Genomic DNA, 55723 nt, shown 5'->3' on the forward strand with positions numbered 1-55723 from the left:
CCCGGTTGCGACGTCGGATCCGCCCGCGCCGATCTCTTCGACGACGCCGGCCGCCTCGTGGCCGAGGAGCATGGGCACGGGCCGCACGCGGTTGCCGTCGACGACCGACAGGTCGGAGTGGCACAGACCCGCGGCCTCCACCCGCACCAGCAGTTCGCCCGGTCCGGGCGCGGCGAGGTCGAGTTCGCCGACCGTCAGGGGTTTGGACGCGGCGTACGGCCGCGGACGGCCGATCTCTTCCAGAACGGCGCCGCGGATCCTCATGGATGCAGTCTGCCGCGAGCCGACGATCCCCGAGTCGATTCGGATTACGCTGCTCGAGTGCTGGCACGGTCCGAGATCCGGTTTCTGCCTGTGGGCGAACGCCGCATCGCCTACGAAGTGCGCGGCAGTGGCCCACCGCTGATCGCTCCGGCGTGGTGGGTCAGCCATCTCGAACTCGACTGGCAGAACAGCGACTTTCGTCGCTTCTGGGAGGGAATCGCCGACGGATACACGTTGATCCGCTACGACCGGCTCGGAGTCGGCATGTCCGACCGCACGTTGCACGATGCCGATCTGAATCTCGACAACGAGGTCGCGACGCTGCGCTCACTCATCGACGAGCTGGGGCTCGAGCACGTTTCGCTCATCGGGGGCTCATCGGGGAGTTGCACGGCAATCGCGTTTGCCGCGACGTTCCCCGAGTGTGTCGAGCGGTTGGTGTTGTACGGGTCGTATTCGGATGGAACGCAACTCACGGCGCCGGGCGTCGGTGAGGCGATATCGGCTGCGATACAGGCACATTGGGGCCTGGGATCACGTCTTCTGGGTGACATCTTCCTCGGCAGGGCCGACGCTGACGAGCACGAGCGTTTCGTCCGGCTACAGCGCGAGGCGGCGACGGCCGAGACCGCCGCTGCCGTGTTGGCCCTCGTCTATCGCCTCGATGTTCGAGCCCATCTCGCGCGTGTCCACGCGCCAACGGTGGTGGTGCATCGCCGAGACGACCGTGCGGTGCCGTACCGGCTCGGGCGCGAGGTGGCCGCCGCAATTCCGGGTGCCACGTTCATTCCGCTCAAAGGAAGCGCGCACTTCCCGTGGCACGGGGATGCCGAATCCGTCGTTCGCGCGTGCCGCGAAACACTGGCCACGACACCGCATCCGCCAGCGCGTCACGCGAGTAGCCAGGAGCAGGTGTTGTCGTCTCGCGAGCGCGAGATTCTGGCTTGCATCGCGCGCGGTCTCAGCGACCGCGAGATCGCCGAAGATCTCGTCCTGAGCCCGCACACCGTGCACCGCCACGTCGCGAACATCCGCCGCAAGCTGGGCCGCACCTCACGCACTGCCGCCGTCGCGGAAGCCGCGCGACTGGGACTGCTGTGAGGTAGCCGAAAGGGGCCATCTGCAGAAGATGGCCGCATCGGGCGATGCGTGCGTGACGTTCCCACTCCTACGTTTGCGCCATGACCGAAGTCGCCGATATCCAGTCGAGCAGCGAACTCCGCGGAAAGCCGCAATCCGCCGCGTGGCTGCGGATCTTCGCTCTGGCGTACGACCCCTTGCTGTGGCTGGGTGAGACCGCAGGCATGCGTCGCAGGCGCGCCGCGCTGCTGGCCGATGCCTACGGCCGCGTCGTCGAGATCGGCGCCGGAACCGGACTGAACGTTGCGCACTATCCGGCGGCGGTCACCGAGCTGGTGCTCACCGAACCCGAGCCGGGGATGCGCAGGAAGCTCTCGCGTCGTATACGCCGGCACGGTTCTGCCACAAGGGTTGTCGACGCCAAAGCAGAGCACCTACCATTCGCCGACGCGTCGGTGCACACCGTCGTCTCCACGCTCGCCCTGTGCACGGTCGACGAGCCTGAGCGTGTGTTGCGCGAGATTGCACGCGTGCTCCGGCCCGACGGGCAGCTGCTGTTCATCGAGCACGTGCGCGCAAGCTCGCGATTTCTGGCCGCGTGCCAGGACAGACTCGCCGAACCGTGGCGTCACTTCGCCGGTGGCTGCCGTTGCAACCGCGACACCGTCGGGCACCTACGCGCCTGCGGCTTCACGGTGTCGGCCCAACACGCCGTCTGGCGCGCCATGCCGGCGATCGTCCACCCCCTGGCCATGGGACGTGCGACACGAACCGATCTCGTCCAGGAATAGGGATGCGTTTGCGAGCGCACCCTGCAAGTAGCGGCCCTGCAAGACTGGTGGCATGGCCGAACAGGCGCACACCGGTGCCGACTTTCCGGTGCACTGGCCGGTGACCACCAGGTGGGCCGACAACGACATGTTCGGGCATCTCAACAACGCGGTGTACTACGCGTTGTTCGACTCGGCGATCAACGGCTGGATCAACACCAGCGTCGGGATCGACCCGCTGACCGTGCCGTGGTTGGGTGTGGTCGCCGAATCGGGGTGCCGATATCTGGCGGAGCTGCGGTTCCCCGAACCGCTCACGGTCGGCCTTGCGGTCAGTCGTCTGGGCACCAGCAGCGTCACCTACCGGTTGGGGCTCTGGCAGCACGACGGCCCGACCGCCGCGGTGGGGCACTGGGTCCATGTCTATGTCGACCGGGAAAATCGGCGGCCGGTACCGATCCCGGGGCCGATCCGCGAGCTGCTGGAATCGGCGCGCGTGGACCATCAGGCGTAGTAGATATGCTCGTCGGATGCCGCTCGTGAGCAAAACCGTCGAGGTGGCGGCCTCCGCCGACGCGATCATGGGAATCGTCGCCGACTTCGAGGCCTACCCCCAGTGGAACGAAGAGATCAAAGGGTGCTGGGTGCTGGCCCGGTACAACGACGGCCGGCCCAGCCAGTTGCGCCTCGACGTCGTCGTGCAGGGACAGGCGGGCACCTTCATCACCGCGGTCTACTACCCGGGCGAGAACCAGATCTTCACCGTCCTGCAGCAGGGCGATCACTTCGAGAAGCAGGAGCAGAAGTTCTCGGTCGTAGCCCTCGGGGCGACATCGCTGCTGACCGTCGACCTCGACGTCGAGACCAAGCTGCCCATTCCGAAGCCGATGGTGAAGAAGGCGATCGGGGACACGCTGGACTACCTGGCCGACAACCTCAAGGCCCGCGCCGAACAGCTGGCCTCCACGTAGGGCCGGTTCGTCAATCGGGCAGCGCATCCAGCCACTTCTCGAAGTCGCGGCCGGCGAGCATGTCGGCTTCCGCCCGCAGATCCATCACTCGTTTGCGAATCCGGTCCGCGGTCGAGCGCGGCGTGTGGCCCGGTCCGTAGAGTCCGCGCCGCAGCCGCCGCACCCGGCCGTGGGCAATCTCCCAGCGCAAGGCATCGGAGATCCACTTGGGAGCCGGTCCGGGTAGCGCGAAGTTGTAGTAGTCGATCGCGTCGATCAGGTCCGTGATGGTCGTCGGGCCGTGCTGGGACAGATAGAACGTCAGCACGTACCGCAGTTCGACGCCGTAGATGTGCCGTTTCCTGGTCATGGCCACGAATGTGCCGCGGGCGACCGACAGTTTCCGTCCACCGCGTCACATCATCCCCAGGCAGTCACGGGCGTTTGCGCCACCGACCATTCGCGAAGGTGCCCACCTCACAGCGAAAAACTCGCTGGCAGCGAATTATTCGCTGATAGCCGGGCACTGGATGAAGTGGTGGGCAGCAGCTCGACGAAGTGGTGGGCAGCGGGCCGTATTAACGGACGGGTGCCCGGCGCCAGGGGGCGGAAGCCTCAGCTCCACAACCCCGTCTCGTCGAGCCGCGCGATCAGCCGCTGGGCCCCGTCGGTGAACTCGCCGGCGGTCAGCGCGACGACGGTATCGACGTCGCGTCGGCGTAGCGCCGCAGTGAGCTCGCGGTGGGTCGCCACCGCCGAAACTCCCCACTGCGGATCGCCCGCGTAGATCTTTCCGGGCAGATAGCGCGCGACGTGGAGAAGAAACCAGGCCAGCTTGATCCGGCCGGTCGCCCGGTTGAAGGCACGGTGGAAGACGAACTCCGCGGCGGCGATCTCCTCGACGTCGTGGCGCGCGACCGCCAGCTCCAACTCGTCGTTGAGCCGGTCCAACTCGTCGATCTCGTCGATGGTGATGCGCTCTGCGGCCGTGGCCGCCAGCTCCCGCGCGATGGTCGCCTGCAGCCAAAAAATGTCCTCGACGTCGGAACGTGACAGCGGCACCACCACGTGACCGCGGTGCGGTTCGAGCGCAACCATGCCTTCGCCCCGCAGCGTGCGCAGCGCCTCGCGTACCGGGGTGATGCTCACCCCGAGCGCGGCGGCGGTCTCATCGAGCCTGATGAAGGTGCCCGGCCGCAGCACGCCGGTCATGATGTCGGCACGCAGACGCGCCGCGACCTCGTCGGACAGTTGTTCACGCCGTACCCTCCGCCGCGGCCTCGTGGGCCGTGCGGTCGGTGCGTTCACTGTGTTCTCCGGTGCGATCTGGCCATGGTTGACGAGGGCTTGTACCCGAGCGGCCGAGGCCATAGTGTGACCGGGGCAACACCATGTTTGATCAAATGTCAAACGCGCGCAACCCCGAGATCTGGAGCAAGCAGCAGTTGAGTTCCCTCCCGCCGCCGGACCCCGACCCCACCACGCAGCCGTACCTCGCTCGCAGGCAGAACTGGACGAATCAGCTGGCCCGCCACGCGTTGATGCAGCCGGACGCCACCGCGCTGCGCCACCTCGGCAAGACCACGACCTGGCGTGAGCTCGACGAGCGGGTGAACGCGCTGGCCGGCGCGTTGAGTCGCCGCGGGGTGAGCTTCGGTGACCGGGTGCTGATCCTGATGCTCAACCGCACCGAGTACGTCGAGGCCTTCCTGGCGGTCAACAAGCTCGGCGCGGTCGCGGTTCCGGTCAACTTCCGCATGACCCCGCCCGAGATCGCGTTCCTGGTCGGTGACTGCCAGGCCAAGGTCGTCATCACCGAGGCGGTGTTGGCCAACGTCGCCACCGCGGTGCGAGACATCGACTCGACGCTGACCACCGTCATCGTCGCCGGCGGCGCCACCGAGAACGACGTGATCGGCTACGACGACCTGATCGCCGAGTCCGGTGCGCCGGCGCCGGTCGTCGACATCCCCAACGACTCCCCGGCGCTGATCATGTACACCTCCGGCACCACGGGTCGGCCCAAGGGCGCGGTGCTCACCCACACCAACATCGCCGGGCAGGCGCTGACGTTCCTGTTCACCAACGGCGCCGACATCAACCACGACGTCGGGTTCATCGGCGTGCCGATGTTCCACATCGCCGGCATCGGCAACATGATCCCGGGCCTGCTGCTGGGCAGACCGACGGTCATCTACCCGTTGGGCGCGTTCAACCCGGACGAGCTGCTCGACGTCCTCGAAGCCGAGCAGGTGACCGGGATCTTTTTGGTGCCCGCACAGTGGCAGGCGGTGTGCGCCGCCCAGCGGGCACGGCCCCGTCAGCTGCGGCTGCGGGTGCTGTCCTGGGGCGCCGCGCCGGCGTCGGACACCCTGCTGCGCCAGATGGCCGAGACCTTCCCCGGCACGCAGATCCTGGCCGCGTTCGGCCAGACGGAGATGTCGCCGGTGACCTGCATGCTGTTGGGTGAGGATGCGATCCGCAAACTCGGATCGGTCGGCAAGGTGATCCCGACGGTGGCGGCGCGTGTCGTCGACGAGGACATGAACGATGTTCCGGTCGGTCAGGTCGGCGAGATCGTCTATCGTGCACCGACTCTCATGGCCGGCTACTGGAACAATCCCCAGGCCACCGCGGAAGCGTTCGCCGGCGGCTGGTTCCACTCCGGCGATCTCGTCCGTCAGGACGAGGAGGGCTATGTCTGGGTGGTCGACCGCAAGAAGGACATGATCATCTCGGGCGGAGAGAACATCTACTGTGCCGAGGTGGAGAACGCGCTCGCCGCGCACCCCGCGATCGCGGAGGTCGCCGTCATCGGCCGCCCGGATGAGAAGTGGGGCGAGGTCCCCGTGGCCGTTGTCGCGCTGGATGCCGCTCTCAGCGCGGCCGAGCAGACCCATCTCGACCTGCGCGAGCTCGACACGTTCCTCGACGAGCGCCTCGCCCGGTACAAGCACCCGAAGGCCGTCGAGGTCGTTGATGCGTTGCCGCGCAACCCCGCCGGCAAAGTCCTGAAAACCGAACTCCGCGCACGGTTTGGGGCCGCGAAGCCGGTTGACGCCGCTGAAAGCAGCTCCGAAGGTACGGTTTCTGCTGCGCCACAGCCGAATTAGAGAACGGAATCGGGTTTGCTAACGGTTACAGGCACAATCCGGCCGATGCCCTGCACGGCGGGAATCGCATCGGGTACATTCCTGTGGTCTGTCTTACTACCGACCGGTAGCGAGACGGGGATAACAACAATCAGGTCGGGGCAAGGAGGGGTCGTGCGACAGGGGCTGCCGGTGCACCGCGACAGTCGCCGTTGCGCCACGGGAGCACACTGGTGACGGCGTCGACCGGCGTTGTCGGTTACGTACGCGATCAGGTCAGACCCGGCCTGGAAGCGGTCGGCGGCTTCGTGCGCATGTGCGTTCTCGTCGGTAAAGCACTGCTCAGGCCGCCGTTCCAGTGGCGCGAGTTCATCCTGCAGAGCTGGTTTCTGATGCGGGTGGCGTTCCTGCCGACGCTGGCGGTCTCCATCCCGCTGACCGTGCTCCTGATCTTCACGCTCAACATCCTGCTGGCCGAGTTCGGCGCCGCCGACGTCTCCGGTGCGGGGGCGGCCATCGGCGCCGTCACGCAGCTCGGGCCATTGGTCACGGTGCTCGTGGTCGCCGGCGCGGGCTCGACCGCCATCTGCGCAGACCTGGGAGCACGCACCATCCGCGAGGAGATCGACGCGCTCGAGGTCCTCGGCATCGACCCGATCCACCGCCTGGTGGTGCCCCGCGTCGTCGCCTCCACCTTCGTCGCGCTGCTGCTCAACGGCGCGGTGATCACGGTCGGCCTCGTCGGTGGCTTCATCTTCGGCGTATACCTGCAGAACGTATCGGCAGGCGCGTACGTCTCGACGCTGACCCTGATCACCGGACTGCCCGAGGTCGTCATCTCGATCATCAAAGCCATGACGTTCGGCCTGATCGCCGGCCTGGTCGGCTGCTACCGCGGCCTGACCGTCGCCGGCGGCGCGAAGGGCGTCGGCACCGCGGTCAACGAGACCCTGGTGCTCTGCGTCATCGCGCTGTTCGCGGTCAACGTGGTCCTGACCACGATCGGTGTCCGGTTCGGAACAGGGAGCTGACGTGTCGACGACAACGGTCCTGCGTTCTCGGTTTCCGCGGGCGTACGAGCGCACCAAAGGTGTGGCCAGCGCACCCGCACGGTTCCTAGACAGCGTCGGGCACGTCGCGTGGTTCGTCATCACCTCTGTCGGGTCGATCGGCCACGCACTGCGCTACTACCGCAAGGAGACACTGCGCCTGATCGCCGAGATCGGCATGGGCACGGGCGCGATGGCCGTGATCGGCGGCACGGTCGCCATCGTCGGCTTCGTGACACTGTCCGGTTCGTCGCTGGTCGCGATCCAGGGCTTCGCCTCGCTCGGCAACATCGGTGTCGAGGCGTTCACCGGCTTCTTCGCCGCGCTGATCAATGTGCGCATCGCCGCTCCGGTCGTCGCGGGTCAGGCGCTGGCCGCCACCGTCGGCGCGGGCGCCACCGCCGAGCTGGGCGCCATGCGCATCAGCGAGGAGATCGACGCGCTCGAGGTGATGGGCATCAAGTCGATCTCGTACCTGGTGTCGACCCGGATCATGGCGGGCTTCATCGTGATCATCCCGCTGTACGCGATGGCGATCATCATGAGCTTCCTGTCCGCACAGGTGACCACCACGTTCTTCTACGGCCAGTCGATCGGCACCTACGAGCACTACTTCCGAACGTTCCTGCGTCCCGACGACGTCTTCTGGTCGTTCATCCAGGCAGTGATCATCTCGGTCATCGTGATGCTCAACCACTGCTACTACGGCTACTTCGCCAGCGGCGGCCCGGTCGGCGTCGGCGAGGCCGTCGGTCGCTCGATGCGCGCCTCGCTGGTGGCGATCGTCTGCGTGGTCCTGTTCGCCTCGTTGGCGCTCTACGGCGTCGACCCGAACTTCAACCTGACGGTGTAGCGCCATGACCGCCCCACTGAACAATCCCCGCACCCCGCCGTACAAGCTGGCCGGTTTGGTGCTGAGCCTGCTGGCAGTCGTCGGGCTGGTGCTGGTGTACATGCAGTTCCGCGGCGACTTCCTGCCGCGCGAACAGCTGACGATCATCTCCGCGCGGTCGGGCCTGTCCATGGATCCCGGCGCCAAGGTCACCTACAACGGCGTCGAGATCGGCCGGGTGGCGGACGTGGAAGCGGTCAACGTCGGCGGTGAGCCGAGGGCCAAGATCCTCCTCGACGTGGATCCGAAGTACCTCGAGCTGATCCCGAAGAACGTCGATGCCAGCATCGATGCGACCACCGTCTTCGGCAACAAGTACATCAACTTCTCGTCACCGGAAAACCCGACACCGCAACGCATCACGTCGTCGGACGTGATCGACGTGACCACGGTGACAACGGAGTTCAACACCTTGTTCGAAACGGTCGTGTCGCTCTCCGAGCAGGTCGACCCGATCAAGCTGAACCAGACTCTGAGCGCAACGGCGGAGGCGCTCGACGGGCTGGGCGATCGCTTCGGCCAGTCGATCATCAACGGCAACGAGATCCTCACCGACGTCAACGCCAGGATGCCCGAACTCGCGCGGGACAACCGGCTGCTGGCCGACCTCGGCGAGGTGTACGCCGACGCGGCGCCCGACCTGTTCGACGGACTGGAGAACGCCGTCACCACCGCCCGCACGCTCAACGAGCAGCAGGGCAACATCGACCAGGCCCTGATGGCAGCCGTCGGATTCGGCAACACCGGTGCGGACATCTTCGAGCGCAGTGCGCCGTACCTGATTCGCGGCACCGAAGACCTTCTGACGACATCGAAGACGCTCGACGAGTACAGCCCTGCGCTGTTCTGCACCATTCGAAATTTTCACGACGTGGAGCCAAAAGTCGCTGCATCCCTTGGCGGCAACGGGTATTCGCTGCAGACCCTGTCCACCATTGAAGGCGCCGGTAACCCCTATGTGTATCCGGACAACCTGCCGCGGGTGAACGCGCGCGGTGGCCCCGAGGGCCGGCCGGGCTGCTGGCAGCCGATCACGCGCGACCTGTATCCCGCGCCGTATCTTGTGGCGGACACGGGTGTTTCGATCGCGCCGTACAACCACTTCGAGTTGGGCCAACCGATCCTGATCGAATACGTCTGGGGTCGCCAAATCGGGGAGAACACGATCAACCCATGAAAATCACCGGTACCGCAATCAAGCTCGGCGCCTTCTCACTGGTGCTGTTGCTCTTCACCGCGATCATCGTGGTGGTGTTCGGACAGGTGCGCTTCGACCGCACCACCAGCTACTCGGCGATCTTCTCGAGCGCCAGCGGGCTACGCGCCGGCCAGTTCGTCCGCGCGTCGGGCGTCGAGGTCGGCAAGGTTGACAGCGTCGAGTTGGTCAACGGCGGATCGCAGGCGAAGGTCGAATTCAATGTCGACCGATCGCTGCCGATGTTCGAGGGCACCACCGCCTCGGTGCGGTACCTGAACCTCATCGGCGACCGCTATCTGGAACTCAAGCGGGGTGACAGCGACAAGCGGCTGCCCAGCGGCGCAACGATCCCGCTCGAGCAGACCCAGCCCGCACTGGATCTCGACGCGCTGATCGGCGGCTTCCGGCCGGTGTTCCGCGCGCTGGACCCGGAGAAGGTCAACACCATCGCCGAGTCGATCATCACGGTCTTCCAGGGCCAGGGCGGCACGATCAACGACATCCTGGACCAGACCGCCTCGCTCACATCGGCGCTGGCCGACCGCGACCAGGCGATCGGCGAGGTGATCCGCAACCTGAACACCGTGCTGGACACCACGGTCAAGCATCAGGCCGAGTTCGACCAGACCGTGCAGGATTTCGAGAAGCTGATCACCGGCTTGAAGAACCGCGCGGATCCGATCGCCACCTCGGTCGGGGATATCAGCGACGCGGCGGGCACGGTCGCCGACCTGCTCGCCGACAACCGGCCGCTGCTGCAGAGCACCGTCGGACATCTCGAGGTCATCCAGCAACCGCTGATCGATCAGAAGGACGAGCTCAACGACTTGCTCACCAGGCTGCCCACCGCGTTCAAGATCATCGGCAGGGCCGGCGGTATCTACGGCGACTTCTTCAACTTCTACGCCTGCGATATCTCCTTGCGGCTCAACGGCCTTCAGCCGGGTGGGCCGGTCCGGACCGTCAAACTCTTCAGTCAGCCGTCGGGTAGGTGCACACCGCAATGAGGACGCTCGAAGGGTCGAACCGGGTCCGTGGCGGGTTGATGGGAATCATCATCCTGATCATCGTCATCGGCGTGGGACAGAGCTTCGCCAGTGTCCCGATGCTTTTCGCATCGCCCACCTACTATGCGTACTTCTCTGACACCGGTGGCATCGGCACGGGCGACAAGGTGCGCATCGCTGGCGTGGACGTCGGCGATGTGCGCAGCATGGAGATCGAGGGCGACAAGGTCAAGATCGGCTTCGGGCTTGGCGGGACGCAGATCGGCACCGACAGCCGCGCCGCCATCCGCACCGACACCATTCTCGGACGCCGCACCATGGAGATCGAGCCACGCGGTTCGGAACCGTTGCGCGCGAACGGCGTTCTGCCACTCGGCCAGACGACGACGCCGTACCAGATCTACGACGCGTTCTTCGACGTGACGAAGGCCGCCTCGGATTGGGACACCCAGACCGTGAAGCGTTCGCTGAACGTGCTCTCGGAGACCATCGACCAGACCTATCCACACCTGAGCGCCGCGCTCGACGGGGTGGCCCGGTTCTCCGACACCATCGGCAAGCGCGACGAGGACATCAAGAAGCTGCTGAGCAACGCCAACAAAATCGCGGGCATCCTGGGCAGCCGCAGTGAACAGATCAACCAATTGCTGGTCAACGCCCAGACCTTGCTCGGCGCGATCAATGAGCGCCAGTACGCGGTGAGCATGCTGCTCGAGCGCGTCGGCTCGTTCTCCGAACAGGTCAAGGGCTTGATCGACGACAACCCGAACCTCAACCGGGTGCTCGAACAACTCCGCGTGGTCAGCGGCGTGCTGGTCGACCGCAAGTACGACCTGATGGACACCCTGACCACGGTCGCAAGCTTCGTGGCGTCGCTCGGTGAAGCGGTCGCTTCGGGCCCGTACTTCAAGGTCATGCTGGTCAACCTGCTGCCGGGCCAGATCCTGCAGCCGTTCGTGGACGCCGCCTTCAAGAAGCGCGGTATCGACCCGCAGAAGTTCTGGCGCGACGCGGGCCTGCCCGCCTGGCGGTTCCCGGACCCGAACGCGCAGGGCTTCGAGAACGGCGCCCCGCCGCCGGGACCGGCCGTGCTCGAAGGCACCCCCGAGAACCCGGGACCCGGTGTGCTGAAGGGCTCACCGTGCTCGTACACGCCGCCGGCCGACGGTCTGCCGACACCAGGCGACCCGCTGCCCTGCGCGGATCTGTCCGTGGGGCCGTTCGGCGGTCCCGCGTACGGGCCACCCAATGTGGCGACCTCTGACCCGAATGTGCACGGCCCGCAGCCGTCTCCGGGCGTGCCGGCCGCGGCGATTCCGGGTCAGATCTCGCCGCCGGTGCCGGGTGCGGACATGCCGCTGCCGCCGGCCCCGCCAGGAGCGCGCACAGTGCCGGTCGGGCCGCAACCGCCGCTGCCGCCGGATTTCACGCCGGGCATCGCACCGTTGCCACCGGCGTTGCCCGCGCCGGCGGTCCCGGGCCCCGGTCAGCAGCTGCCACCCGCCAACACGCCACCGCTGCCGGGGAACCCACCGTTCCTGCCGCCACTCTCTCAGGGACAGGGGGGCTGATCGATGACAACGATCTTCAACATCCGAAACCTGAAGTTGCCCAAGGTTTCCCGGGTGACCGTCATCATCGGCGCGCTGGTCGTGGTGCTGGCGTTGGTGGCCGCCTTCGTCGGGTACAACCTGTACAAGAAGCTGACCACCAACACCGTCGTCGCCTATTTCACCGACACGCTGGCGCTGTATCCCGGCGACAAGGTGCAGATCATGGGGGTGAAGGTCGGCTCGATCGACGCGATCGAACCGGCCGGCGACAAGATGAAGGTCACCTTCCACTACGAGAACAAGTACAAGGTGCCCGCCAACGCCACCGCGTCGATCCTGAACCCGAGCCTGGTGGCGTCGCGCACCATCCAGCTGTCGCCGCCGTACACCGGCGGGCCGGTGATGGAGGACGGTGCGGTCATCCCGCTGGAGCGTACGCAGGTGCCGGTCGAGTACGACGAGCTGCGTGACTCGATCAACCGGATCCTGACCGATCTGGGGCCGACGCCGGAGCAGCCCATGGGCCCGTTCGGCGACATCATCGAATCCGCGGCCGACGGCTTCGCGGGCAAGGGCAAGCAGCTCAACGAGACGTTGAACAACCTGTCGGAGGCACTGTTCGCGCTCAACGAGGGCCGCGACGACTTCTTCAGCGTGGTGAAAAGCCTGGCGCTGTTCGTCAACGCGCTGCACCAGAGCGATCAGCAGTTCGTCGCGCTGAACGACGATCTCGCCGAGTTCACCAACGCGTTCACCAACACCGACCGCGAGGTCGCGAACGCACTGCAGGACCTCAACCAGCTGTTGACGACCACCCGCGGGTTCCTCGACGAGAACGCCGAGGTGCTCACCACCGACGTCAACAACCTGGCCGAAGCGACCACCGCGATCCTGCAACCAGAGCCGCGCAACGGTCTGGAGACCGCCCTACACGTGTTCCCGAATCTCGGCGCGAATCTCGTGAATATTGCTTCTCCGGTCACCGGTGGCATAAACAGCTACGCCGTCATAAACAACTTCGCCAATCCGCTGCAGTTTGTGTGCAGTGCAATCCAGGCGGGCAGCCGGCTGGGTTATCAGGAGTCGGCCGAGATGTGCGCGCAGTACCTAGCGCCGATCCTGGACGCGATCAAGTTCAACTTCCCGCCGTTCGGGATCAACCAGTTCAGCTCGGCGATGACGCTGCCCAAGCAGATCGCCTACTCCGAGCCGCGGCTGCAGCCGCCGCCGGGCTACAAGGACACGACCGTGCCGGGCATCTGGTCACGCGACACCTTGTTCTCGCACGGCAACCACGAACCGGGCTGGGTCGCCGCGCCGGGTATGCAGGGTGTCGACGTGCAACCGTTCACGGCGAACATGATGACCCCGGAGTGCCTGGCGGAACTGTTGGGCGGACCCAACTGTGTGGTCCCCGCGGCACCGCCGGCGTTCGGCACGACGCGCAACGGCAATCTGCCCGGTCCGCCGAATGCCTTCGACCAGAACAACCCGCTGCCGCCGCCGTGGTACCCGCAGCCGGGCCCGCCGCCGCCGCCGGCGCCGGGTGTGATCCCGGGCGATCCGGGCGGAGCGGCGATGGCCGGCCCGCTGCCGGCTCCCGGCCCGGGACCGGGGCCCGCTCCGGCCGCGCCCGCCCCGGCAGGGCCGCCGCTACCAGCAGAGGCAGGTCGGTGATGAGCGTTCGTAGGTGGAGCAGGTTCGCGCAGCGAGCCGTCGCGCTGGGCGCGGTCGCGCTCGTGCTGAGTTCCTGCGGTAACTGGAAGGGCATCGCGAACGTGCCGTTGCCGGGCGGTCCGGGCACGGGGCCGAACGCGACGACGATCTATGTGCAGATGCCGGACACCTTGGCGCTCAACGTGAACAGCCGGGTGCGGGTCGCCGACGTCTATGTCGGCCGGGTGCGCGCCATCGAGCTGAAGAACTGGGTCGCGACGCTGACGCTGGATCTGCAGCCCGACATCGAACTGCCCAGGAACGCCCTAGCCCGCATCGGCCAGACCAGCTTGTTGGGTTCACAGCATGTGGAGCTGGAGCCGCCGCCGAACCCGTCGCCGGAGCCGCTGCAAAGCGGTGACACGATCCCGCTCGCGAACTCGTCGGCCTACCCGAGCACCGAGCGGGTGCTGGCGAGCATCGCCACCATCCTGCAGGGCGGCGGGGTGCAGAACCTCGAGGTCATCCAGACCGAGATCTTCAACGTGCTCAACGGCCGGGCCGATGAGATCCGCGAGTTTTTCAACAAGCTGGACACGTTCACCGCCGAATTGAACCAGCAGCGCCAGGACATCACGCGCGCAATCGATTCCACCGACCGGCTACTCACGATCGTCGCGGAGCGCAACAACACGCTGGACCGGGTGTTGACCGAGTTCCCGCCGCTGATCAAGCATTTCGCGGAGACGCGCGATCTGTTCGCCGACGCGGTGGAGGCCGTCGGCCGGATCAGCCGGGCCGCAGACAACGCGTTGGCGCCGGCCAGCGACAATCTGCACACCAACCTGCAGAACCTGCAGCGGCCGCTCAAGCAGCTCGGGCGGGCGTCGCCGTACCTGATCGGCGCCCTCAAGCTCATGCTCACCGCGCCGTTCTCGATTGAGAACGTGCCGAAGGTGATCCGCGGCGACTACCTCAACGCGTCACTGATGGTGGACTTGACACTTTCGTCGCTCGACAATGCAGTACTGACGGGCACGGGCCTTTCCGGGATGCTGCGCGCGCTGGAGCAGGCGTGGGGTCGCGACCCGGCGACGATGATCCCGGATGTGCGGTTCGTGCCGAACGCGCACAACGCACCGAACGGCCCGCTGGTGGAAAGGGGTGAGTGAGCTGTGCTGACCAGGTTCATCAGGATCCAGCTGGTGCTGTTCACCATCCTGACGATCGTCGCGCTGGTGGTGCTGGGGTGGTACTACCTGCGCATCCCGAGCCTCGTCGGTATCGGCCAGTACGAGTTGAAGGCCGAACTCCCCCGCTCGGGCGGTCTGTACGCGACGGCCAACGTCACCTACCGCGGCACGCAGATCGGCAAGGTCACCTCGGTCGAGCCGACCCAGCGGGGCGCGCTCGCGGTGATGAGCATCGATGACCGCTACAAGATTCCCGCCGACGCGACGGCGAACGTGCACTCGGTGTCGGCGATCGGCGAGCAGTATCTGGACCTGGTGTCGACGGGCGACGCGGACCAGTACCTGTCGCCGGGTTCGACGATCACCGAGAGCACCGTGCCCAGCGAGGTCGGCCCGGCGCTGGACGCCGCGAACAGGGGTCTGGCGGTGCTGCCCAAGGAGAAGATCGACGCGCTGCTCACCGAGACGTCACAGGCGGTCGGCGGGCTGGGCCCGGCGCTGCAACGGCTGGTGGATTCGACGACCAACATCGCGCAGGGCTTCAAGGACCATCTGCCGCAGGTCAACGACATCATCGTCAACGCAGGCCCGATCCTGGACAGCCAGGTGCAGTCCGGCGACAACATCGAGCAGTGGTCGCGCAACCTGAACGTGATCGCCGCGCAGTCGGCCGAGCAGGATGCGGCGCTGCGGAGCGGCCTCCAGCAGGCCGCTCCGACAGCCGACCAGCTCAACGCAGTGTTCGGCGGGGTGCGCGAGTCGTTGCCGCAGACGCTAGCGAACCTCGCGATCGTCACCGACATGCTCAAGCGCTACAACAAGGGCCTCGAGCAGTCGCTAGTTCTCTTACCGCAGGGCGCGGCGGTGGCGCAAGCGGGCACGTTGTTTGAGGGCTACGGCCAACTGCCGCTCGCGTTAGGTGCACTCAACCAGCCGCCGCCATGTCTGACCGGCTTCCTGCCCGCGTCCGAGTGGCGCTCGCCGGCCGACACCAGCATGGCGCCGCTGCCGCGGGGCACCTACTGCAAGATCCCGAAGGACTACCAGGGCAACGTCGTTCGCGGCGCCCGCAACTATCCCTGCGTCGACGTCCCGGGCAAGCGGGCGGCGACGCCGATGGAGTGCCGCAGCGATGAGCCGTACGTTCCGCTGGGCACCAACCCGTGGTACGGCGACCCAAACCAGATCCTGTCCTGCCCGGCCCCTGGCGCGCGCTGCGATCAGGGCGTCAACCCGGGCCGCGGCGTCATCCAGGCGCCGTCGGTCAACAGCGGGATGAATCCTGCACCCGCGAGCGACCTGCCGCCGCCGAACTCGACGGCGCCGGTCAGCGATCCGCTGAGCCCGCCCGGACAGGGCAGCGTGACCTGCAGTGGACAACAACCCAACCCCTGCATCTACACTCCGGCACCAGGGCCACCCGGCTCCACGGCGGTGTACAGCCCGAGCAGCGGCCAGGTGGTCGGACCCGACGGCGTGAAATACAACGTCAGCAACTCGAGTAACCCAGGAGACGACGGATGGAAGGAGATGCTGGCACCCGCCAGCTGAACCCCACCGATGCTGATGAGACGCCCGACGAGTCGTTAGCAGTATCCCCAGGCCCAGCGCCCGCCGAGGATCCGGACACCACAGAAGAACAGGTTTCGGCCGATCCCCGCCGACCGTCGCGGATCGGTCGCGGCCTGGCTGTCAGTATCTGCGCGGCGCTGCTCGCGCTCGCCGTCGCCGGGGGTGTCGCGGGATTCCTGCTCTTCAAAAATGACCAACGGGTCGCGGCCAGCGAGCGCGCCGAAGCGGCGGCACTGCAGGCGGCGAAGGATTGTGTGGCCGCGACGCACGCGCCCGACACCGCCGCCATGACCGCGGCGCAGACCAAGATCATCGATTGCTCGACCGGCGACTTCGCCGTGCAGTCCTCGCTGTACGCCGGCGTGCTGGCCGAGGCCTATCAGGCGGCTCAGGTCCAGGTGCAGGTATCGGACATGCGTGCCGCCGTGGAGAAGCACAACGACGACGGAACGTTCGACGTCCTGGTCGCGGTGCGGGTCAAGGTGACCAACTCCGACATCGCCGATCAGGAGCAGGGATATCGCCTGCGGGTGAAGATGGCGCCCGACGACGAGGGCTCCTACAAGATCGCCAAACTCGACCAGGTCACCTCGTGACATCCCTGATCGAAGCGCCTCCGGACTCGACGGGCACCGACGTGGCCGTCGACGAGCCGGCCGCGCCCTGGTCGGCTCGGGTCGGCGCCTTCGCCGTCGACGTCCTGGTCGGGCTCGCGGTGGTCTCGACGCTGGCGCTGGTGTCGCTGACCGCGCCGCTGCGCAGTCCGCTGTGGTGGGGATATCTGGTGGCGATCGGGGTGGTCGTGCTGGCGATGGCGGTCAATCGCCTCGTGCTGCCGACCGTCGTGGGTTTCTCGCTGGGGCGTGCCGTTTTCGGTATCGCGGTCAGGAAGCGCGACGGTTCGCCGCCGGGAGTGTGGCGGTTGCTGCTGCGCGACGTCGCACACCTGCTCGATACCGCAGCATTGTTCATCGGGTGGCTGTGGCCGCTGTGGGATCGGCGCCGCCGCACCTTCGCCGACCTTCTGCTGCGCACCGAGGTGCGTCCGGTGCCGCCGCCGGAGCGCAACGTCCGCAAGCTCACCGCTGTCGTGCTGATTGCCGCCACGGTGGCCTGCGCGGCGGCCGTCGCAGTGAACTACTGGGTGGTGTACCGGCACGAGCGCGCGGTCGAGCAGACCAGACAGCAGATCGCCGAACAGGGCCCGCGGATCGTCGAGCAGATGCTGAGCTTCAAGAGCGACACCATGCAGGAGGATTTCGCGCGGGCACAGTCGCTGGCCACCGACGGTTACCGGCAGCAGTTGATCGAGCAGCAGAAGGCCGGACAGAGCGCGGGTGTCAGCTCCAACGAGTACTGGGCGGTCAGCAGCGCGGTGCTCGAAGCGACGCCGGACACCGCGGAGATGCTGCTGGCGCTGCAGGGCCAGCGGGGCGATAACCCCAATGAGTTGAAGTTCATCACCGCCACCGTGCAGGCCGAGTTCGCCAAATCCGGTGACGGCCAGTGGCGCGTCGCCAATCTCACCGTGCTCAAGCGGCCGCAGATGACTGCGCAGGGCCGATGAGTCCGCGGCGCAGAGTCGACGCCGATGAGCGGTACTTCTTCGAGGTGGAACCGGAGCCACCGCGCCGCTGGGGGCTTCCGATCATCGCCGCCGCGGCGTCACTTCTGATGGCGGCCGCGATCGCGGCGGGATCGCTGATGTTGGTCAGCCACGAGAAGAATCGCCGCACGGTCGCCAATGACCACGCCGCGCTGGTGTACGTCAGCGAGTTCATGACCGACTACACGTCGTTGGACCCCTTCAACGCCAACGCCTATGTGGATCGCATCCTGGCGCAGGGGACGGGTGATTTCGCGAAGATGTTCAAGGAGAAGCAGAACGAAATCCTGATCCAGGTCGCGCAGGCGGAGCCCACCAGTGGAGCCGTGCTGGCCGCGGGTGTGCAGCGGTGGAACGACAACGGCAGCGCCGACGTCCTGGTCGCGACCAAGGTCTCCACCAAAGGGCCGGACGGCAAATCGACAGTCGAGAGTGGAAGTCGTTGGATAGCAACGGCTATCAAGGAGGGACAGCAGTGGAAGATCAGCCAGCTGATCCAGGTGATCTGACCACCGGACCCTCTGCGGAATCCACCCCGGCGCCGAGCCGGCGTCGGTGGTCCTTCCTTCGGCGTCGGCAGAAGGAATCGACGGAAGCCGCCCCGGATTCCGCCACGGCGGAGACACCGGAGGCGGCACCCGCAGCGGATACGCCCGCGCCTCGGCCGGTCGGCAAGGCGAAACGCCAGGGCAGGACGCGCGTCGAGGAGGCCGACGACGACACCGTCGACGCCGCGGCGCAGGACGCAGCCGCCTCGGAACCCGAAGAGGCCGAAGCCGAGGCCGTCGAGGCCGACCCCACGGACGAGTCCGCCGTCGTGCCGCAGGAAGTGCGATTCGTACCCCACCGGCCAGCAGGCAAGCGGCTCGTCGCGGCGATGGCGGCGGCCGCCGTGCTGTTCGTCGGTGCTGCCGCGTTCGCCGCGTCGACCCTGCAGCCCTACCTGTCGGAGCGAGCCGAGATCGACACCAAACTCGACGTGGCTCGCACCGCGGCCAGTGCGATCTCCACACTGTGGACCTACACGCCGGACAACATGGAGACGTTGCCGGACCGGTCGGCGGCGTTCCTCGGTGGCGACTTCGCCTACGAGTACCGCAAGTACATCGACGCGATCGTCGCGACGAACAAACAAGCGCAGGTCACCAACACCACGCAGGTGCTCGGCGCGGCGGTGGAGACCCTGACCCCCGACGAGGCCACCGCGATCGTCTACACCAACTCGGTGGCGACCAGCCCGATGAGCAAGAACATCCCTTCGCTTCGCTACCTGTCCTACCGGTTGACGATGGATCGCCGCGATGGCAAGTGGCTGATCACAAACATGTCGACCATCACGTCGCTGGATCTGACACCGCAGCTGTAGTCGGGAAGCTGACGCGTGGCGGTCGAATCCCCTGTCTCACAACGGTTGACGATCGCCTGTCTGCTGTTGCTGACATTCGCGACCGGCTTGGTCGACGCGGTCAGCGTGCTGAAGCTCGGCCACGTGTTCGTGGCCAACATGACCGGCAACGTGATCTTCCTGGGATTCTGGCTGGTGCCGCATTCCGGTGTGGACGTCACCGCCGCACTGGTCGCGTTCGCCGGCTTCGTCGCGGGCGCGGTGGTCAGCGGCCGGCTCACCCGACACCTCGGCCCCGATGTCCGACGGTGGCTGGTGATCACGATGACGTTCGAGGTCGCCCTGCTCGCGGTCCTGTCGGTGCTCGCCGGGATCGGCGTGCTCGACTATGAAGAGAACACGAAACTGCTCCTCATCGCCGGCCTCGCCGTGGCGTTCGGCGTCCAGAACTCCAGCGCCCAGCAGTTCGGCATCCAGGAGTTGTCGACGACGGTGTTGACGACGACCATCGTGCGGATCGGTTTCGACAGCCGGTTGGCCGGTGGCACCGGTGAACGGGAGAAGTTGCGCTACAGCGTGGTTCTGACGATGTGCGCCGGGGCGGTCGTCGGCGCCACGATGACCCGTTTCACCGTCGCGCCGATCATCGGGCTCGCCGCGGCACTGGTGGCGCTCAGCGGAGTCCTGTTCTGGGCCGGGGACAGGCGGGGCCGAGGCTAGTCTTGCCGTATGCCTTCGGTATTGGTCACCGGTGCGTCACGGGGAATCGGCAGGGCGATCGCCGAGCACCTGGCTGCCCGCGGATGGCAGGTGTTCGCCGGTGTCCGCACGCAGTCGGATGCCGAGGCGGTCACCGCGCCGAATCCACACCGGATCTCGCCGGTACTCCTCGACGTCACCGACGCCGGCCACATCGCCGCCCTGGCCGACGCCCTGCCTCCGCAACTGGACGCGGTGGTCAACAACGCCGGTGTGGTGGTCAGCGGCCCGATGGAGACGGTGACGTCCGATGAATGGCGAAAGCAGTTGGAGATCAACGTGATCGGTCAGCTGGCTGTCACTCGCGCGGTACTGCCGCGGCTGCGGGAATCCCGTGGCCGGATCGCATTCATCTCCAGCGTCAACGGCAGGCTGTCGATGCCGTTGGTCGGAGCCTACGCCGCGAGCAAGTTCGCGCTCGAAGCAGCGGCCGATGCGTTGCGGATGGAATTGCGGCCGTGGCGGATACCGGTTGTCATTGTCGAGCCGGCACAGACCGACACCGACATGTGGCGTACCGCCGACACCATGGTGGAAGAAGCCGAGGCCGCCCTTTCCCCGGAGCACCGCGCGCTGTACGCCGAGCACATCGCGGGCATGAAGAAGATGGTGCCGGCGGCCCAGCGAATGGCCGTTCCGACCGCGAAGGTCTCCGCCGTGGTCGAGGAGGCGCTCGCCGCGCGCCGCCCGCGAGCGCGTTATGTGGTGGGTCTGGGGCCCAAATTGCAGGTCGCCGTGATTCCGAAATTGCCGACCCGCGTGCGCGACGCCGTGTTGCGCCGGGTGTCCGGTCAACCCTGACCCGTGGATTTCGTCAAGCACAATACCTCTGCGCCAGCGGGTTTCTTTGCATGCGAAGCCGCTGGGCTGCAATGGCTTTCGGCCGCCGACGGCGGAGTGCCGTGCGCCACGGTGCTCGGATACGACGACACCAGCCTCACCCTGGAACGGCTGCGCAGCATTGGCCCCAGCCGATCCGCGGCGCGGCAGTTCGGGTGCCGACTCGCACGCACCCACGACGCGGGAGCCGCCGCTTTCGGAGCCCCGCCGGACGGATGGGAAGGGCCCGGGTTCTTCGGACCGATGCACGACCCGCTGCCCATGTCGTTGACCGGACACGGGCGCTGGGGCGCGTTCTATGCACGCGAGAGGCTGGCCCCGATGGCACGCGCGGCGGCCGACCGACTGGACGCGCAGTGCAGTGCGGCCGTCGACGCGGTGACGGCCATGTGCGAAGACGGCGATTTCGACGACGACGATTCACCCGTCCGCCTGCACGGCGATCTGTGGAGCGGCAACGTGATGTGGACACCGGACGGTGTGGTGCTGATCGACCCCGCCGCCCACGGAGGTCACCGCGAGACCGATCTGGCGATGCTTGCCCTGTTCGGCTGTCCCTACTTCGACGAGGTGATCGAGGGCTACCAATCGGTGCGGGCGTTGCGCAGGGGATGGCGCGGACGGGTCGGACTGCATCAGCTTTATCCGCTGTTGGCCCACGTCGTGCTGTTCGGTGGCGGGTATGCACGGCAAACATCGGCGGCGGCGCGCAGCGTCCTCGCCGGGTGAACGCCCACTCCGCTGCTTGTAGGCTCCGGCTCGTAATAAGTGCACTTATTTACCAAGCAAAGGGATTTGCTCAAATCGTTCCAGCGTGAGAGCCTGCCTGTTACGGTCACGTAAATAGCTGTTTCGTTCGAAAGGACCGGATCAGTGGCTGGCAGACACGGCAAGCATCGCAGGCGCAGCCGGAGCTCCAAGAAGATCACCGCGATAGGTGCCGCCACCGCGACGGCCACCGCGCTCACCATCGGTGCCGCACCCCTGCCCGATCCGGATGACGACTCGAGAACGGTGGTAGATACCGACGTCAGCCTGGCCGCGGCGGTGAATCAGTGGCCCGGGCCGGAAGAGATCCCTGACCTCACGTTCGGCCTCGGCCCGGCGGTGTACGACCTCGGTCAGGTGGCCGCCGAGGTGCTGATCCGGCTGGTGGTCGAGAACTTCAACCTGGCCGTGCTCGCGCAGGCGGCCGGCGCCGATCCCGAATCGGTGCTCAACAACCTGCTCGGCGGGGTGCTGGGCCAGATCCCGCCGGGTTTGCTCGGAGACGTCATCGGCGCAATTCCGATTGATGTGGACGGTGTTGTCGGCGCGCTCATCGACCCCCTTGGGATACTCACACCCGGCGTGGAGGCGCAGCTCAGCGAACTGCTGGCCGGTTCGCTGCCCGAGACGCTCGGCGGCTTGGCCGGTCTACTCGGCCTCGACCTCAGCGATCCGTTCAACCTGTCGAACCTCCCCGGCCCGGTTAACGTGATCACCGCGGGTCCGCTCTTCACCATGCTCAAGTTGCTGGGAGTCGACCTCGGCTGGGTGCCGGGCCTGCCGAACGCCATCGCCGAAGAGGTCAACAACACCCCGTACCTGGATGCGGAAGTCAGGCTCGGCGATGTCCTCAACAAGTTGGACATCCTCGGTCCCGTGTTGGACCTGATCAACATCCCCATCCCCGACATCGACGCCGTCGAGGTCCGGGTGCCCGTCGTCCTGAGCATGGGCCTCGGCGCCTTCTCCGCCGGGGCGGCCTACGAGCGAATCGTCGCCGATCTAGTGAACCAACCGGGCGGAGAGAACGCCGACGAGCATCCGCTCCTGGGCAGTATCACGATTCTCCCGATGATCCTGCTGCGCAATCCCGGCCGAGCCAACGGCGGAATGTTCGCCCGCTTCTATCCCCTCTTCGGGCTTGCGGGCATCAAGACGGTCACGCCGGAAACCGAAGCCTCCTACAGCGGGGGCCTGCCGGTACCCGGCACCGGGCTCTCCGTGGGTGGCGCGAACCTGATCCCGATCAAGATCGACGCGACGGTCCAGTACGACATGCTGAGCGACTTCGCCGCATGGCCGAACCCGTTCTCGTTGGCCAACAACCTGTTTGCGGGGCTGCTCCCGACCTACATGCTTCGCGGCGTCACACTCGACCCCGAGCAGCTGGCGCAGCTCGACGACCTCGCAGAGCGCATCGCAAGCGGCGATCCGCTCGCGGTCAACCTCTATCTCACGCTGCGCTCGGCGACCCTGCCGCTGCTCGAGCCGCTGTATCTGGCCGCGGACGTGCTCAACGTCGTCACGCTCGGAGCGATCGCGCGTTACAACCCGTTCAGCATGGTGGCCAACGCACTGGCCCCGGCGCTGACCAGCCTGGTGAACCTCGGCTACACCGACGTCTACTACAACCCTGAGACGGGTGGGTACGAGCGCACCCTCACCGAGGCCGGCGACCCGACGGCGTTCATGTCGTTCCCGAGCGTCGACTGGGCCCAGGTGCCGGGCGTCATCTTCACCCAGTTGGTCCAGGGCATCTTCAAGGAGTTCTTCAGCGGCAACCCGACCATCGGCACACCGAACGTCCTGACCAGTCTGCTCCGGTTCCTCACCGGCGGATCCCTGTGGGGCACAACGCCTACCAGTGTGTTGACGAACCTCGTCGATGATGCCGTGGAGCAGGCCATCGAGGATGTCGTGCCGGATGCCGCGCAGGAGGAGAGCGAACTTCCGTCGCCGACGGACCTGCCCGATTCCGGTGCGCGGATGCTCAGCCTCGTCACCGACGAGTCGGAGGGCGAGCAGGTGCCCACCGACGAGATCAGCGACGGCGTCGTCGCGGAAGTCGTCGCAGGCGAGCCCGCAGACGACATCGTCGAGAACGAACTGGCGAACCAAACCGTCGCTCAGACGCCTGTGGAGCAGACGATCGTCACGGAAAAGACGACGGTCGAGGACGTGAAGGCCGACGAGGACGGCGACGCCACGGAGAACCAGGCGGAGTCCGCCGGGACGAAGACCGGCGCCACCAACACCGGCGGCACCGAGACCACCGAGAGCAAGACCACCGAGAGCAAGACGACCGAGACCAGGACCGGAGAAACCAAGACCGGAGAAACCAAGACCGGCGCCGACAAGGACGCTGACACGTCGAAGACGGGCTACAAGCCGGGCAACAAGTTCAGCCCCAACACCGGCGCCAAGTCCGGCCCCAAGCACGCCAAGCCCGACAACGGCGAGCCGGTCCGGGCGATCCCGGGATCGTCACCGCGACATGCCAAGCCGGACAACGACTCCCCGGCCGCCGGCACCACCGGCGCCGGCGACGCCGAAGGTGGCACATCCGGGGAAGGGTCCGACAGCGCCGCGGCCTAGTTGAACGCAAGCCAACTCGGTAACCCGCGTTCGCGCGAATCGCACAGCACCTGCCGGGTGTCACACGATCCGCGGGGCACGCCCGCCCCGGTCCACATGCCGCCGGTGTCGCGACGCAGCACGATCGACGACGAACCGCCGCCGTCGAGCAGGATCGCGGTGTCACTACCCAACCCGCGGAACAGGTCCTGGATCTGGTCGGGGGTGTAGCTCCCGCCCTGGAAGACGTACATCTCGTCCTTGTCCTTGGCGTAGGCCAGTGCGGTGCGCGCCGCGCTCGGCCCGCCGTCGTTGAGCTGACCCGTGTCGCCGGGCGCGAGCAGGCCGATGCCGGCGACCGCGACGAACCGCACGCCCTCGTCCACCAGGCGCTGCACCACCGGTGACGCGGCGTCGTAATCGTCGGGGCCGGCAGGCGGCACCACATAGGGCGCTCCGGCCACCGGAATAATCATGGTGGACAACGCTTTCCAGTGTTCGTTGCCGCCGGACAACCCCTGCTTACCCGCATAGGGCACGGTGCCGGTCACCGCGACGTTCGCTCTGCCCTGGCCGCGGGTGTTGTCGACGTAGGCGCCCAACGGTGAACTGCATCCGGTCGACTTCCACGAACCGCCTCGCTGGCCGCGCACATCGAAGAAGTTGGCGTTGATCGCGATCGTCGGCTGCCCGAGCGCCTGCCAGGCCTGCAGCGGAGTGAAGATCTCCGACGCCTGCACCAACCCCTCCCCGGTGCGGGCGCGCGGATCGCGTTCACAACGCGCTTGGTAGCCCCTGTGTGAGTCGACGAGCAGACGCGGCGCGAGCCGCGTGGACGCCGCCTTGATGATCATCAGACGACCGCCGCTGGTGGTCTCGTACCAGCCGCCGCCCGCGTTGAGCATCGGGGCGGGATGGCCACCGCCGAAGTTGTAGACGAGATAGGACCCTCGGGTGTTGGCGATGGCGTTGGCGAGCATCTCCCGCGCGCCGGCCGCGTTCGCGGCGGGCGCGCCCCCGGTCGTCGACAACGCCGCGCACATCAACAGCGCCGCGGCCGATGCCGCGAAACGCCGGACGTTTGCTGATCGCGCCGACACGTGAGTCTCCCAACTTCGACGTGAAACGGTGACATCATCAATCTCACCGTGAACACCGTCTACTTGCGTCACAGCGGCATCACGATCGCGTCTCATCCTTCCTGGCGCGTGAAAACGGGGTTAACGGGTAACCCGGCAGCGACAGACAACAGACAGGGAGCAGAAATGATCGGAACCATCCTCAGCGCACTGGTCGTCGGTCTGATCGTGGGCGCGCTCGCGCGGCTCATCATGCCGGGCAAGCAGAACATCGGCGTGATCATGACGATCGTTCTGGGCGCCCTCGGCTCATTCATCGGGTCCTGGCTGACCTACCAGCTCGGATACTCCAATTCCAATGGCGGCTGGGAGGTCATCCCGTTCCTCGTGGGCATCATCGTGGCGATCGTGTTGATCGCGATCTACGTCGGCATCACCGGCCGGCGCTCGGGGACCACCCGCGGCACCGCGGTCCGCTAACGCCCCGGAGGGGCCAACCGGTAGACCGCGTCGGCGTAGTCGTCGGTGACGTACACCGCGCCGTCGGGCCCGACCACCGCGGCGACCGGACGGCCCCATCGCGAGCCGTCTTCGGACTGGAACCCGCCGACCAGCGTCTGCTTGTCGGCGAGTTCTCCGTTGTGCCAGCCGAAGAATGCCACCTCGGGCGCGTACGGCGGCTCCCGGTTCCACGACCCGTGCACCCCGACGAGGGCGCCGCTGGAATACGGGGCCGGTAACGCGCCGTCGGTGAAGCTCATCCCCAGCGGGGCGGCGTGCGCGCCGAGGCTCTGCTCGATGGGCGGCAGGGCCGCACAGTCGAGGCGGCTGCCGTCGGCGTTGGTCTGCACGTCGCGGATCAACGGCAGGCGCGCCGGCCCGCCGTCGGGGTTGCAGAAGGGCCAGCCCAGTTCGCGGCCAGGCGTCAATCGCGCCACCGACTCGGGCGGATGCAGGCTGACGTATTCCTGGCGGACCTCCGCGGTCTGCGGATCGGCGACGTTGTCGCGGTTGTTGACCGCGGTCCACACCGCTCCGTCCGGCGCGACCGCCAGGCCGGTCCCGTTGCGCACGCCGGTCGCGAACGGCTCGGCGGGGCCGCCTCCCGGTGGGACCCGCATGATCGTTGCGCGCGGTGGATCGGCGTCGCGATCGGCGGCCGTGATGTTGCCGGTCGAGCCGATCGAGAAGTAGACGCTTCCGTCGGGGCCGATCGCGACGGATTTGAGCGCGTGGGCGTACGCGCCCTGCAGGTCCGGACTCTCCGCGTCGGGCAGGTTCGGAGCGATCGTGCGCGGATCGGTCGCCGTGCCGTCGGCGTAGGTGTAGGCATCGACCTGGTCGCTTTCGGCGACGTAGAGCGTGTCGCCCGCGAATGCCAGCCCGTGCGGCTGGTCGAGTCCGGCGAGCACCCTCGACTGGCGAGGTCGCGCATCGGTGGGCGCCAGCCGCTGCACCTCGCCCGTGCTCGGCTGCGACACCAGCAGCGCGCCGTCGGGCGCCCACGCGGCCAGCCTCGCCTTCGGGACGCGCGCCCACACCGACATCGACCACCCGGCGGGGACAAGCGCCTGGCGTGGCTCGTCGAACGGCGCCTGCGCCAGGGCCGGGTTGACGGCGACGGTCACCGGGGCCAGGCCCTGTGTCGCTTCCGCGGTGGCCGGGGGTTCACTCGGGGATGGGTCCGGCGCCGGCGCTCTCCCGGGATCCGACGCGCAGCCCGTCGCCACCATCGCGCTGGCAATGCAGGCAATCGCGTTACGCCGCAGCCAGACTCGCATGCATCTCCCAGACCAGGATCTCGGCGGACGTGGTGGCGGTGACCCGCTGGCCACCGGTACCCGTGAAGCGAACGGCGTCGCCCTCACCCAGGGCGCCCGCGCCCTCGAGCGTGACCTCGCCGCGGGGCACGAACAGGTGCAGATACGGGGCGTGCGGCAGTTCGACGCTGTCGCCGGCCCGCATACGCGCGCCGTGCAGGGCGGCATAGGAGTTGCGGATGAAGATCGCGGTCTGGTCGCGGTGCTCGGGCATACCGCTGGCGATCGTGATCAGGCCGCCACGCAGTAGTTCGTCATCGATTTCGAGTTGCTGGTAGCCGGGGTCGATTCCCGATTCGTCGGGCACGACCCACATCTGGACGAAATGCACCGGCTCGCTATGGGTTTCGGCGCCCGTCAGGGTCCACGAGTCGTTCTTCTCCGAGTGCAGGATGCCGCGGCCGGCCGACATCCGTTGTGCCAGGCCGGGATAGATCACGCCCGAGTGGCCGGTGGAGTCCTGGTGCACCAGCGATCCGCGTAACACCCAGGTGACGATCTCCATGTCCCGGTGCGGATGGGTATCAAACCCGGTACCCGGTGCTACCCGGTCGTCGTTGTTGACGAGCAGCAGGCCGTGATGGGTGTTCTCCGGCTCGTAGTGGCTGCCGAAGGAGAACGAATGCTTGGAGTCCAGCCAGGAGATCGTGGTCTTCGCGCGGTCGTCCGCGCGGCGGATGTCGACGGTGGGGGCGGTCATGGCTTACCTCTCGCTCGGCGCCCAGCCTAGGTGGGGCTACTGGACGCGACAACATGAATGATGTGTCATGTATTCCGTGTGGCTGACGAGGCGCGAACAAGAGGTCTGGCGGAAGTACCTGACGGTCACGAGCCGATTGCAGACCGCCATGCACCGGCAACTGCAACGCGACTGTGAACTGTCGCTGGCGGATTACGAGGTCCTCGTCGCGCTCAACGAACGCGGACCGCAGCGCATGAACGACCTGGCCGAGGTGCTCGGGTGGGAGCAGAGCAGGCTCTCACACCAGCTGCGACGGATGCGCGGGCGCGCACTGCTCGAGCGGCATGGCAGCGACGACGACCGGCGCGGCGCCAGCGTCTCGATCACCGACGGTGGGCTCACCGCGCTCGAGCGGGCCGCACCCGGACACGCAGAACTCGTACGCAGCACGGTGTTCGAGGGGTTGACACCACAACAGTTGCGGGCGTTCGACGAGGTGCTGGCGGCGGTGCTGGACCGCCTGGTTACCAGTCCGCCTCGTCGTAGGTGACGACGCCGCGGATGTTTCTGCCGTCGAGCATGTCCGCATAGCCGGAGTTGATGTCCTCGAGGCGGTAGGTCCTGGTGACCATGTCGTCGATGTTCAGCAGGCCCGACTTGTACAGGCCGACCAGCTTCGGGGTCTCGATGTGCGAGCTGCCGCCGCCGAAGATGTTGCCCTTCAACGTCTTCTGCAACATCGTGAACAGGAACAGGTTGAGTTTGACGTCGACGTCCATCATCGAGCCCATGCCCGTCACGACGCAGGTGCCGGTCTTGGTGGTCAGCGTCAGGGCCTCTTCGATGTACTCGCCTTTCATGTCCCCGACGGCGGTGATCGTCTTGTCGGCCATGACGCCGTGGGTGAGGTCGATGACGGGCGCGATCGCCTCGGCCATCGACGGGTAGACGTGCGTGGCGCCGAACTTGATCGCCTGTTCGCGCTTCCACTCGTTCGGGTCGATCGCGACGACGTTGCGGGCGCCGGCGATCACCGCGCCTTGCAGTGCGCTCATGCCGATGCCGCCGACGCCGACGATCACGACGGTCTCGCCCGGCTTCACTTCGGCGACGTTGGTGGCCGACCCGAAGCCCGTCGGCACCGCGCAGCCCAGCAGGGCCGCCGACTCGAACGGAATGTCCTTGTCGATCTTGACGACGGAATCCTTGTGCACGGTCATGTACGGCGCGAACGTGCCGAGCAGGTTCATCGGCGAGACCTCGGTGCTGCCGGCATGCACGCGGGACGTGCCGTCGGCGATCGCCTTGCCCCCGAGCAGTACCGCGCCCCGGTCGCACAGCGAGCGGTAGCCCTTGAGGCATGGTGCGCATTCGCCGCACGCGGGGATGAACGCCAGGATGACGTGGTCGCCCTCCTCGAGCCCGGTGACGTTCTTACCGACCTTGGTGATGACGCCGGCGCCCTCGTGCCCGCCGAGCGCGGGCAGGCCGATCGGCGTGGCGCCGGTTGTCAGGTGGTAGTCCGAATGACACATGCCCGCGGCGTGCAGGCGGATCTGAACCTCGTCGGCGACAGGGTCACCGATCTCGATCTCGTCGATGCGGAACGGCGAGTTCAGTTCCCACAGCAGCGCGCCTTTGGTCTTCATGGCCGCTGACTATAGAACACGTTCCAGAACAGGTGTCAACTCCATCGTGAACTGCGCAGATGGGGGCTTCGGCCCGTCACCGGGACAGCTGTCGCCGGGCAACGCGCGCGTCGAGCGCATCTCGGGCGTCCCCGTCGTAATACGCTGCCCGCGATGAGCACACCTTCGCCGCGATGGCGCGCTGTGCGAGCGATTGCCGTCTTCGCTGTGGCGTTGGTGCTGCTGATGGCGGGCAACCTCGCGCTGTATGCATCCAGCAGGCACTGGGCCGAGGACGGTCTGCAGCTCGGCGACTTCGACAAGCCCGACCGGATCGACCTCACCGTGTGGGTGAATCGGGTCGACACCGAAACGACGACCGTGGCGGCGACGATCACCGACATCGAGGCCAACGGGAAGTACGCCGATGCAGACGGTCATCTGCGCATGGACACCAAGCTGCTGAGCAACTCCTTCACCAACCCCATGGTCGACCTGCCGAGTGGAGAGAGCGTGCCCGTCATCGAGCAGAAGTTCGGGATGGTGGGGATTCCGACCGACTACCCCTTCGATCGCTACAGCGCCTTCCTCGGACTCAACATCGCGGCCGACGACACCGCGCTGCCCACGACGCTCACCGTGTTCAACAACGACTCGTTCTTCCGCGTCGGGCTGGCACCCGACCCGGACGTCGAAGGCGACAGCGTCGACGCGGATCTCTTCCTGCACCGCAGCACCCCGACGATGGTGTTCGCCATATTCGTGATGGTCCTCATGCTCGGGCTGGCCGCGGCGGCCGTCACGGCGTCCTACTACGCGCTGCGGTGGCGCAGAGGTCTTGTCCTGCCGGCCTGTTCGATGATGGCGGCGATCCTGTTCGCGCTGATCCCTCTTCGCAATGCCGTGCCCGGCGGGCCGCCGATCGGCTCACTCATCGACTTCGCGGCGTTCTTCATCGCCGAGGGCGTCATCTCGATCGCGTTGATCACCAGCGTCGTGCTCGGCTACCGACACGACATCGCATACGAGCGGGCCGAAGCGGCCAAGGCGGGCCTGAGCATCGACGAATTCGCGCTGGGCCGCAAACCGTAGGTCAGACCGTGTCGGCCAGCCCGTAGGGGGCGAAGGTCGTGGCGTGGAATGCCACGACATGGGCGATGCCGCTCTCAGTCACGTCGAGCACGTGCAGTTGGAAAGCCTCGTGCAGCCCGGTCTCCCGGTTGAGCATGTACAACGCCGCGGCCGGCTGCCCGTTGGCCGTGGTCCGAATGAACCGCATATCGCCGGGACCCTCGGCCGGGCAGTGCGTCTTCGACAGAGTCACGATGTTCTGCGGGCCCCGATACCAGCCGTCGAACGGCGGCATCTCCCACACGGCATCCGCGGTGAACAATTCGACCAGCTTGTCGATGTCGTAGCTCTCGAACGCGGCGATATAGCGCGTCAGCAGGTCCTGGGCCTCCGGCGACTCCGGTGGGCGCAGTTCGTCGTCCTCACTCGGGCCGATGGCGTCGAGCTGCGCACGCGCCCGTTGCAACAGGCTGTTCACCGCCGCCGTCGACGCGCCGACCGCATCGGCGACCTCGGACGCCTTCCACTGCAGCACATCGCGCATCACCAGGACGGCGCGCTGACGCGGTGAAAGGTGCTGAAGTGCCGCGACGAACGCCAGCCGCACCGATTCGCGAGAGCCCACGATGACCGAGGGGTCAGCCGGGTCGACCGCTTGATCGGGCAGCGGTTCGAGCCACGGCACCTCCTCGCGGGCGACGATGTCGTCGAGCGGATCCGAACTCGGGGCTCCGAGACCCGTCGGCAGTGGCCTGCGCTGCCTGCTCTCCAGCGCCGTCAGGCAAGTGTTGGTGGCGATCCGGTACAGCCACGTGCGCACCGACGATTTGCCTTCGAAGCCTTTGTACGACTTCCACGCCCGCAGATAGGTTTCCTGCACCAGATCCTCGGCGTCGTGCAGGGAACCGGTCATCCGGTAGCAGTGTGCGAGCAGTTCACGGCGATACCGCTGGGCATCGGCCAGGAAGGCATCCTCGGCGCTGCTGTCGTCCACATCGTGGGCCAGGACCGTCACGCCGCCGAGCTTAATCAGTGGGTCCGACACCGGATAGTCTCCCTGCGTGGCCACGACCCGCAGCGAACGCAGCTTCGACGGTATCGGCGGTGTGCGCATCGTCTACGACGTCTGGACTCCCGAGGGGGATCCGCGCGGCGTGGTCGTGCTGTGCCACGGATACGCCGAGCACGCCCGCCGATACGACCACGTCGCGCAGCGGTTCGGCGACGCCGGCCTGCTCACCTATGCGCTCGACCTGCGCGGCCACGGCCGCTCCGGTGGCAAACGGGTTCGTCTGCGCAACATCGGCGAGTACACCGGCGACTTCGGAACCCTGGTGAGGATCGCCGCCGACGAGCATCCCCGGCTGCCGCGCATCGTCCTCGGCCACAGCATGGGCGGCGGCGTCGTCTTCACCTACGGCGTCGAGCACCCCGACGACTACACCGCGATGGTGCTGTCGGGGCCGGCCGTCTACGCCCAGGACGGGGTGTCGCCGGTCATGATCACGGTCGCCAAGGTCCTCGGCGGCCTCCTGCCCGGGCTGCCCGTCGAGCAACTGCCGACCGAAGCGGTGTCGCGGGATCCCGACGTGGTGGCCGCCTACATGGCCGACCCGCTGGTGCACCACGGCAAGCTCCCCGCCGGGGTCGCCAAGGCGCTGATCAAGGTCGGCGAGACGATGCCGCAACGAGCGTCCGCGCTGTCCGCGCCGCTGCTGGTGGTGCACGGCGAGCAGGACAAGCTGATCCCCGTCGCGGGTAGCCGCCATCTGTTGTCGTGTGTCGCATCGACCGATGCACACCTGAAGGTCTATCCCGGGCTCTACCACGAGGTGTTCAACGAGCCCGAGCGTGACCTCGTGCTCGACGACGTCACCTCGTGGATCGAGGCCAAGCTTTGAAAGCGGTTGTCGCCGGGGCGCTTTCACTGATCGTCGTGCTGTCGGCATGTTCGACGTCGGACGATGTGCAATGGGTCGACGAGAACGTCACCTTCACCGCCGACGGGCTGACCATCCACGGCACTTATCGGCACGAGACCGGCGAGGCGACGGGGCCCGCCGCGCTGCTGATCTCCGAGAGCGGTGCCACCGACCGCAACGGCGACAACCAGGTCGCCGGGCCGGTCGGCAACATGCGACAACTGGCCGAACTGCTGTCGGACCGCGACGTGGCCAGCCTGCGTTACGACAAGGTGGGCACCGGCCAGACCGGCCTCGGCCCCTACGCCCAACGCCCCACCGAGGTGGTCAGCTCGGTGTACACCACGGGCGCGAAAGCCGCGGTGCGCTACCTGGCCGACCAGCCGCGGACCGACGACTCCCGCATCTCCGTCTACGCGGTGGGCGAAGGCACCATCCACGCGCTGACACTGGCCGGCGACACCGACGCCGAGGCTCCGAAGATCCACGCGCTCGGCCTTCTTCAGCCCCTGCCCGGCCGCTATCTCGACATCATCACCCACCGGGTGCGCGCCAACGCCGCTCCCGAGGCGCTGTCCGCATGGCTGGCGGCCGTCGAGCAGGTCCGTACCACGGGGACGGTGCCCGCGAACCTGCCCGAGGGCCTCGGCGCGATGCTGAGCCCGGGCAACGTCAACGCCGTCGTCGAAGCCGACAAGATCGACCCGCTGAGGCTGGCGGCCGAGGTGCCCGCAGACACGAAGGTCCTGCTGACCTGTTCGGACTCCGACGCGCAGGCGTCGTGCGACTCGATCAGGCCCCTGGCCGACGCACTGCGGCACACCGCGCTGACGGTCGTCGAACTCGAGGGCGTCAACCACGTGCTGCGCGACGACCCGAGCGACAACGTCGCCAACTACGCCTCCCAAGACCCGCTTTCTCCCCAGGTTGTGGAAGCCCTGGACCGCTTCGTCGCCGAGCAGCCCTAACCTGGCGCCATGAGCGACGACAAGATGCTGGCCCGCATCGCCGCCCTGCTCCGGCAGGCCGAGGGCACCGACAACCCGCATGAGGCGGATGCGTTCATGGCCGCGGCGCAGCGGTTGGCCACGGCCACCTCCATCGATCTGGCCGTCGCCCGGTCGCACTCCGATCAGCGCACCAAGGCGCAGATGCCGGTGCAGCGCACGATCACGATCGGCAACGCCGGCACGCGAGGGCTGCGCACGTATGTGCAGTTGTTCACCGTGATCGCACACGCCAACGACGTCAAATGCGACGTCGCGTCCAACTCGACGTTCGTCTACGCCTACGGCTTTCCCGAGGACATCGACGCCAGCCATGCGCTCTACGCCAGCCTGGTCATGCAGATGGTCAAGGCCTCGCAGGCCTACATCGAATCGGGCGCTCACCGCCCCACGCCCACCATCACCGCGCGGATCAACTTCCAGTTGGCGTTCGGCGCCCGCATCGGCCAGCGGCTGGTCGAGGCGCGTGAGGAGGCACGCCGCGAGGCCACCAACAGCCGCGACAGCCAGCCGGGCACCGCGATCGCGTTGCGCGACAAGGACCTCGAGCTGCGCGACTTCTACCGCGAGACGTCGGAGGCCCGGGGGACGTGGCGGGCGACCAGCGCGACGGCCGGCTACTCCTCGGCCGCCCGCCGCGCGGGTGACCGCGCGGGCCGCAAGGCCAGGCTGGGGCCCAGCCCCGAACTCGCGAGTGCCCGTTCGGCGTTGCCTGGCAACTGGCGCCGCCCCTCCGGGGAGACGTGACGCCGCGCGACACTCAACGGGCGAAGGTGTACGCCGCCGAGGAGTTCGTCCGGACGTTGTTCGACAGGGCCGCCGAGCACGGCAACCGTGTCATCGACTTCTTCGGGACTTCGTTGACGCTGCCGCCCGAGGCGCGGTTCGCCTCGGTGGAGTCGGTGCAGCGATACGTCGACAACGTGCTGGCGCTGCCCGCCGTGCGGGGACGGTGGCCACGGGTGGCTCCGCTGGGTGTGCGGCCCAGGCGCGGAGCCGGCGCCGCCCACTACGAGGTCGACGACGACGGCGGTGCGGTCATCGCGGTGCCCGAGGTCCAGACCCGTTGGGCGCTGCGCGAATTGGTGGTGCTGCACGAGATCGCACACCACCTGTGCGAGGTGGCGCCGCCGCACGGACCGGAATTCGTGGCCACCTTCTGCGAGCTCGCCGACACGGTGATGGGTCCGGAGGTGGCCCACGTGCTCCGCGTGGTGTACGCCAAAGAGGGTGTGCGCTAGCGGCTTTGATCGGTGATGTCGGCGACGGCGGCGTCAATCCGGTCCCGGTCGGCCTCCAGCGACGCGCCGGCCGCGGCCGTCGCCTCGCTCAGCGCCTCGTTGAGCCGCTTCTGGACCTCCTCGACTCCCAGACCCAGCAGGCCGTCCTCGATGACCACGCCCGTCACGTTGTGATGACCGTCCAGCGTCACCCGCACTGTCTCGGATTCATCGGTGCCCGTGAAGGTTTGCGAGTTCATCCGGTGCAGCTGATCGTCCATGAGCGACTGCAACTGCCGCGCCTGCTGCAGCACGGCGGCGACGTCGGGATGCATCTCCTCGGTCACGTGCCGTCTCGACTCTCGCGGTCCGCCCTGCGCCTGCGGTTGCCGACCACCGCCTCGGTCCACGGCCGGTCCTCGGTGTAGAGATCCTCGTCGGGTGCCAGCCGGGGATCGCGCCGCTTCTCCTTGCCCTGCTGGGCGCCCGCACCGTGCGCCATCGGCGCCATACCTCCGGCCATCGCCGTACCCGCGCGTCCGTCCGTCGAGGATCCCGGTGCGGCGCCCGCCGCGCCGGGCCCGGTCGGTGCGGGTGCGACCGTCTCCGCGGTCACCGGTGCCGACATCGGCGTCGCCGGCCTCCCACCGCCTCCAGCACCACCGCCGCCTCTCCCGCCGCCCGCTCCGGCACCGCCGAGCGCGGCGGGGCGCACCCGCGGATCGGTCGCCGACGTCCGGCCGGCCGCCGCACCCCCACCCGGGGTACCGCTGCCCGCCGACGGCGCACCACCGCCGGTGGGAGCGCCACCGCCCGACGGTGCACCACCACCCGACGGTGCACCACCTCCGGCCGGGGCGGCATCGGAGCGCGTCGCACCATCGGCCCCCTCCGGTGACGGGCCGTACGAGGACAGCTCACCGCCCGCCCGCGCGCCGGTACCGCCGGGACCGCCGACGACGGCGGAGCTGGTGGTGTCCGGGCTGGACGGCATCGCGGGTCGGACGGGTGAGAAGGTCGCGTCGGCCGCATAGTCCTGGCGTACCTCGTCGGACCGGTGCTGCAGCTCAGCCAGCCGCTGCTGGATCTGCGCCATCTCACGGGAGGTCGCGACGGCGTTACCCACGGTCGCCCGCGCCGCGAGCTCGCGCAACTGCGTCTCCAGCGCCACATACTCGGTGTGGATGCCCGCGTGCTCGGCCTTCGCGGTGTCGTGTGCGGCAACGATTTTGGCCGCCGCCTCCGCGAGATCGTGCCACCCCTCGGCCAGTTGTTGAAGCCAACCGCCGAACTCGGCCATCCGGGCGTACGCGGCGTCGGCGGCCCGGCCCTCCCAGTCGCCGCTGGGCGGCCGCGGCGCGTTGTCGGCGACCCGGGTGCTGGCCAGGCCCCACTGCAGCATGGCCATTTTCAGCGACGCACCGCTGTCCCCCGCGACCAGGTCGGCCTGCGTCTTGTGCACGTCGCTGTAGCCGGCCGCATCGAGGGGCCGCGGTGCGCCGACCGGATGAGGAAGTGCTGGCGGTGGTGTCGCCGGGGCGGGCACCGTGATCGCTTCGATTGCCGCCCGGCGAGAAGGGTTCTCGATGGCTTGGCCACAGGTCTCGTCGACCTCGGTGTAGGCGTCGGCGGCGATCTGCAGCATCTCGGCGATGCGCTGGTTCTCGGCCTCGGCCCACCGCTGAAACTCGAGTAGCGACTGCGCATTCGCGTTCAGATTGGCGACCGCGGCCGCCGAGGACGGCAGCGCATCCGGCGGCACCACCGCTTCGGCGACGGGGTTGTGCCACTGCGTCCCGCGCATCTCTGCGGCCAGCTTGGTGAGCTCCGCCGGTTCGACCCGCTGGATCTCGCCCATCGCTACCCCTGCGCCCGCATGTCAGCCCTCGAGGACCATCTGATAGCGGCTCTCCTCGCGCGGATTGATCAGCCGTATCGGTAGTTGGCGATGACGGGGAGTCTCGATGTAGTTGGTGCGCAACGTAACCCGGCCGATACCCGGATGCGGGCTCAGGTACGTGGTCGCATGCGGCCACGCCACCTTCACCTCACGCCCGATCCTGGCGTTGACGTATCCGGCGAACTCGGTGAACTGCGGCGTCAGGGTGACGACGGCACCGGCGGCGGCGGACCGCACGATGAACTGGGTGAACAGTCGGGAGTCGCCGAGGTTGATGCTCGCGTCGACGTCGTCGAACGGCATGTAGACGGGGTAGCGGTCGGCGGTCTCCCCGACCAGCACCCCCGCCGAGCCGATCGGCAGTTCGTAGTGGCGGTCGCCGACCGGGCTGATGCCGTGCAGGGCCGCCCGCTGCCCGCCGAACAGACACGAAAAGCCGCGCGGCGTAGCCGGATTGGCCAACGTGGTCAGCAGCACTGTTGAGCGGGGGGCCTCACCGGGCCGGATGCGGACCCTGGTGATCGTGTGGTCGGCGCGCGCCGACCACCACACGTCCGGCCCGCCCGGCGCGGTGTAGGCCGCGGTGAACGTGCTGCGGCCCTTGATCGCCGACCACGTCTCGCGCTCGTAACTGATCTCGGTGGCCCGGTCGAGATCGTCGAAACTGCGCGCGGGGCGGGCGTCGATTCCGTTGCCCGCCAACTGATCCGCGATCCGTGTCGCCGAAGCCACCAGGTATCGCGCCAGCCCGGCGACCCCGGACTCGCGGCGCTGCGACGATTTACGGGTGGACTCCGGATCGGCGCGCAGCACGATCCAGGTGCGCCGGTTCGCAGGAGCCGGATACGGCCCGACGACCTGTTCGTAAAGCGAAATCAGCGTGGCGGGAGCGGTTTTGCCGACGCGATACCCCGATGACACCACGTCGGCCTCGAGGTCGGGGCAGTGCGCGGCGACGAGTTGTTCGACGAGCCGGGTGTCGACGACGTCGTCGGTGAACGCGGCCCCGTTGACGATCACCGTCGGGGTGAACGGACGCGGCACCAGCTCGACGGCCGCCACCAGGTGCTCGTCCTGCCAGCGCACGGCGACGTGATCGCCCGGCATCACGGTGGCGCCCACCGCGGGTTCCGACGGCTGCTGCGGAACGTCGCGATGCCTGCGCCGCCACGCGAACACCGCGGCCACCCAACCGGTGATCCGCAACCCGCGGATGGTCACCACCGAGCCCAGCCCGATCAGCACGGCGATCGTGATCCCGAGCCACAGCAAGTTCAGTTCGGCGAACACCAGGATGGTCGCGGGGATCAACGCCGCCGCCCAGATCGCGTGGCCCGTCGTGAAACGCAGGCCGAACATGCCGAGAATCCTGGTCATCGGCGCCTCAATGCGCGGCGGGCCAGCGCGCCGAGCCCGAGCGCGGCCGCGAGCCCCGCTCCGGCGACGACCACGGCGGTGATCGGCCCGCGGTCCGGCGGCGGGGTGAACACCGGGGGCGGCACCTCCTTGACGCGGTACTGCACCCGCTCCGGGCCGGCGGGCACGTCCCACGTCAACGCGGCGACCGGGTCGACGGCCCCCGCACCGACATAGTTGTCGACACCACCGCCCGGATGACGCGCCGTCGCGGTGATCCGGTTCATGATCTGGGCCGGCGTGAGCGCGGGGAAGCGCTGCTTGAGCAGCGCCGCCAGTCCGGAGACATAGGCCGCGGCGAACGACGTTCCGCTGATGGGGATCGGGCCGTCCTGGCCCTGCAGCGCGTTGACCGGATTGCCGTCGTAGCCGAGCGCGACGAGGTTCTCGGCAGGCGCCGCGGCGCCCAACCACGGACCCGACATCGAGAACGTGCTCGGCTGGCCGTTCTGGGCGATCCCGCCGACCGTCAGCACCAGCGGTGAATACCAGGCCGGGCTGACGATCGTCTGCACCTGCTTCCAACCGCGCGGATCGGTCGGCACCGCGGGATCGGCGGGCGGGTTCTGCGCGCAATCCTGGCCGGTGTTGCCTGCGGCGACGATGATGACGGCGCCCTTGACGTTGACCGCGTAGTTGATCGCGGCACCCAGGCTGGTCTCGTTGATAGGGCGGGTGATCTTGTAGCAGGCCGCCTCGCTGATGTTGATGACCTGAGCGCCGAGATTGGCTGCGTGCACCACCGCGCGCGCGAGGCTGCGCAGCGATCCGGCGGTCTGCGTGGCGTTCGGGTCGTTGGGGTCCTGGCGTGTGCCCACCGTCTGGAACGCCTCGGAGGTCTGCCGCAGCGACAGGATGCGGGCGTCGGGCGCGACGCCGACGAAGCCGTCGTTCGGGGCGGGACGTCCGGCGATGATCGACGCGGTCAACGTGCCGTGCGCGTCGCAGTCCGACATACCGTTGCCGGCCTGGTCGACGAAGTCTCCGCCCGGTTCGGCGGGCACCCGCGGTGAGCCGACGACACCGGTGTCGATCACCGCGACGGTCACGCCCGCGCCCGTTGCGAACTTCTGCGCCTCGGACAACCGCAGGTAGTCGTTCGCCCACGGACGGTCGGCGAAGTTCGCATTGGGAAACACCGTGGGCGCCGAACAGACCCGGCGCTGCTCCATCGGCTGATCGGGCCCGGTCTCATCCGGCGGCACCGCAGCGGGATCGATCGTCGGCGGCTCGATCGCCGTCGCCGGAGGGGCGGCGATCAGTGTGAGCAGCAGCACCGCCGTCAGCACGCTGACGCGTCCGAAAAAGCGCCGCACGCGCTACCCACCTCCCCGGCGGCCGGACTGGTCGGCGGTGTGCTGGAACACCGGCAGCAAACTCGGTTTTGCCCATTGCGCAGGGCAAACGCTCACGTCACGCCGATGGGCCGATTGCACGCAGCCAATCTTAAGGGGACGTTCGGGGGAGTCATTCCACTAATCGGCGCTCCACGCCCGTCACCAGGGGGTGATTTTCTAGGTGACCGCGATGTCCAGACCGTCGACGTCGAGGGTGAGCGCCCCGGCCGGGTCGGCGCGGAACTTCCCGCTGCCCGCTGCCTCGGCCAGCCCGCCGGTGCCCGAGGCGATCCGCACCTCCCCACTGGCCACACCGTCCCGGTAGGCGCCGTCGTGCAGCAACACCAGGCCGCCGGTTGCGCCCGCGATGGTCCCGGTGACGTGCTCGATGCCGACGAACAACGCGCTCTTGTCCGGCGCGTAGGCCAACAGCCACTTGGTCGTCGACGTGCCCTGGATGTCGCCCTCGTAGCGTTTGGTGACCAGGGCCTCGGTGAGCTTGGTGGACTCGTCGCCGTCCTCGAACGGCGTCTCATCCCAGCTGGCGATCTGGAAGGTCGCCTCGATGTGTCTGCTCATGACGGGCGGATACCCGGTCACCGGACCGTGGAACCGAGAGGCCGACGGGCAGCACCCCCGGCCACTGTGATAGTCAAGGCATCATGGCCGCGTTGCGTCCGCTAGCACGTCAAACTATAGTCTGGACACATGTCCAGAAGGTTCGGAGTTGTTGCGTGACTCGATTTGTCCAGCTCACCGGCCCTGGATTCAGCCGCTTCTGCGCATCGTCTTGAGTTGAACATGCGCATCGCCCTTCTGTCGTACCGGAGCAAGACCCACTGTGGTGGGCAAGGCGTCTACGTCCGCTACCTGTCCCGCGGCCTTGCGGATCTGGGCCACGAGGTCGAGGTGTTCTCGGGTCAGCCCTATCCGGAGGAACTCGATCCGCGCGTCCGGCTGACCGAGGTGCCCAGCCTGGACCTCTACCGCGAACCCGACCCGTTCCGGGTCCCGTGGCCCAACGAGATCAAGACGTCGATCGATCTGCTCGAGCTGCTGACCACCTGGACGGCGGGCTTCCCCGAACCGCGCACCTTCAGCCTGCGCGCCGCACGGGTGCTCGCCGAGCGTCGCCACGAGTTCGACGTCGTGCACGACAACCAGTGCCTGGGAACCGGGCTGCGCAAGATCGCCGGGCTCGGCCTTCCGGTGGTCGCCACCGTGCATCACCCGATCACCCGCGACAAGGTGGTCGACGTAGCCGCCGCCAAGTGGTGGCGCAAACCGCTGGTCCGACGGTGGTACGGCTTCGCCGAGATGCAGAAGGAAGTCGCCCGAGAGATCCCCGAACTGCTGACTGTGTCGTCGACCTCGGCGGCCGACATCGCCGAGGACTTCGGTGTCGCGCCCAGCCAACTGCACGTCGTGCCGCTGGGGGTGGACACCGCGATGTTCAAGCCCGCCGAGCGGCGGGTGCGCAACCGCATCATCGCGATCGCCAGCGCCGACGTTCCGCTCAAGGGGGTTCGGCACCTGCTGCACGCGGTGGCCCGGCTGCGCGTGGAACGCGATCTCGAACTGCAACTGGTCGCCAAGCTCGAACCGAACGGTCCCACCGAGAAGCTGATCGCCGAGCTCGGCATCTCCGATATCGTGCACAGCTCGAGCGGGTTGTCCGACAGCGAACTGGCCGACCTGTTGGCCTCGGCCGAAGTGGCGTGCATCCCTTCGCTTTACGAAGGTTTCTCGTTGCCTGCGGTGGAGGCCATGGCCAGCGGCACGCCCATCGTGGCCAGCCGCGCCGGCGCCCTGCCCGAGGTGGTGGGCGCCGACGGGGATTGCGCCCGGCTGGTCAAGCCCGCCGACGTCGACGAATTGACCGCGGTGCTCGGCGAACTGCTCGACTCGCCGCGTGAGCTGGCCCGCCTCGGCGCGAACGGCCGCAAGCGCGCGGTGGAGGTGTTCAGCTGGCAATCGGTTGCGGCGCAGACGGTTGCGGTCTACGAGAAGGCGCGTGAACGGGTGGGCGCATGCTGACGGTCGACTTCGACCTGCTCGGTGTCGGCGCGGGCACGAAGGTGATCGACGTGGGCTGCGGCGCGGGACGGCACAGCTTCGAGGCCTTCCGGCGCGGCGCGGACGTGGTCGCGTTCGACCAGAGCGCCGCCGACCTCAACGACGTCGACGAGATCCTGACCGCCATGCGCGAACAGGGCGAGGCGCCGGTGACGGCCAAGGCCGAGGCGGTCAAGGGTGACGCGCTCGATCTGCCTTATGCCGACGGCACTTTCGACTGCGTGATCGCCTCGGAGATCCTCGAGCACGTGCCCGAGGACGAGAAGGCGATCGCCGAGCTGGTCCGGGTGCTCAAGCCCGGCGGAACGCTCGCCGTCACGGTGCCGCGGTGGCTGCCCGAGAAGCTCTGCTGGGTGTTGTCCGACGAATATCACGCCAACGAGGGCGGCCACGTGCGGATTTATCACGCCGACCGGTTGCGGGACAAGGTGCTCGCCCATGGCCTGCGGCTCGAGCACACGCATCATGCGCACGCACTGCACTCCCCGTACTGGTGGCTCAAATGCGCGGTGGGAACCGAGAATTCGGATCACCTGGCGGTAAAGGCGTACCACCGGATGCTGGTGTGGGACATGATGAGCCGTCCGTGGCTGACCAGGACGGCCGAGTCGCTGCTCAACCCGCTGATCGGTAAGAGCGTCGCGTTGTACTTCACCAAACCGGTGGGCGCCGGTGCGAACGCCTGAGCTCCAAGGCGTCCCGGGCATCCCCGGGGTGCTGACACCCGAACAGTGCCGCCAGACCGCGAAATCGATTGCCGCTACCCAGGAGTCCTCGGGTGCGCTGCCGTGGTTCGATGGTGGCCACACCGATCCGTGGGATCACATCGAGAACGCGATGGCGCTGACCGTCGCCGGATTGCTGGAACCCGCCCGCGCGGCGTTCGAGTGGTCGCGCACCCACCAGCGCCCCGACGGATCGTGGCCCATTCAGTTGCGCAACGGCGTGATCGAAGACGCCAACAGCGACAGCAACTTCTGCGCCTACATCGCGACCGGCGTCTGGCACCACGTGCTGGTCACCGGTGACCGGCGGTTCGCGGAGACGATGTGGCCGGTGGTCACCAAGGCGATCGACTTCGTACTCGGCATGCAGCTCAGTGGCGGTGAGATCGCCTGGGCGAGAAGCCCTTCGGCCATCGAATCCGAAGCCCTGCTGACGGGGTGCGCCAGCATCTATCACAGCATCCGATGTGCGCTCGCACTCGCTGACTACTTCGACGACCCGCAGCCGGAATGGGAGGTCGCGGTCGGCCGGCTGGGCCATGCGATCGCCCATCATCCCGAGGCGTTCACGGTCAAGGACCGCTGGTCGATGGAGTGGTACTACCCGGTGCTCACCGGTGCGGTGCGCGGTGGCGCGGCCAGAGAGCGGATCGACGAGCGGTGGCACGACTTCGTCGTTCCCGGACTGGGTATCCGGTGCGTCGACGACCGGCCGTGGGTGACCGGCGCCGAAACCTGTGAGCTGGTACTGGCTTTGGATGCGATGGGCGATCCGGTGCGCGCCAGAGAGCAGTTCGCCGCGATGCACCATCTACGCGAGGACGACGGGTCGTACTGGACGGGTCTGGTGTTCGCTGACGGCAAGCGCTGGCCGGAGGAACGCACGACGTGGACCGGTGCGGCGATGATTCTGGCCGCCGACGCGCTGTCGTCGACATCGGCCGCTAGCGGGATCTTCCGCGGGACGGACCTTCCGCGCGGTCTCGAAGGCGAGTACGACTGCGAGTGTGCGACCAGCGACCGCTAATCACAGCGGCTGGCCGACGGCGCCGTCCGTGCGTTCGAGCACCCGCATGGATCCGGTTGCCGAAACCTCGCGAAAGTGGTTGGTGTTCAACGCCCGCTGGTAGATGTGGAACGGCGCCTGCCCGCCCTCGTCGGGGTTGGGGAACACGTCGTGGATGACGAGCGCTCCGCCCACCTCCACCCACCTGGCCCAGCCGTCGAAATCACGTTGTGCGGCTTCCTCGGTGTGACCGCCGTCGATGAACAACAGTCGCAACGGAGTTCGCCACCCCCGCGCCACCACCGGCGACCGGCCGACGATCGCGACGACGTGGTCGTCGAGGCCGGCGGAGTCGAGCGTGTGCCGCGCCGTCGGCAGGGTGTCGAACAGGCCGGTGACCGGATCGACCATCGACTCGTCGTGGTACTCCCAGCCGGGCTGGTGTTCTTCGGAACCGTGGTGGTGGTCGACGGTGTAGAGCACGCCGCCGGTCTGCTGTGCGGCGGCGCCGAGCAGCACGGTGGACTTGCCGCAGTACGTGCCGATCTCGACGCCGATACCGTCGCCGAGGTACTTCACGGCGGCGTCGAACAGGGCCCGGCCCTCGTCGGCGGGCATGAATCCGATGACCTGCTCGGCCAGGGCGAAGAGTTCGTCTGTGGTGCGCATCGGTACGAACCTACTCGGCGTGAATCGTTGCTGGTGCAGGGGTGTTGTAGTAGCGTCCGGACATGTGTCCGACACGGCCATGGAGTCGACTCGGCGCCGCCTGACCGCCAAGCAGGCCGACACCGTCGACCGCCTCGGCCGCGCCGCGGTCGCACTCCTGCACCGCGAGGGCTTCGCCGGGCTCACGGTGCGCCGCGTGGCCGCCGATGCCGGCGTCGGGGCGGCCACCGCCTACACCTACTTCTCCTCCAAGGAACACCTTGTCGCCGAGGTCTTCTGGCGCAGGCTCGCGGCGTCTCCGCCGGCGGCGCACGAGTCGGACGACCCCGCTGCCCGGGTCATCGAGGTGCTGCGCCACATCGCCTTGCTGGTCGCCGACGAGCCCGCCTTCGCCGGTGCGGTGACGACGGCGCTGCTGGGTCGCGACCCCGACGTCGAGGTGCTGCGGGGCCGCATCGGCCGAGAGATCCGCGACCGGCTGGCAGCGGCGTTGGGCGCCGACACCGAGCCCGACATCATCGACACGTTGGAGATGCTGTACTCCGGCGCGCTGGTGCGCGCGGGTATGGGATACGCGTCCTACCTCGAAATCGCGGAGCGACTGGAGAAATCGGCGCGGCTGATCCTGAACTGAAGCCGCTGAAGCCGCTTCAGCCGCTTGAGCGCCGAGACCCACGAAATGGCTGCTTTCGGTCGCCGATGGCGACCAGTTCGTCGGTTTCGGGGAACGGGCGGTGCCCTCAGCGCGAACCGAGGATCGCCACCGCCGCGGTGATGGCCGGCTCGATGATGCCGCGCAGATCGTGGCCGTCCTCGACGAAGAGCGCGGTCAGCTCCCGCAGGCCGCCCAGGATGATGAGCGCCAGGGGACGCGAAATCGGGGTCAGCTGGGCGCGTTGGAAGCCGGGGGTGCTGCTGATGTCGACCAGCATGTCGGTGAAATGCTCCATGGCTTCCCGATGCAGCGGATGTGCGACGGCGCCGAGTGCGGGCGCCTCGCGGATCCACGCCAACGTGATGGCCGGTCGCGCCGCGATGTGGTCGACGTAAGCGGTTACCGCCGAGCGGATCTGGTCACGCCAGTCGGCATCGGGTTCCGCCGCTGCGCGGACGCCGGCGATCATCGTCTCGTTGTTGCGCCGCAGCAGTTCGATGAGGCATTCCTCTTTGCTCGCGAACTGTTCGTAGAAGGTGCGCTTCGAGGTTTTCGCCTGCCGCACGATATCGGCGACAGTGGTGTCGCGATAGCCGCGCTGCGTGATCGAGGCGGCCATGCCGTCGAGCAGGCGGTCGCGGAACGCGCCGTCGGTCGCGGTATGCGCGCCGTTGTCCAGCGCAGTGGTCATACCGCCCTCCTCGACAGCCTTGCGTCTACTGGTACCAAACGGTACCGTACTACACGAACCTGCGGTACATCGTAGTACCGGGGAACCGGCTGGGAGCGTCATGAGCGAAGCTTTGGTGGTCGACAAGCCCGCCCGCGCCGCGGTGCCGCCTGGCGCGGGCAACCTGCCGCCGAAGGTGCCGATTCCCAAGCCGCTGCTGGGCCTGGCCTTCGCGGTGTCCCGGCGCTGGACCGTCGCCCAGTTCGCCCGCCTCTACGGCCCGGTCTTCACGATGAACGTTCCGGTCTTCGGGCGCACGGTCGTCGTCGGCGACCCGCAGCTGGCCAAGCAGATGTTCATGGCCAACACCGACGACGTCGGCAACATCCAGCCCAACCTGTCGCGGGTGCTCGGCCCGGGTTCGGTGTTCGCGCTCGACGGGTCCGAACACCGGCGCCGACGCCGATTGCTGACCCCGCCCTTCCACGGCAGGAGCGTCAAGAACTACGAGGCGATCTTCGAAGAGGAGACGCTGCGCGAATCAGCGAACTGGCCCGAGGGCCAGGCGTTTCCGGTTCTCGAACCGATGATGCGGATCACCCTCAACGCGATCCTGCGGGCGGTGTTCGGCGCCGATGGAGAGCAACTGGACGATCTGCGGCGCATCATCCCGCCCTGGGTGACGCTCGGATCGCGGCTGGCGTCGTTGCCCGCGCCGTCGCGCACGTACGGCCGGTTCAGCCCGTGGGGGCGGCTGGCTGAGTACCGCAGACAGTACGACCGGGCCATCGACAAGCTGATCGACCGGGTGACGGCCGACCCCGGATTCGACGAGCGGACAGACGTTCTCGCGCTGCTGCTCGGCAGCACCTACGGGGACGGTACCGCGATGTCGCGCAAGGACATCGGCGACGAACTGCTGACCCTCCTGGCCGCCGGACACGAGACCACCGCCTCGACCCTGGCATGGGCGTTCGAGCGGATCACCCGCCACCCCGACGTCCTGGACAGGCTGGTGTCCGAGGCGCAGACCGACGACAACGACTACCGCCAGGCCGTCCTCGCCGAGGTGCAGCGGTCACGCACCGTGATCGACTTCGCGGGCAGGCACGTCTACTCACCCACCTTCGAGCTGGGCGATTGGGTTGTGCCGCAGGGTCATACGATGCTGGCCAGCATCTCGCTGATGCACGACAGGGCGGCCGAGTTTCCCGACCCCGAGCGCTTCGACCCGCGGCGCTTCCTCGACGAGCGGCCGCCCACCTTCGCCTTCATCCCGTTCGGCGGCGGCACCCGCAGGTGTGTCGGCGCCGTGTTCGCCAACGTCGAGATGGATGTGGTGCTGCGAACGATTCTGCGCCACTTCGTGATCGACACCACCGCGGCGCCCGCGGAGAAGACGCATTCGCGCGGCGTGGCCTACACCCCGAAGGACGGCGGCCGCATTGTGGTGCACCGCCGCAAGACACCGCTCGCGCAGGAGGAGCCGAGGAACCGATGACGAACGCCACCGCCACCGATCAGCACGCCCCGGTCACGCCCGGCAAGTTGCCGCCGGCGGTACCGCTGCCCAAACCCGTTCAGATGGTGCTGATGGCGGGATTTCGCCGCTGGTTCCTCGGGAAGGCGCTCAAGCGATACGGTCCGGTGTTCGCGATCAACGTGCCGTTCTTCGGCCGCAGCGTGGTGATCGCCGATCCCGCCCTGATCCGGACGGTGTATCTGGCGAGCACCGACGACCTGATCAACGTGCAGCCGAACCTGTCCCGGATCTTCGGCCCCGGTTCGGTGTTCGCGCTCGACGGCGCCGAGCACCGTAAGCGGCGCAAGCTGCTCGCACCGCCGTTTCACGGCCAGAGCATCAAGAACTACGAGAAGATCATCGAGGAGGAGACGCTTCGCGAGACCGCGACCTGGCCCGAGGGCGTCGAGTTCGCGACGCTCGAACCGATGAACCGGATCACGCTGAATGTCATCCTGCGCACCGTGTTCGGCGCCGACGGGGCCGAACTGGACTATCTGCGCGAGATCATCCCGCCGTGGGCCAAGCTCGGTTCGCGCATGGCGACGTTGCCCGAACCGCCGTTCAAGACGGGCCCGTTCAGCCCCTGGGGGCGTTTGGAGACGTTTCGGCGCAACTTCGACCGCACCGTCTTCGCGCTGATCGAGAAGGCCGAGAAGGATCCCGCCCGCGAGGAGCGCACCGACATCCTGGCGCTGCTGCTGGGCAGCACCTACGAGGACGGCACCCCGATGTCGCACCAGGACATCTCCGACGAGCTGCTCACCCTCCTCGGCGCCGGCCACGAGACAACGGCGTCGACGCTCGGTTGGGCGTTCGAGCGCTTGCGCCGCCATCCGGCGGTGCTCGCCAAGCTGGTCGAGGAGAACGACGCCGGCGGCAACGAGTACCGCCAGGCCTTCATCAACGAGTTGCAGCGCAACCGGACCGTGATCGACTTCTCCGGACGCCACGTCCTGGCACCGCATTTCGACGCCGGGCAGTGGCGCATCCCGCACGGTTACACCGTGATGGTCGCGCTGGCGAACATGCACGCCAATCCCGACGTGTTCCCTGACCCCGAACGTTTTGACCCGGACCGGTTCCTGGGCAAGCGCCCGCCGACGGCATGGGTGCCGTTCGGCGGCGGCACCCGCCGCTGCATCGGCGCCGCGTTCGCCAACGTCGAGATGGACGTCGTCCTGCGAACGGTGTTGCGCCACTTCGTGATCGAAGCCGATGACGCACCCGACGAGAAGGTGCACTTCCGCGGCATCGCGTTCACCCCGAAGGACGGCGGGCGCGTCGTGGTGCGCCACCGCACCTAGCGCGCTACTGGTTGGCCGTTTCGCGTTTGGGCAGTTTCCAGCCCGGGCGCGGGAAATGGCAGCTGTAGCCGCTCGGGTAGCGCTCCAGGTAATCCTGGTGTTCGGGTTCGGCCTCCCAGAAGTCGGATGCCGGGGTCACCTTGGTGACGACCTTGCCCGGCCACAGCCCCGAGGCGTCGACGTCGGCGATGGTGTCCAGCGCGACGCGCTTCTGCTCCTCGTCGAGGTAGAAGATCGCCGACCGGTAGCTGGTGCCGATGTCGTTGCCCTGGCGGTTCTTCGTGGTCGGATCGTGGATCTGGAAGAAGAACTCCAACAACGCGCGGTAGTCGGTCTGCGCCGGGTCGTAGACGATCTCGATCGACTCGGCGTGGCCGGGGTGATTGCGGTAGGTGGGGTTGGCGTTCTCGCCGCCGGTGTAGCCGACGCGCGTCGACACCACGCCCGGTTGCTTACGGATCAGATCCTGCATGCCCCAGAAGCAACCGCCCGCCAGGATCGCCCTCTTCACTTCGCTCATGCCTGCGCCTCCTCATTCACGAACAGCTTCTTGTAATCGCCGTACCCCTCGGCCTCGAGGTCGTCGAGGTGGATGAACCTCAGCGAAGCGGAGTTGATGCAGTAGCGCAACCCACCCGCTGAGCGGGGCCCGTCGGTGAAGACGTGGCCGAGGTGGCTGTCGCCGTGCGCCGAGCGCACCTCGGTGCGGATCATCAGGTGCGAGAAGTCGCGCTTCTCGACGACGTTGGTCGCTTCGATCGGCCGGGTGAAGCTGGGCCACCCCGTTCCGCTGTCGAACTTGTCCACCGATGCGAACAGCGGCTCGCCGGAGACCACGTCGACGTAGATGCCCGGCTCGTGGTTGTCCCAGTACTCGCCGGTGAACGGCCGCTCGGTGCCGTTGCGCTGCGTGACCTGGTACTGCTCCGGCGACAAGGCGTTCACCGCGGCCGGATTCTTGTGGTATTGCTTTGCCATAGTGCCTGTATAACCGCCGAACCGACCGCCGTGTTCCGGCCGCTGATTACGGTTGTGTGATGCGCACACTCCTCGCCGTGATGGCCGCTGTGCTGGCCGTGTGGGCGGCCCCGGCGGTGTCGGCGCAGACGGCTGTGCTGCCCGAGCGGCAGGGCTATCCGGGCCTGCTGTTCATCGACAATCCCGCGATCGTCGACCCGCATCCGATGCACGCCGAATCGTTCAATCGCGTCGCCGGGGACCGCGCCGTCGGGGTGCACTTCACCACCGGCACCCCACAGTGCTACGGCGTGCACGCGACGGTGCAGGAGACGTCCGAGACCGTCACCGTCGAACTTCTCGGCGGCACACTCCCCGAAGCCGTGGACCGGCCCTGCATCCTGATCGCGGTGGCGGGGATCCTCGACGTCCCGCTGCAGAATCCGCTGGGCAGCCGCCAGGTGCTCACCGCGCTCCCTCGACAAGCTCGGTAGAACGTGTTCTAGTTCTGGTGTGACGGGCAGCACCTTCAGCCGCGACGAACTCGCCGCGGCGTTCCAGCAGTTCGAGGCCACGGTCGACCGCGCCGCGCAGACCCGCGACTGGGACCCCTGGGTCGACCAGTACACCGACGACGTCGTCTACGTCGAACACGCGGCGGGCACCATGCGCGGCCGCGAGCAGGTGCGCCCCTGGATCTGGAAGACGATGGAGTCGTTCCCCGGTAGCTACATGACGTCGTTTCCGTCGCTGTGGACGGTGATCGACGAGGCGACGGCCCGCGTCATCTGCGAGCTCGACAACCCGATGCGCGATCCCGGCGACGGCACCGTCATCAGCGCCACCAACATCTCGATCGTCACCTACGCCGGCGACGGGCTGTGGCGGCGGCAGGAGGACATCTACAACCCGCTGCGGTTCGTCAAGGCGGCGGTGAAATGGTGCCGCAAGGCAGCCGAACTCGGCACGCTGCCGCCCGAGGCCGAGGAGTGGATGAAGCAGTACGGAGGAGGCAAGTGAGCAAGCTGGTCATCGGCGCCAACGGCTTCCTCGGTTCCCACGTCACCCGGCAGCTGGTGGCCGACGGCCACGACGTCCGAGTCATGGTGCGCCCCAACGCGAAGTCCAAGGGCATCGACGATCTTCCGGTCGAGCGATTCCTGGGCGACATCTGGTACAACGACATGCTGCGCGCGGCGATGACCGGAGTCGACGACGTGTACTACTGCGTCGTCGACACCCGCGGCTGGCTGAAAGACCCGACGCCGCTGTTCTATACGAACGTCGAGGGCACCCGGAACGTGCTCGAGGTCGCCAAGGACATGCGCCTGCGGCGGTTCGTCTACACCAGCAGCTATGTGACGGTCGGTCGCAGGCGCGGGCACGTCGCGACCGAGGACGACGTGATCGTCGACAAGGGTCTGACGCCGTATGTGCGCTCACGGGTGCAGGCCGAGACGCTGGTGCTGCGGTATGCGCGCGAGCACGGCCTGCCCGCGGTGGCGATGTGCGTGTCGACGACGTACGGCGGCGGCGACTGGGGCCGCACCCCGCACGGCGCGATCATCGCGGGGGCGGCGTTCGGCAAGCTGCCCTTCGTGATGCGCGGAATCGAGCTCGAGGCGGTCGGTGTCGACGACGCCGCTCGCGCGATGTTGCTCGCCGCCGAACGCGGCCGTGTCGGCGAGCGGTACCTGATCTCGGAGAAGATGATCAGCAACGCGGAGGTGGTGCGCATCGCGGCCGAAGCCGCCGGGATGCCGGCGCCGACGAAGTCGATCCCGCTGCCGGTCTCATATGCGATGGCCGCCCTGGGCACCGCCAAGGCGCGGCTGACGGGCAAGGACGAGAAGTTCTCGCTCGGCTCGCTGCGACTGATGCGCGCGGAAGCGCCGGTGGATTGCAGTAAGGCTCGGCGCGAACTGGGTTGGCGGCCAAGGCCAGTCGAGGAGTCGATCCGTGAGGCCGCGAGGTTCTGGGTGGGGCTGCGGGACGCGCGGCGCACGAGCAGGGCCGGCTAGCTCGCAGGAGATGTCCGACAAGCTGCACGTCGATCTGTCCGGTGCGCCGCAGACCATGCTCGCGACGTTCTACGCCAAGGCGCTGGACGCCGATCTGCCGAAACCGATTCTGGGGGATCGGTTCGCCAAGGACATCGTCGGGCGCATCGACTACGACTGGTCGAAAACGTCGATCACACCGGCGAATTCGGCGTCGGTGACCACCCGTAGCGCGCACTTCGACAGGTGGACGCGCCAGTTCTTAGCGGTGCATTCGCGGGCGGTCGTACTGCACCTCGGGTGCGGGCTGGACGCGCGGGCCTTTCGGATCGATCCCGGGCCGGGGGTCGACTGGTTCGACATCGACTACCCGGAGGTGGTCGACCTGCGCACAGAGCTCTATCCGGCTCGCGACCACTATCGGGTGATCGGCGCCTCGGTCGCCGATGCGTCGTGGCTGTCTGAGATTCCCTCGGAGCGACCTGTTTTGATGATCGCCGAGGGTCTGACCATGTATCTGACCGAATCCGACGGTGGGGCACTGCTGCGACGGGTTGTCGACGGGTTCCCCTGTGGGGAACTGCAATTCGATGCGTTCAGCCGGCTCGGCATCCGGTCGCAGTTCCTGAATGCGGTGGTGCGGCGGGCGGGGGCGACGCTGCACTGGGGGATCGACGGCCCGGACGACATCGGTGCGGCGGTGCCCGGTGTGCGGTTGCTGGCGTGGGTGTCACCGTTCGACTCCCCGACGTTTCGCGATGTCGCGTGGTACTACCGGGCGCTGGGTAAGGCGATGTCGGTGGTGCCGTCGCTGCGGTACATGGCGCAGTATCACCGCTGGGCCTTCTGAGCGTTGTGCCTAGCGGACGTTGAGTTCGGCGATCACCTCGGCGTACAAGCGCGCCTTGATCGTGCCGAACACCGTCCCGGCTTTGGCGGCCAATGCCTCGGCGCGGGCGACCGCCGCGTCGAGGACTTCACCCTCCCCGGCGGTGGCCGTGACGATTCCCGCCGCGCGGGCGTCTTCGCCGCCGTACCGTCGCGCGGTGGTCATGGCCTCGTGCGCGGTCGCGATCGGCAGCCGAGACCGGATGAGCGCGTTCATGCCTGCCGTGAACGGGATACCGAGGTCGACCTCCGGCAGACAGAAGAAGCCGCGATCGGCGCGCGTGACGATCTGGTCGTGGGAGAGCGCCAGCATCGCGCCCGCGGCGAACGCGTGTCCCTGCACCGCGGCGATGATCGGCGCCGGGAACGCCAACACGCGCGCCAACAGCGCGTGCACGTCGGCGAGGTTGGCCTCGGCCGCATCGGGATTGGCCGCCATGAAGTCCAGGTCGAGACCGTTGGAGTAGAACTTGCCGCTGCCCGTGGTGACGACGGCCCTCGGCCCATCGGCGGCCTCCACCTCGTCGAGTGCGGAGTTGATCGCTGCCAGCCGGTCGGGGTGGAAGCGGTTCTCGTCCTCGCCGAGGGTCAACACGTACACCGCGCCGCGCTTGTCCAGATCGCCCATCAACCGATTACACCACCTACTGAGGAATCGGATCGCGCCTCATCGAGCAGACACCCGCGATGGCTCGTGCGTATCTCGCTCAGAACGGTGCGGGGTCCACGTTGCGTGCCCGCTCGGCCTTGATCCGCGCGGCGAAGTCGGCGGCCCGCGTTCGTTTTCGCTTCGGCATCTTCGCCGTGCGATCAGCCAGCGACGGTGAAACGGGCGGTGGTGGTGGAAGGTTGGCGGTGGTGGTGTCCCAATCGAAGAACAACTTGCTGCCGGGTGTCGTGGTATAGGTCCTGCCGCTCGGTGATTTCCAGATCACCGTGCCGTCGGGCAGCTGAACATCGAGCCACCCATCGAACGTCTTCATCATGTGGTGCTTGCGGCACAAGCACTTGAGGTTCGACGGATGCGTGGGCCCGAGCGGCCACGGGGTCGTGTGGTCGATGTCGCAAAGGTCGGCGCGCACATCGCATCCCGGTGCGCGACAGTACATATCACGCATGCGCACGAACTCGGCCAGCGCCGTCGATGGCTGGTATCGCGCCTCGGCGTCGGGCCCAGGCATTTTGATCGGACGCACCTTAGCGCCGCGGCTGATCAGCCAGGGCAGCAGTGAGGTGGGCAGTGCACCGTGGCCCAGTAGTACCGCGGTGCCCCGCTTCTCGGCGCCCGGTGAGTCGGGCTGCGGCGGGGCGGTGTCGTCCGTGTCGCTATCGGTCGCAGGAGTCGCGTCGTTACCTGCTGCAGCAGCGGCATTTTTGAAAGCGTCTTGGTCGGCGATCACGTGGAGGAGGACGTTCGACGTTTGCGGAGCGGCCGCGGCGCACGTCGGCGATCCGCATGCGCAACCCAACCGGTCTTGGTTGGCGGCCAACGCGCCGATAGCGTCGGCTCGGCGCTCGCCCATGCTGCGCGGATCGTTGTCGCACAGCCCCTGCATCATCTCGGCGAGGCGGCTTTTGAGGACAGCGGCGTCGGTGACCAACAGCCTGCCCCACACCGAAGTGGTGCCGACCGGGTCATCGAGATCACCGATGTGGAAATCCCGGGTGCGCGCCGTCGACCGACTTCTCCGCACCGCTTCTGGGTCGAACTTGTCGACGAGCGCGTCGATGGCCTCGTCCAACCGCTGCTCGGACAAAGGACCCAACCGAGACGCCCGTTTGGCAAGCGCCGTGTCGATGAGCGCCAACGCCTCAGGCTCCTCGACAAGTTGGGTGCGCCAGGTGATCGCCGAGACGATCCGCGCACCGATTCCGCCCCGTTCGAACAACGCGGCCACCTGGGGCAGCCGCTCGCGCAACGCCTGCGCGATCCGCATCTGCCCGGACGCGCGGCGATGCCCGATCGTCATCGCCGCGGCCACCTCGGCGGCGACGCTGTCCCACGGGTCGAACGCACACAGATTGCGTTCGTCATCCTCGCTGACCTTGCGCCGGGTCAGCTCCGCGATGGCCGCGAACCGGCGCGCCGCGGCCTCGGCCTCCGCACGCGCACCGTCGGCGATGGCGGCGACGAGAGCGGCGTCGTCCACCTCCGCGAACTGTCCTCCGAACATGTGTTCGAGTATGCCACCGGGGTATGACACGTCCGGAATCCAGCCGTCACCTCGTACGTTGGCGTTGATATGAGCGATCGCTCCGTACTCGAGCCCACCGCGGAACACCCGATCACCGTCGCGCCGACCGGCAGACACGTCACCGCCCGGGTGAACGGCGAGATCGTCGCCGACACCGACCGAGCGTTGACGCTGCAGGAGTCGACGTACCCGGCCGTGCAGTACATCCCGTTCGCCGACGTCGTCCAAGACAAACTCAGGCCCAGCGACACCCAGACGTACTGCCCGTTCAAGGGCGACGCAGCCTACTTCCACGTGGTGACCGAGGCCGGCGCCGTCGTCGAGGACGCCATCTGGACCTATGAGACGCCATACCCGGCAGTCGCCCCCATCGCCGGGCATGTCGCGTTCTACCCGGACAAAGCCGAGATCGTCGTCGCCCAGGCATAACCTTGGCCGGTGCACACCTCGGTCAGCGTCGCCTTCGACGGCCCGGTCAGCCCTGCGTTGACTCTGGCGCCGCTGCGGCGTGGCCGAACGGACCCCTGCTATTACGACGCTCCCGATGGCGCCATCTGGCGCACCAGCCTGATGCGCAGCGGGCCCGTCGCCGCGCGTCTCACCAAATCGGCACCCGACACCGTCGACTGTGAAGCATGGGGTGACGGCGCGAGAGAATTCGCCGAGACCCTGCCCGCCCTGCTCGGCGCGTACGACGACAGCGTCGGTTTCGTGCCCACCGAACCGACCATCGCCGCCGCGCATCGACGCGTGCGGCATCTGCGGCTGGGCCGCACCGACCGCCGTGCTCGAAGCACTGATTCCCGCGGTGCTCGAACAGCGGGTCTACGGCAAGGATGCTCGCCGCGCGTGGCGGCTGCTCGTCACCAAGTACGGGGCCCCCGCGCCCGGACCGGCGCCTGCGCACATGCGGGTCCCGCCTCCCGGTGAGGTCTGGTGCCGCATTCCGTCCTGGGAGTTCCACCGCGCCAACGTCGACCCCCGGCGCGCACGGACCGTCGTCGTGTGTGCGCAACGCGCCGACTCCCTGGAACGACTCGGCGCCCGGTCACCGGCCGACGCCCGCGTCGCGATGGCGTCGCTTCCGGGAGTCGGTGAGTGGACCGCCGCGGAGACGAGTCAGCGCGCATTCGGTGACGCGGATGCGCTCTCGGTCGGCGACTACCACCTGGCGAAGATGGTCGGTTGGAGCCTCCTGGGGCATCCGATCGACGATCCCACGATGGTCGAGTTGCTCGAACCGCTTCGACCTCACCGTCACCGCGCGGTGCGCCTGTTGGAGGTCAGCGGGCTTGCGGTGCTGCCGCGATTCGGGCCGCGCATGGCGATCCCGAATCTGATCGAGATGTGACGCCTGAGACGTGGTGGATTACCGCACCAATGCAGCGGGTAGTCGAAGCGACGACACCCTATGCGTGCAAAGGAGCTTCCATGCCTAGATCCAATTACACAGTGCCCGGTATGACTGACAAGGACGCCGCGAAGGTCGCCGAACTTCTGCAGAAGCAGTTGAGCCGGTACAACGATCTTCACCTGACCCTCAAGCACATCCACTGGAATGTGGTGGGCCCGAACTTCATCGGCGTACACGAGATGATCGATCCGCAGGTCGAGTTGGTGCGCGGCTACGCCGACGAGGTCGCCGAACGGATCGCCACCCTCGGCTTCTCGCCGAAGGGCACGCCCGGCGCGATCATCGAGGACCGCAGCTGGGATGACTACTCGCTCGATCGCGACACCGTGCAGGCGCACCTCGCTGCGCTCGACCTCGTCTACGACGGGATCATCGAGGACACCCGTCAG

59 protein-coding genes and 1 pseudogene (2 of these 60 only partly in view) are annotated in these 55723 nt (G+C 67.6%); 41 read left to right on the forward strand and 19 right to left on the reverse strand.

The window, feature by feature from the left end:
* On the reverse strand, positions 1 to 264 hold the 5' end (the start) of the coding sequence (locus RMCN_RS08925) for an alcohol dehydrogenase catalytic domain-containing protein (RefSeq protein ID WP_067388478.1). The gene continues 843 nt to the left of window position 1, outside the view; 264 of the gene's 1107 nt are visible here — the first part of the coding sequence; the start codon lies at positions 262 to 264; the stop codon falls past the left edge of the window.
* 57 nt (positions 265 to 321) lie between these two features.
* On the opposite strand from RMCN_RS08925, the gene RMCN_RS08930 reads away from it, so the two are divergent.
* The 4 genes from RMCN_RS08930 to RMCN_RS08945 all read left to right on the forward strand — a co-directional run bounded on the left by RMCN_RS08930 (position 322) and on the right by RMCN_RS08945 (position 3085).
* Positions 322 to 1365, forward strand: a complete 1044-nt coding sequence (locus RMCN_RS08930; protein ID WP_067388480.1) for an alpha/beta fold hydrolase — start codon at positions 322 to 324, stop codon at positions 1363 to 1365.
* A gap of 80 nt (positions 1366 to 1445) precedes the next feature.
* Positions 1446 to 2135: a class I SAM-dependent methyltransferase gene (locus RMCN_RS08935; protein WP_067388482.1), complete on the forward strand. Its 690-nt coding sequence runs from the start codon at positions 1446 to 1448 to the stop codon at positions 2133 to 2135.
* A 52-nt stretch (positions 2136 to 2187) separates the two neighbouring features.
* The gene (locus tag RMCN_RS08940) at positions 2188 to 2628 is read left to right on the forward strand and encodes an acyl-CoA thioesterase (RefSeq protein WP_067388483.1); all 441 of its coding nucleotides are present in this window, start codon (positions 2188 to 2190) and stop codon (positions 2626 to 2628) included.
* Between the two features lie 16 nt (positions 2629 to 2644).
* The gene (locus RMCN_RS08945) at positions 2645 to 3085 is read left to right on the forward strand and encodes an SRPBCC family protein (RefSeq protein WP_064413040.1); all 441 of its coding nucleotides are present in this window, start codon (positions 2645 to 2647) and stop codon (positions 3083 to 3085) included.
* 10 nt (positions 3086 to 3095) lie between these two features.
* On the opposite strand, the gene RMCN_RS08950 is transcribed toward RMCN_RS08945, so the two are convergent.
* Positions 3096 to 3434: a hypothetical protein gene (locus RMCN_RS08950; protein ID WP_067388485.1), complete on the reverse strand. Its 339-nt coding sequence runs from the start codon at positions 3432 to 3434 to the stop codon at positions 3096 to 3098.
* Between the two features lie 245 nt (positions 3435 to 3679).
* Positions 3680 to 4372 carry a GntR family transcriptional regulator gene (locus RMCN_RS08955; protein WP_234787620.1) on the reverse strand — a complete coding sequence of 231 codons (693 nt, stop codon included), beginning with the start codon at positions 4370 to 4372 and terminating at the stop codon, positions 3680 to 3682.
* 233 nt (positions 4373 to 4605) lie between these two features.
* Between RMCN_RS08955 and fadD5 the strand changes: the two genes are divergently transcribed.
* The 17 genes from fadD5 to RMCN_RS09040 all read left to right on the forward strand — a co-directional run bounded on the left by fadD5 (position 4606) and on the right by RMCN_RS09040 (position 24189).
* Entirely contained in the window at positions 4606 to 6177 is a 1572-nt protein-coding gene (fadD5, locus tag RMCN_RS08960) for a fatty-acid--CoA ligase FadD5 (RefSeq protein WP_409366047.1), read from the forward strand.
* Positions 6178 to 6389: 212 nt separating this feature from the next.
* On the forward strand, positions 6390 to 7187 hold the full coding sequence (locus tag RMCN_RS08965; protein ID WP_067294127.1) for an MlaE family ABC transporter permease: 798 nt from the start codon (positions 6390 to 6392) through the stop codon (positions 7185 to 7187).
* Position 7188: 1 nt separating this feature from the next.
* Positions 7189 to 8058 carry an MlaE family ABC transporter permease gene (locus tag RMCN_RS08970; RefSeq protein WP_067388487.1) on the forward strand — a complete coding sequence of 290 codons (870 nt, stop codon included), beginning with the start codon at positions 7189 to 7191 and terminating at the stop codon, positions 8056 to 8058.
* A gap of 4 nt (positions 8059 to 8062) precedes the next feature.
* A complete protein-coding gene (locus RMCN_RS08975; protein ID WP_067388488.1) occupies positions 8063 to 9274 on the forward strand; it encodes an MCE family protein in 1212 nt (403 codons plus the stop codon).
* Positions 9271 to 10302 carry a virulence factor Mce family protein gene (locus RMCN_RS08980; protein ID WP_067388490.1) on the forward strand — a complete coding sequence of 344 codons (1032 nt, stop codon included), beginning with the start codon at positions 9271 to 9273 and terminating at the stop codon, positions 10300 to 10302. The genes RMCN_RS08975 and RMCN_RS08980 overlap by 4 nt, the downstream gene beginning before the upstream one ends.
* Positions 10299 to 11873 (forward strand): MCE family protein, encoded by a 1575-nt coding sequence (locus RMCN_RS08985; protein WP_067225413.1) that lies wholly within the window; start codon positions 10299 to 10301, stop codon positions 11871 to 11873. Before RMCN_RS08980 ends, RMCN_RS08985 begins: the two co-directional genes overlap by 4 nt.
* A 3-nt stretch (positions 11874 to 11876) precedes the next feature.
* Entirely contained in the window at positions 11877 to 13532 is a 1656-nt protein-coding gene (locus tag RMCN_RS08990; RefSeq protein ID WP_067080312.1) for a virulence factor Mce family protein, read from the forward strand.
* Entirely contained in the window at positions 13532 to 14683 is a 1152-nt protein-coding gene (locus RMCN_RS08995) for an MCE family protein (protein ID WP_067080309.1), read from the forward strand. Before RMCN_RS08990 ends, RMCN_RS08995 begins: the two co-directional genes overlap by 1 nt.
* A gap of 3 nt (positions 14684 to 14686) precedes the next feature.
* Entirely contained in the window at positions 14687 to 16255 is a 1569-nt protein-coding gene (locus tag RMCN_RS09000) for a virulence factor Mce family protein (protein WP_067080307.1), read from the forward strand.
* On the forward strand, positions 16225 to 16872 hold the full coding sequence (locus RMCN_RS09005) for an Rv1363c family protein (RefSeq protein ID WP_067388492.1): 648 nt from the start codon (positions 16225 to 16227) through the stop codon (positions 16870 to 16872). The genes RMCN_RS09000 and RMCN_RS09005 overlap by 31 nt, the downstream gene beginning before the upstream one ends.
* Positions 16869 to 17843: an RDD family protein gene (locus RMCN_RS09010; protein ID WP_067388494.1), complete on the forward strand. Its 975-nt coding sequence runs from the start codon at positions 16869 to 16871 to the stop codon at positions 17841 to 17843. The genes RMCN_RS09005 and RMCN_RS09010 overlap by 4 nt, the downstream gene beginning before the upstream one ends.
* A complete protein-coding gene (locus tag RMCN_RS09015) occupies positions 17840 to 18391 on the forward strand; it encodes an Rv1363c family protein (RefSeq protein ID WP_067388496.1) in 552 nt (183 codons plus the stop codon). The genes RMCN_RS09010 and RMCN_RS09015 overlap by 4 nt, the downstream gene beginning before the upstream one ends.
* A complete protein-coding gene (locus RMCN_RS09020) occupies positions 18358 to 19248 on the forward strand; it encodes a mammalian cell entry protein (protein WP_067388499.1) in 891 nt (296 codons plus the stop codon). The genes RMCN_RS09015 and RMCN_RS09020 overlap by 34 nt, the downstream gene beginning before the upstream one ends.
* Positions 19249 to 19263: 15 nt before the next feature.
* Positions 19264 to 19947 carry a YoaK family protein gene (locus RMCN_RS09025; RefSeq protein WP_067388501.1) on the forward strand — a complete coding sequence of 228 codons (684 nt, stop codon included), beginning with the start codon at positions 19264 to 19266 and terminating at the stop codon, positions 19945 to 19947.
* Between the two features lie 9 nt (positions 19948 to 19956).
* Positions 19957 to 20787, forward strand: coding sequence for an SDR family NAD(P)-dependent oxidoreductase (locus tag RMCN_RS09030; RefSeq protein ID WP_067388503.1), 831 nt, complete (start codon positions 19957 to 19959; stop codon positions 20785 to 20787).
* A gap of 3 nt (positions 20788 to 20790) precedes the next feature.
* The gene (locus tag RMCN_RS09035; RefSeq protein ID WP_067388505.1) at positions 20791 to 21555 is read left to right on the forward strand and encodes a fructosamine kinase family protein; all 765 of its coding nucleotides are present in this window, start codon (positions 20791 to 20793) and stop codon (positions 21553 to 21555) included.
* Between the two features lie 144 nt (positions 21556 to 21699).
* Positions 21700 to 24189: an alpha/beta hydrolase family protein gene (locus tag RMCN_RS09040; protein WP_067388507.1), complete on the forward strand. Its 2490-nt coding sequence runs from the start codon at positions 21700 to 21702 to the stop codon at positions 24187 to 24189.
* Here the strand turns inward: RMCN_RS09040 and RMCN_RS09045 are convergent.
* Positions 24186 to 25211, reverse strand: coding sequence for a phosphodiester glycosidase family protein (locus RMCN_RS09045; RefSeq protein ID WP_201028817.1), 1026 nt, complete (start codon positions 25209 to 25211; stop codon positions 24186 to 24188). The two genes, RMCN_RS09040 and RMCN_RS09045, sit on opposite strands and share 4 nt — an antisense overlap.
* A 222-nt stretch (positions 25212 to 25433) precedes the next feature.
* Between RMCN_RS09045 and RMCN_RS09050 the strand changes: the two genes are divergently transcribed.
* Positions 25434 to 25727, forward strand: coding sequence for a GlsB/YeaQ/YmgE family stress response membrane protein (locus RMCN_RS09050; protein WP_064413059.1), 294 nt, complete (start codon positions 25434 to 25436; stop codon positions 25725 to 25727).
* Here RMCN_RS09050 and RMCN_RS09055 read toward each other — a convergent pair.
* Both RMCN_RS09055 and RMCN_RS09060 read right to left on the reverse strand, forming a co-directional pair.
* The gene (locus RMCN_RS09055) at positions 25724 to 27028 is read right to left on the reverse strand and encodes a PQQ-dependent sugar dehydrogenase (protein WP_067388510.1); all 1305 of its coding nucleotides are present in this window, start codon (positions 27026 to 27028) and stop codon (positions 25724 to 25726) included. The two genes, RMCN_RS09050 and RMCN_RS09055, sit on opposite strands and share 4 nt — an antisense overlap.
* Positions 27006 to 27767 (reverse strand): pirin family protein, encoded by a 762-nt coding sequence (locus RMCN_RS09060; protein WP_067388512.1) that lies wholly within the window; start codon positions 27765 to 27767, stop codon positions 27006 to 27008. Before RMCN_RS09060 ends, RMCN_RS09055 begins: the two co-directional genes overlap by 23 nt.
* Positions 27768 to 27834: 67 nt before the next feature.
* On the opposite strand from RMCN_RS09060, the gene RMCN_RS09065 reads away from it, so the two are divergent.
* A complete protein-coding gene (locus RMCN_RS09065; protein ID WP_067388514.1) occupies positions 27835 to 28299 on the forward strand; it encodes a MarR family winged helix-turn-helix transcriptional regulator in 465 nt (154 codons plus the stop codon).
* Here RMCN_RS09065 and RMCN_RS09070 read toward each other — a convergent pair.
* On the reverse strand, positions 28274 to 29398 hold the full coding sequence (locus RMCN_RS09070; RefSeq protein ID WP_067388516.1) for an NDMA-dependent alcohol dehydrogenase: 1125 nt from the start codon (positions 29396 to 29398) through the stop codon (positions 28274 to 28276). The two genes, RMCN_RS09065 and RMCN_RS09070, sit on opposite strands and share 26 nt — an antisense overlap.
* A 153-nt stretch (positions 29399 to 29551) precedes the next feature.
* On the opposite strand from RMCN_RS09070, the gene RMCN_RS09075 reads away from it, so the two are divergent.
* Positions 29552 to 30469: a DUF8686 domain-containing protein gene (locus tag RMCN_RS09075; RefSeq protein WP_067388518.1), complete on the forward strand. Its 918-nt coding sequence runs from the start codon at positions 29552 to 29554 to the stop codon at positions 30467 to 30469.
* A 1-nt stretch (position 30470) separates the two neighbouring features.
* Here the strand turns inward: RMCN_RS09075 and RMCN_RS09080 are convergent, their stop codons facing one another.
* Positions 30471 to 31493, reverse strand: coding sequence for a sigma-70 family RNA polymerase sigma factor (locus tag RMCN_RS09080; protein ID WP_067388788.1), 1023 nt, complete (start codon positions 31491 to 31493; stop codon positions 30471 to 30473).
* Positions 31494 to 31509: 16 nt separating this feature from the next.
* Between RMCN_RS09080 and RMCN_RS09085 the strand changes: the two genes are divergently transcribed.
* The 4 genes from RMCN_RS09085 to RMCN_RS09100 are packed head-to-tail and all read left to right on the forward strand — an operon-like array spanning position 31510 to position 34618.
* The gene (locus RMCN_RS09085) at positions 31510 to 32349 is read left to right on the forward strand and encodes an alpha/beta hydrolase (protein ID WP_067388520.1); all 840 of its coding nucleotides are present in this window, start codon (positions 31510 to 31512) and stop codon (positions 32347 to 32349) included.
* 26 nt (positions 32350 to 32375) lie between these two features.
* On the forward strand, positions 32376 to 33338 hold the full coding sequence (locus RMCN_RS09090; protein WP_234787631.1) for an alpha/beta hydrolase family protein: 963 nt from the start codon (positions 32376 to 32378) through the stop codon (positions 33336 to 33338).
* A 9-nt stretch (positions 33339 to 33347) separates the two neighbouring features.
* The gene (locus RMCN_RS09095; RefSeq protein ID WP_067388524.1) at positions 33348 to 34124 is read left to right on the forward strand and encodes a DUF2786 domain-containing protein; all 777 of its coding nucleotides are present in this window, start codon (positions 33348 to 33350) and stop codon (positions 34122 to 34124) included.
* Positions 34121 to 34618 carry a TIGR04338 family metallohydrolase gene (locus RMCN_RS09100; protein WP_067388526.1) on the forward strand — a complete coding sequence of 166 codons (498 nt, stop codon included), beginning with the start codon at positions 34121 to 34123 and terminating at the stop codon, positions 34616 to 34618. Before RMCN_RS09095 ends, RMCN_RS09100 begins: the two co-directional genes overlap by 4 nt.
* Here RMCN_RS09100 and RMCN_RS09105 read toward each other — a convergent pair.
* The 5 genes from RMCN_RS09105 to RMCN_RS09125 form a co-directional block, all read right to left on the reverse strand.
* On the reverse strand, positions 34615 to 34944 hold the full coding sequence (locus tag RMCN_RS09105) for a YbaB/EbfC family nucleoid-associated protein (protein WP_110765795.1): 330 nt from the start codon (positions 34942 to 34944) through the stop codon (positions 34615 to 34617). The genes RMCN_RS09100 and RMCN_RS09105 overlap by 4 nt on opposite strands.
* Positions 34941 to 36455, reverse strand: coding sequence for a PPE domain-containing protein (locus RMCN_RS09110; RefSeq protein ID WP_067388528.1), 1515 nt, complete (start codon positions 36453 to 36455; stop codon positions 34941 to 34943). The genes RMCN_RS09105 and RMCN_RS09110 overlap by 4 nt, the downstream gene beginning before the upstream one ends.
* Positions 36456 to 36476: 21 nt before the next feature.
* Positions 36477 to 37874, reverse strand: coding sequence for a type VII secretion protein EccE (gene eccE / locus RMCN_RS09115; RefSeq protein ID WP_064413070.1), 1398 nt, complete (start codon positions 37872 to 37874; stop codon positions 36477 to 36479).
* Entirely contained in the window at positions 37871 to 39229 is a 1359-nt protein-coding gene (mycP, locus tag RMCN_RS09120; RefSeq protein ID WP_067388531.1) for a type VII secretion-associated serine protease mycosin, read from the reverse strand. The genes eccE and mycP overlap by 4 nt, the downstream gene beginning before the upstream one ends.
* A gap of 198 nt (positions 39230 to 39427) precedes the next feature.
* Positions 39428 to 39829 carry a DUF3224 domain-containing protein gene (locus RMCN_RS09125; protein ID WP_067388793.1) on the reverse strand — a complete coding sequence of 134 codons (402 nt, stop codon included), beginning with the start codon at positions 39827 to 39829 and terminating at the stop codon, positions 39428 to 39430.
* A 222-nt stretch (positions 39830 to 40051) separates the two neighbouring features.
* Here RMCN_RS09125 and RMCN_RS09130 point away from each other — a divergent pair, with 222 nt between their 5' ends.
* Genes RMCN_RS09130 through RMCN_RS09140 form a run of 3 tightly spaced genes read left to right on the forward strand, consistent with a single transcriptional unit; the run spans position 40052 to position 43078 of the window.
* Positions 40052 to 41287: an MMP alpha-(1->4)-mannosyltransferase gene (locus RMCN_RS09130; protein WP_064413072.1), complete on the forward strand. Its 1236-nt coding sequence runs from the start codon at positions 40052 to 40054 to the stop codon at positions 41285 to 41287.
* Positions 41281 to 42012: a class I SAM-dependent methyltransferase gene (locus RMCN_RS09135; protein WP_067388533.1), complete on the forward strand. Its 732-nt coding sequence runs from the start codon at positions 41281 to 41283 to the stop codon at positions 42010 to 42012. The genes RMCN_RS09130 and RMCN_RS09135 overlap by 7 nt, the downstream gene beginning before the upstream one ends.
* Positions 42013 to 42031: 19 nt before the next feature.
* Complete coding sequence (locus RMCN_RS09140; protein WP_067388796.1) at positions 42032 to 43078, forward strand: MMP endo-(1,4)-3-O-methyl-alpha-D-mannosidase; 1047 nt, start codon at positions 42032 to 42034, stop codon at positions 43076 to 43078.
* Here the strand turns inward: RMCN_RS09140 and RMCN_RS09145 are convergent, their stop codons facing one another.
* Complete coding sequence (locus RMCN_RS09145; protein WP_064413074.1) at positions 43079 to 43726, reverse strand: class I SAM-dependent methyltransferase; 648 nt, start codon at positions 43724 to 43726, stop codon at positions 43079 to 43081.
* 64 nt (positions 43727 to 43790) lie between these two features.
* Here RMCN_RS09145 and RMCN_RS09150 point away from each other — a divergent pair, with 64 nt between their 5' ends.
* On the forward strand, positions 43791 to 44360 hold the full coding sequence (locus RMCN_RS09150) for a TetR/AcrR family transcriptional regulator (RefSeq protein WP_064413075.1): 570 nt from the start codon (positions 43791 to 43793) through the stop codon (positions 44358 to 44360).
* A gap of 106 nt (positions 44361 to 44466) precedes the next feature.
* On the opposite strand, the gene RMCN_RS09155 is transcribed toward RMCN_RS09150, so the two are convergent.
* Entirely contained in the window at positions 44467 to 45072 is a 606-nt protein-coding gene (locus RMCN_RS09155; RefSeq protein WP_064413076.1) for a TetR/AcrR family transcriptional regulator, read from the reverse strand.
* 100 nt (positions 45073 to 45172) lie between these two features.
* On the opposite strand from RMCN_RS09155, the gene RMCN_RS09160 reads away from it, so the two are divergent.
* On the forward strand, positions 45173 to 46552 hold the full coding sequence (locus RMCN_RS09160; protein WP_067388535.1) for a cytochrome P450: 1380 nt from the start codon (positions 45173 to 45175) through the stop codon (positions 46550 to 46552).
* Complete coding sequence (locus tag RMCN_RS09165) at positions 46549 to 47880, forward strand: cytochrome P450 (RefSeq protein ID WP_067388537.1); 1332 nt, start codon at positions 46549 to 46551, stop codon at positions 47878 to 47880. Before RMCN_RS09160 ends, RMCN_RS09165 begins: the two co-directional genes overlap by 4 nt.
* 4 nt (positions 47881 to 47884) lie before the next feature.
* Here RMCN_RS09165 and msrA read toward each other — a convergent pair whose 3' ends face one another.
* Complete coding sequence (gene msrA, locus RMCN_RS09170) at positions 47885 to 48400, reverse strand: peptide-methionine (S)-S-oxide reductase MsrA (RefSeq protein ID WP_067388539.1); 516 nt, start codon at positions 48398 to 48400, stop codon at positions 47885 to 47887.
* Positions 48397 to 48858, reverse strand: coding sequence for a peptide-methionine (R)-S-oxide reductase MsrB (gene msrB / locus RMCN_RS09175; protein WP_067388540.1), 462 nt, complete (start codon positions 48856 to 48858; stop codon positions 48397 to 48399). The genes msrA and msrB overlap by 4 nt, the downstream gene beginning before the upstream one ends.
* A 59-nt stretch (positions 48859 to 48917) precedes the next feature.
* Between msrB and RMCN_RS09180 the strand changes: the two genes are divergently transcribed.
* The 4 genes from RMCN_RS09180 to RMCN_RS09195 are packed head-to-tail and all read left to right on the forward strand — an operon-like array spanning position 48918 to position 51687.
* The gene (locus RMCN_RS09180) at positions 48918 to 49331 is read left to right on the forward strand and encodes a hypothetical protein (RefSeq protein ID WP_067388542.1); all 414 of its coding nucleotides are present in this window, start codon (positions 48918 to 48920) and stop codon (positions 49329 to 49331) included.
* A 19-nt stretch (positions 49332 to 49350) separates the two neighbouring features.
* On the forward strand, positions 49351 to 49857 hold the full coding sequence (locus RMCN_RS09185; RefSeq protein WP_064413082.1) for a nuclear transport factor 2 family protein: 507 nt from the start codon (positions 49351 to 49353) through the stop codon (positions 49855 to 49857).
* Positions 49854 to 50858, forward strand: a complete 1005-nt coding sequence (locus RMCN_RS09190) for an NAD-dependent epimerase/dehydratase family protein (protein WP_067388544.1) — start codon at positions 49854 to 49856, stop codon at positions 50856 to 50858. Before RMCN_RS09185 ends, RMCN_RS09190 begins: the two co-directional genes overlap by 4 nt.
* 10 nt (positions 50859 to 50868) lie before the next feature.
* Positions 50869 to 51687 carry a class I SAM-dependent methyltransferase gene (locus RMCN_RS09195; protein ID WP_067388546.1) on the forward strand — a complete coding sequence of 273 codons (819 nt, stop codon included), beginning with the start codon at positions 50869 to 50871 and terminating at the stop codon, positions 51685 to 51687.
* A gap of 9 nt (positions 51688 to 51696) precedes the next feature.
* On the opposite strand, the gene RMCN_RS09200 is transcribed toward RMCN_RS09195, so the two are convergent.
* Together RMCN_RS09200 and RMCN_RS09205 are read right to left on the reverse strand one after the other, a co-directional pair.
* Positions 51697 to 52353 carry an enoyl-CoA hydratase-related protein gene (locus tag RMCN_RS09200; protein WP_067388548.1) on the reverse strand — a complete coding sequence of 219 codons (657 nt, stop codon included), beginning with the start codon at positions 52351 to 52353 and terminating at the stop codon, positions 51697 to 51699.
* A gap of 79 nt (positions 52354 to 52432) precedes the next feature.
* A complete protein-coding gene (locus tag RMCN_RS09205; protein ID WP_067388549.1) occupies positions 52433 to 53899 on the reverse strand; it encodes an HNH endonuclease signature motif containing protein in 1467 nt (488 codons plus the stop codon).
* Positions 53900 to 53968: 69 nt separating this feature from the next.
* Between RMCN_RS09205 and RMCN_RS09210 the strand changes: the two genes are divergently transcribed.
* The 3 genes and pseudogenes from RMCN_RS09210 to RMCN_RS09220 form a co-directional block, all read left to right on the forward strand.
* Positions 53969 to 54349 (forward strand): DUF427 domain-containing protein, encoded by a 381-nt coding sequence (locus RMCN_RS09210; RefSeq protein ID WP_067388550.1) that lies wholly within the window; start codon positions 53969 to 53971, stop codon positions 54347 to 54349.
* A gap of 9 nt (positions 54350 to 54358) precedes the next feature.
* A pseudogene (locus RMCN_RS09215) lies at positions 54359 to 55271 on the forward strand (DNA-3-methyladenine glycosylase family protein).
* 80 nt (positions 55272 to 55351) lie between these two features.
* Positions 55352 to 55723: the 5' portion of a Dps family protein gene (locus tag RMCN_RS09220; RefSeq protein WP_064413089.1), read on the forward strand. 192 nt of this gene lie beyond the right edge of the window; the window shows 372 of its 564 coding nt (coding positions 1-372); it begins with the start codon at positions 55352 to 55354; its stop codon lies off the right edge, out of view.

The organism is Mycolicibacterium novocastrense (assembly GCF_001570485.1).
Lineage (GTDB): Bacteria > Actinomycetota > Actinomycetes > Mycobacteriales > Mycobacteriaceae > Mycobacterium > Mycobacterium novocastrense.

What these genes read in the sequence shown, in the direction of transcription:
- RMCN_RS09015 (WP_067388496.1), top strand. Translation starts at nt 17,840, where the DNA reads ATGAGTCCGCGGCGCAGAGTCGACGCCGATGAGCGGTACTTCTTCGAG.
- RMCN_RS09005 (WP_067388492.1), top strand. Translation starts at nt 16,225, where the DNA reads ATGGAAGGAGATGCTGGCACCCGCCAGCTGAACCCCACCGATGCTGAT.
- RMCN_RS08980 (WP_067388490.1), top strand. Translation starts at nt 9,271, where the DNA reads ATGAAAATCACCGGTACCGCAATCAAGCTCGGCGCCTTCTCACTGGTG.
- RMCN_RS09055 (WP_067388510.1), bottom strand. Translation starts at nt 27,028, where the DNA reads ATGCGAGTCTGGCTGCGGCGTAACGCGATTGCCTGCATTGCCAGCGCG.
- RMCN_RS09210 (WP_067388550.1), top strand. Translation starts at nt 53,969, where the DNA reads ATGAGCGATCGCTCCGTACTCGAGCCCACCGCGGAACACCCGATCACC.
- RMCN_RS09200 (WP_067388548.1), bottom strand. Translation starts at nt 52,353, where the DNA reads ATGGGCGATCTGGACAAGCGCGGCGCGGTGTACGTGTTGACCCTCGGC.
- RMCN_RS09070 (WP_067388516.1), bottom strand. Translation starts at nt 29,398, where the DNA reads ATGAAGACCAAAGGCGCGCTGCTGTGGGAACTGAACTCGCCGTTCCGC.
- RMCN_RS09160 (WP_067388535.1), top strand. Translation starts at nt 45,173, where the DNA reads ATGAGCGAAGCTTTGGTGGTCGACAAGCCCGCCCGCGCCGCGGTGCCG.
- RMCN_RS09145 (WP_064413074.1), bottom strand. Translation starts at nt 43,726, where the DNA reads ATGCGCACCACAGACGAACTCTTCGCCCTGGCCGAGCAGGTCATCGGA.
- RMCN_RS08940 (WP_067388483.1), top strand. Translation starts at nt 2,188, where the DNA reads ATGGCCGAACAGGCGCACACCGGTGCCGACTTTCCGGTGCACTGGCCG.
- RMCN_RS08985 (WP_067225413.1), top strand. Translation starts at nt 10,299, where the DNA reads ATGAGGACGCTCGAAGGGTCGAACCGGGTCCGTGGCGGGTTGATGGGA.
- msrA (WP_067388539.1), bottom strand. Translation starts at nt 48,400, where the DNA reads ATGAGCGAAGTGAAGAGGGCGATCCTGGCGGGCGGTTGCTTCTGGGGC.
- RMCN_RS08995 (WP_067080309.1), top strand. Translation starts at nt 13,532, where the DNA reads ATGAGCGTTCGTAGGTGGAGCAGGTTCGCGCAGCGAGCCGTCGCGCTG.
- RMCN_RS09195 (WP_067388546.1), top strand. Translation starts at nt 50,869, where the DNA reads ATGTCCGACAAGCTGCACGTCGATCTGTCCGGTGCGCCGCAGACCATG.
- RMCN_RS08935 (WP_067388482.1), top strand. Translation starts at nt 1,446, where the DNA reads ATGACCGAAGTCGCCGATATCCAGTCGAGCAGCGAACTCCGCGGAAAG.
- RMCN_RS09110 (WP_067388528.1), bottom strand. Translation starts at nt 36,455, where the DNA reads ATGGGCGAGATCCAGCGGGTCGAACCGGCGGAGCTCACCAAGCTGGCC.
- RMCN_RS09135 (WP_067388533.1), top strand. Translation starts at nt 41,281, where the DNA reads ATGCTGACGGTCGACTTCGACCTGCTCGGTGTCGGCGCGGGCACGAAG.
- RMCN_RS09180 (WP_067388542.1), top strand. Translation starts at nt 48,918, where the DNA reads ATGCGCACACTCCTCGCCGTGATGGCCGCTGTGCTGGCCGTGTGGGCG.
- RMCN_RS09060 (WP_067388512.1), bottom strand. Translation starts at nt 27,767, where the DNA reads ATGACCGCCCCCACCGTCGACATCCGCCGCGCGGACGACCGCGCGAAG.
- msrB (WP_067388540.1), bottom strand. Translation starts at nt 48,858, where the DNA reads ATGGCAAAGCAATACCACAAGAATCCGGCCGCGGTGAACGCCTTGTCG.
- RMCN_RS08945 (WP_064413040.1), top strand. Translation starts at nt 2,645, where the DNA reads ATGCCGCTCGTGAGCAAAACCGTCGAGGTGGCGGCCTCCGCCGACGCG.
- RMCN_RS08990 (WP_067080312.1), top strand. Translation starts at nt 11,877, where the DNA reads ATGACAACGATCTTCAACATCCGAAACCTGAAGTTGCCCAAGGTTTCC.
- RMCN_RS09205 (WP_067388549.1), bottom strand. Translation starts at nt 53,899, where the DNA reads ATGTTCGGAGGACAGTTCGCGGAGGTGGACGACGCCGCTCTCGTCGCC.
- RMCN_RS09065 (WP_067388514.1), top strand. Translation starts at nt 27,835, where the DNA reads ATGTATTCCGTGTGGCTGACGAGGCGCGAACAAGAGGTCTGGCGGAAG.
- RMCN_RS09130 (WP_064413072.1), top strand. Translation starts at nt 40,052, where the DNA reads ATGCGCATCGCCCTTCTGTCGTACCGGAGCAAGACCCACTGTGGTGGG.
- RMCN_RS09125 (WP_067388793.1), bottom strand. Translation starts at nt 39,829, where the DNA reads ATGAGCAGACACATCGAGGCGACCTTCCAGATCGCCAGCTGGGATGAG.
- RMCN_RS09050 (WP_064413059.1), top strand. Translation starts at nt 25,434, where the DNA reads ATGATCGGAACCATCCTCAGCGCACTGGTCGTCGGTCTGATCGTGGGC.
- eccE (WP_064413070.1), bottom strand. Translation starts at nt 37,874, where the DNA reads ATGACCAGGATTCTCGGCATGTTCGGCCTGCGTTTCACGACGGGCCAC.
- RMCN_RS09155 (WP_064413076.1), bottom strand. Translation starts at nt 45,072, where the DNA reads ATGACCACTGCGCTGGACAACGGCGCGCATACCGCGACCGACGGCGCG.
- RMCN_RS09095 (WP_067388524.1), top strand. Translation starts at nt 33,348, where the DNA reads ATGAGCGACGACAAGATGCTGGCCCGCATCGCCGCCCTGCTCCGGCAG.
- RMCN_RS08950 (WP_067388485.1), bottom strand. Translation starts at nt 3,434, where the DNA reads ATGACCAGGAAACGGCACATCTACGGCGTCGAACTGCGGTACGTGCTG.
- fadD5 (WP_409366047.1), top strand. Translation starts at nt 4,606, where the DNA reads ATGCAGCCGGACGCCACCGCGCTGCGCCACCTCGGCAAGACCACGACC.
- RMCN_RS08975 (WP_067388488.1), top strand. Translation starts at nt 8,063, where the DNA reads ATGACCGCCCCACTGAACAATCCCCGCACCCCGCCGTACAAGCTGGCC.
- RMCN_RS09045 (WP_201028817.1), bottom strand. Translation starts at nt 25,211, where the DNA reads ATGTGCGCGGCGTTGTCGACGACCGGGGGCGCGCCCGCCGCGAACGCG.
- RMCN_RS09030 (WP_067388503.1), top strand. Translation starts at nt 19,957, where the DNA reads ATGCCTTCGGTATTGGTCACCGGTGCGTCACGGGGAATCGGCAGGGCG.
- RMCN_RS09075 (WP_067388518.1), top strand. Translation starts at nt 29,552, where the DNA reads ATGAGCACACCTTCGCCGCGATGGCGCGCTGTGCGAGCGATTGCCGTC.
- RMCN_RS09165 (WP_067388537.1), top strand. Translation starts at nt 46,549, where the DNA reads ATGACGAACGCCACCGCCACCGATCAGCACGCCCCGGTCACGCCCGGC.